Genomic DNA, 41048 nt, shown 5'->3' with positions numbered 1-41048 from the left:
GGGGGGGGCGGGGGTCACGCTGGCGGGGTAGGGGCTTAGCGGTTGCGCAGCCGCTCCAGCGCCGCGCGCATGTCCGAAGAGCCCTGGACCCGGCCTTCGACCTCGATCTGCGGACGCTGTCCGGTCGAAACGAATCCGCCGCCGTCGCCCGCATTGACGAAGCCGCCGCTGTCGCTGCCGGAGCCGACGAAGCCGCCATTGTCGCCCGCATTGACGAAGCCGCCATTGCTGTCGCCGCTGCCACGCACGACCGCGCCGCTTTGTGTGCGGGGCGCGGGGGCAGTCCCGGCCCGTTCTGCCGCAGAGCGCCGCATCACCTCCTGAAGCATGGCCCGCTTCTCTTCGGCCGTCAGATCGGTCCGCGCGGCGATGCTCTCGATCTCTTCGACCGGCACGCGGATGCCGTCCCGATCCGCCGGATTCGTCCCCGCAAGGTTCATCGGCTCCATCGACACCACCTTGGTCAGCATGGCCGGGCCACCCATGAAGATGGCGATACCCAAGGCGCCGCAGACGGCAACCATGCCGACACCCCATTTCAGGCGTTCGCCCTTGCCGGGCACCTTGCCTGCATTCACGTCCAGCTTGGTGATCTTCTCCGGGATGGACTGGCGGAACTGAGCCAAAAACTGCTCCAGCCGAAAGCCGTCCAGGCCGGGGGGCGGCAACTCGATCTTCTCCAGCGCGGCCTGCATGCCGGTCATCATGTCGAAATAGGCCTGCCGTTCGGCGGGCCACCAGCCTTCTGGCACCTTGCCGCCCGGTGGTGGTTTCACAAAGCCGGCCCCGGCCAGCAAGGCCCGCGCGCCGGGCGGCGCCTCCTTGGCGGCCTCCCATGTCGCTTGCGAGCGGAAGAAGGCGACCGGCGCGCCACCCTGAGCGGGACGCACGATGTGATATCTGTAATCGAGCAGTTCCATGCGCGCGGGATAGCGTGCGGATCTGGCGAAAATCGGGCGAGATCCGGCTTATCGTCGCGATCCGGGGCGGCGCCCGGGATCGGGGCTTGTGCGTACCGCGGACTGCCCCGTCCCAAGGCCGAACCGCGAGATAGGGGATCATCGGTCCGCTTTCCCTTGCCGGCCCCAAAGGCTACCGGTGGCCCATGGGAAAGACGACACGATCCGCCCGCAAGCCCGTTGCCGACCGCGCTGCCCTGCGTGCCGCGCTGGCCGCCGCGCGCCTGCCGGGCAGTCCGGCCGAGACGACGCAGCGGGCGCGGGCGGGCCTTCTGGCCTGGCTGGACGCGCAGCCCGACCGGCCCGTCGCCGATCTGACCCGCGATCTGTCGCGCGGCCTCGCGGCGCTGGCCATCGGGCGCACCATGCTCGCGCAGATCCCCATGCCGCCGGGCCTCGCCTGTGCTTCGGGCTGCGCGTTCTGCTGTATCCTGACGGGCGCAGACGGCGGCACGATCACCGCTCACGAGGCGCGCGCGCTGCACGAGGCGCTGGCCGACCGCTCCGGCCCGGACGGCGATGCGTGGCACCCGAAGGCCTGTCCGGCGCTCGACCCCGAAACCCGCACCTGTCGCGCCTACGAGGCGCGCCCGATGATCTGCCGCAGCTATGTGTCCCCCGACGCGTCCGCCTGCCAAGAGATCGCGCAAGGCCGCGCTGCGCCCGGCCCTTTGACCCACCCCGCGCAACTCGCCTATCTGACGGCCCACGCCCTCGTCCGGGCCGCGTTGGGGGGCGGGGCACCGACCTATTCGCTGCGTGCCACCGCCGCCGCCCGTGACGAGGACGCGCTCGCCGCCGCGCGGCACGTGCCCAAGGCGCTCGACGCCGAACGGCGCCGGCTTGCCCGCGCGGCCTCGAGATGACCGGCCCCGATCTCAAATGGGGCAGCCCCTATTGGGAGCACGGCCGCAGCGACCAGCCGATCCGCTGGCGGATGATCTATTTCGGCAGCGGCGAGGCCACCTTCGCCTGCGCCGTGGCCAGCCAGGACGATGTCCCGGACCTCGCCACTTTCCTGCACGACACGTCCTGCCTCTTCGAATACGACCCCGATGAGCGCCCCGCCGATCCCCCGTTCGGACCCTGGGGCGACACGACCCGCGCCTACATTCCCGAATTCACCCGCATCTTCGGCCTGACGCCGCCGCCGCCGCCCGAGGGGCATACCCTCGCCGAGGACTGGAACGACATCGACATCCACTACCTTCGGGACGGCCACCACTGGCGCCTGCACTGGAACACCGCCGCCTGAGCGTCTGGACAGGCCCGGCACCCCATGCGCATCCTCCCGCGACGGAGGACGCCCATGACCGACATCGCCACCCGCGTCTGGAACCACAAGTGGAAGATCGACCCGATCGTCCGCTCGCTGATCGACACCGATTTCTACAAGCTGCTGATGTGCCAGTCGGTCTTCCGCAACCGCCCCGACACCGACGTCACCTTCAGCCTGATCAACCGCACCACCCGCGTCCCCCTCGCCGACCTGATCGACGAGGGCGAACTGCGCGAGCAGCTCGACCATGTCCGCACCCTGTCGCTGACCCGGGGCGAATCCACCTGGATGCGCGGCAACACCTTCTACGGCAAGCGCCAGATGTTCACGCCCGCCTTCATGGACTGGTTCGAGCAGCTCCGCCTGCCGCCCTATCACCTGGAGCGGGTGGGCGACCAATACGAGCTCACCTTCGAGGGCCCCTGGCCCCAGGTCATGCTCTGGGAGATCCCGGCGCTCGCCATCATCATGGAACTCCGCTCCCGCGCCGTGCTCCACGATCTCGCGCGGTTCGAGCTTCAGGTCCTCTACGCCCGCGCCATGACCCGCGTCTGGGAGAAGATCCAGCGCCTGCGCGACCTCTCCGACCTGCGCATCGCGGATTTCGGCACCCGCCGGCGGCATTCCTTCCTGTGGCAGGACTGGTGCGTGCAGGCCATGCGCGAGGGGCTGGGCGACAGCTTCACGGGCACGTCCAACTGCCTGATCGCCAAGAACCGCGACCTGGAGGCCATCGGCACCAACGCCCACGAACTGCCCATGGTCTATTCCGCGCTCGCCCGCAGCGACGAGGCGCTGGCCGCCGCCCCCTACGACGTGCTCGCCGATTGGCACGAGGAGCATTCGGGCAACCTGCGCATCATCCTGCCCGACACGTACGGGACGAAGGGGTTCCTCGATCGCGCGCCCGACTGGCTGGCGGGGTGGACGGGGATCCGGGTGGATTCCGGCGACCCGGAGGAGGGGGCCGAGACCGCCATCCGCTGGTGGCGGGAGCGGGGGGAGGACCCGACCGGGAAGCTCGTCATCTTCTCCGACGGGCTCGACGTCGAGAAGATCGAGCACCTCCACGCCCGCTTCCAGGGCCGCGTACGCGTGTCCTTCGGCTGGGGGACGCTCCTGACGAACGACTTCCGGGGCCTCGTCCCCGAAGACCGCCTCGCCCCGTTCTCGCTGGTCTGCAAGGCAGTGGCGGCGGACGGGCGGCCGACCGTGAAGCTGAGCGATAACCCCCGCAAGGCGATGGGACCGGAGGCGGAAGTGGAGCGCTACAAGCGGGTCTTCGGGGTGGGGGAGCAGGTGGCGGAAGAGGTGGTGGTTTAAGAGTAGCTTACAATGAAGGAGGAGACTTTGGCTTCATTAGACTTTTCGCATGAACTGGAAGAGTTTAAAAAATTCTATGACGAAAATTATCAGTATCACTACGACGCACTGCGATCAATGCACTCACTTCTAGAATCTCTCGCCCTCTCTGATAGTCGACTGGGTATCGAGAAAATCGAATATAGGCTAAAGGTGCGAGACGAATGTGTTGGGAAGTTCATAAGAAACTATCGGGGTAAATTGGAAAAAGAGAAGAAGGGCTATTCAATAAAGAATCACGTAAGCGACATTCTCGGCCTAAGAATTACATGCCAATATGAAGAAGATATTGCGAAGGTCCAGAATTTAATAGATCAGAATTTCTTTGTCTTGGAAACAACTGATAAGACCGCTGAGCTTGTCGCAGACGAAGGCCGTTTTGGGTATAAAGGTCTACACATGGATCTATGTATTTCTGAGGAGCGGGCGAAGTTTCCAGAATATTATCGATATAAGGGATTGCGGTTCGAAGTTCAGATACGTACTCTTATTCAAGACGCGTGGAGTGTTCTTGACCATAAGCTAAAGTATAAGAAGTCTATTCCAAATGACTTGAAGAGAAGAGTTAATGCGTTAGCCGCCCTCTTTGAAATTGCAGATAGAGAGTTCTCTGCCATTCGAGACCTTACAGGCGAATATGAAGAACGCGCAGAGGACTACGAGGTTGACATCTCGGAAACAGAAGGGCTGAATGCGGAAACGAAGTTGGAAGAAGGATCAGGGGAGTCTGGAGAAAAGGGAAAGCCGGCTCCGATTTTGGATGCGTTTTCATTTCTTCGGATAGCGAATCATTTTTTTGAAGGATATGAGTTTCCGCCAGACGCCGCGGACGATTTCGTCGAGGAGATACTGCAGATGCGGCCCGAAACGACAAGAGGGAAATTCAACTACTATCTTCGAACGTCAATCTCTCTTGTTAAACGTTATGCTGAGGAACGTCTAACCAAGGCACATGTGAACATGAAGCCCTTTACGATTATGAGGCATTGCCTCTTTTACCATGATGATAAAAAATTTCGAACTATGCTTACGCCTCAGGCTAGACAGTATTTCAACGCTTATCTTCTGGAAGCGAAGAACTCCGCCCGGTAGGAAGTGAAGGGAAGTCCAGTAGGAGGTTAGATCTGCTTTCGCTATGCGAAGTGGGACTATAGGCTTCCGCCTGCTCCACAGACGGTTAGCTTAATGCCGCCCACCCGCCTCACAACACCTCGTCCGGGTCCTCCCCGTCCTCGTGGGCCAGGCTCGCGAGTTCCGCCATGCCATTGGGGCGACGTTTGCCCATCCATCTCTCGCTGCCTGTGCCCGGCATCCCTCACAACCCCTTGATCTCCTTGTCCGGGTCCTTGCCCATCAATTGCCAGGCCTGGGCCAGGTCGGAGCGGTAGGTGGGGCGGGGTTTGCCCATCCAGTCTTCCCGGTAGGTCTCGGGCAGGATCTCGTCCTGGATCATCCCCGACAGCTTGCTCAGCATGAAAGCCCGCAGCACGGCGTTCATGCGCGGCCCGTGGCCCGCTCCCATGACCTTGAAGAAGCGCAGCACGTCGTCATCCACACGCAGCGTCACCCGCGTGCGTTTGCAGGACCGCTCCTTCCAGATCGTCGTCCATTCCCCGGGGATGCGGCCGCGCGTCGTGACCTGATACATCATGTCCCATTCGAACTGACGCATCAGCGTCATCAGTTCGCTGAGCCATTCGCGCTTGCGTCCCTTCACATCCGTCGTCGCCATCGACCCCTCCATCGCGTGTCGGGGGGCGACCTTCCGTCCGAACGGTTACCGGAGGGTTAAGGAAATCGGTCTGCCATCTGTGCAGACGGGGGGTGCACGGGGGGTGCACAGGGGGTGCACAGCGGATTTCCGCCCAAACCGCACCGCACGCTCCGCCTTCGGTCCGGCCGAATCGGGATTCCTGTGGCACGGGTGCGACGGCAAGAAGAAGGCCGCTCCTCGGCGAGAAGCGGCCTTCCGAAAGTCCAGGAGGCGGGGTCGGTTAGAGTGACCTCACCTACGTCTGTGAGAGCGCAAGGGCTGCCCTACGCACGCACCTCCGCAGTTGTCCCGACGCCATTCTCCAATACCTTTCTAGACACTGGATCACCTCCTTTCTGTGGGTTGCCGATAGGGGGGAGGTTGGCACACATCCGGTATCCGTCAAGCCCAAATCACACCACAGCTTGTGCCCGTCGCGTGATGAGGCGGAACGGCACCAGCGCCGCCAGCGCCACCGACAGCTTCACCGCCCAGTCCGCCAGCGCCATCCCGACCCAGAGCGGGCCCACGGCCGTCGCCTCCTGCGCCCAGGAGACGTCGCCCCAAGCCGCTGGAATCGCGAGGAAACCCGCGAAGGCGATGGTGAAGAAGAGCGCCGTGTCGAGGGTGGAGCCCACCAGCGTCGAGGTGAGCGGCGCCTTCCACCAGGGCCGCTCTGAAAAGGCCCTGAAGACAGCGACATCCGTGAGCTGCGCGACCAGGAACGCCAGCCCCGAAGCGACCGCGATGCGCCACGTCACCAGCGGCCCGAACTCGCCCATGATCTGCGTGCCGACCAGAGAGCAGGCCAGCCCCGTCGCGAACCCGAAGAGCACCACCTTCCGCGCCTTCTCCGGCCCGTAGAGCCGGTTGGTCACGTCGGTGACCAGAAAGGCGAGCGGGTAGCAGAACGCCCCCCATGTCAAGTACCCGTCGGCGAGCAGGAACTGCACCCCCACGTTCGAAGCCACGACGATAGCGGCCATGCAGACCACCGGAAAGGCGAGAGATTTCATTGGTTTGCACCCGTTTTGGCATGGTGGTCGGAGACATGGCCCCGCCAAACGGGGCCGCGCCTCCTACCGCTCCGGGGCCGCCTCGTCCAGCCCCGCGCCACCGAACACCCCGTGCGCCGTCTTGTCCCAGTGAAACGGCTTCAGAACCAGTTCGGCCACGGCCTTCAGGACGGCCAGAGAGGCTAGTGCGAAATAGGGTTCAAGGAGCGGGATGGACCGTCTGAGATGGCGATGATGGGGCGCACGGCAGGCATAGGCCGCCATCCCCCAATTCGCGACCGTCAGCAGAGGAAGCCCCACGCCCAGGCCATAGGACACCCAGACCGGCATGCCGTCGACGGCCGGATGCGGCAGGCCGAAGGGGATGACGACCAAGGTCCAGGCCAACGGCATCAGAAGGGCGTTCAGCACGGCGGACAGGAAGTGGAGGTGGAAGAACCAGAAACGCCGTGGGCCGAGATCCCTCCAGAGATGGAGGGGGCGGGCGGAATGGACGGCCCAGGTCATGAGATACCCCTTCATCCAGCGGGAGCGCTGATTGATCCAGGGCAGGGGGGCGGCATTCGCCTCCTCCAGCGTTGTCACGTCGATCACCTCGGTCCGCCAGCCGCGCCGCGTCAGGCGCACGCCGAGATCTGCGTCTTCTGTGACGTTGTGGGCATCCCAGGCGCCGACTTCTTCGAGGGCGTTCCGGCGGAAGAAGACGGTGGTTCCGCCAAGGGGGACAACCAGGCCCATCCGGGCAATCCCCGGAAGGAGCAGTCGGAACCAGGCGGCATATTCGATGGTGAAACCGCGTGCCATCCAGTTGCGCGTCGCGTTGTAGTAGTCGAGGCGGCCCTGGAGGCAGGCCAGCCGCTCGCCGCCATGCACGAAGCGGGTCGCGACCTTTCTCAACTGGTCCGTGCTTGGCGCGTCCTCCGCATCGTAGACCCCGATCACGTCGCCGGTGGCAAAGTTCAGGGCATAGTTCATGGCACGCGGCTTGGTGTGCGGCTGACCCTCCGGGACCGGGATCACCCTCATCCATGCCGGAAGCGTGGCATCCGCGAGCGCCGTGCGGGTCGCCTCGTCGTTCTCTTCCACGACGAGGAGGATCTCAAGGCGGCTGCGGGGATAGTCGAGCCGCTCCATCCGCCGGATCAGGGCGGGGGCGATTTCTGGCTCGTCGTGCAGGGGGATCAGGATGGAAATCCTCGGCAGTCGCTCATCCGGCAAACGGTCCGACCGGACGGATCGAAAACCGGGATGCCGCCCGGAACGCAAAGCTCTGATCGCCGCGGCGCGAAGCCCAAGATTGCCGAGCATCGCCAGAAGGGCGACACCCATGAGCGCGGCCAGCGTTGCGCGCGGCCAAGTCAACGCACAGGACAGGAGGGCGATGAGAGCGGCGGAGATCCAGATACCGACGGATTGCCCGCGCCAGTCCCGGCAGCTTTCGCGCCTCGGCGCACGGCATTCGGCTTGCCGTGCCAGCGCGGCCCCGTGCGCTTCGCTGATCCGGGCATCGACCAGCTGTGCCGAAGCAGCGACGATCGGTGCATCGGACAGATCGCGCGGAAGCTCCGTGCGCAGGATCTGCGCGCGCTCTGGAAAGGGGGTCGCAATGACCGGGGTGCAGGCCGCCGATCGGATCGGCACCGCGCGATGTCGAAGGGCGATTTCGAGCGGCAGCTTTCTGGCGACGGCAAGCGAGGCGGCATCGGGCGGCGGGAGGCGGTCGATATGGCCGAGACCGGCCTGTCTGGCCAGCGCGCGATCCAGATCGCGTCCCTCGACCATCCCCTCCGAGCGAAGGATCTCGCCCAATCGCGCGCCCTGTTCCCGCGCAAGCATGAGAGCGCGCGTCAGTGCCGCCTGATCTATGTGACCGGCATCGAGCAGCAGGTCGCCAAGGCGAAGCCTGCGCCTGATGCGCTTGGCCCTTTGGAAGAGTGGCGCAGTGCTTGGGACACGAACCCGGTCCGGAAACCGGACGACCCGGCCGCGGCCCGACGGTTCCGGCGCCGCCGGCTGCGGGGGCGGGACGGCATAAGCGTCTAGCGGGACGGCTTGGCTGGTTTGCGGTGGCGGCACGGGAGACCTATCGGCAAAATCTTGCCGCTTTTTCGCTCCCGAGAGTTAACAGTTGGTTAAACGTTACGGAGCGTCGCGCTTCCGTTCGTCCATTGCGGCCGCAAAGTCATCGAAGAGGTAGGCGCTGTCGTGAGGCCCCGGGCTCGCCTCGGGGTGGTACTGGACGCTGAAGACCGGTTTGCCGGACAACCGTATTCCGCAATTCGAGCCATCGAACAGAGAGATATGGGTCTCCTCGACACCGTCCGGCAGCGTCTGGCTATCGACGGTGAAGCCATGGTTCATCGAGGTGATCTCGACCTTGCCGTCGCGGCTGCGCTTGACCGGGTGGTTCGCGCCGTGATGGCCGTGGTTCATCTTGATCGTCTGTGCGCCCAAGGCCATCGCCAGCATCTGATGCCCGAGGCAGATCCCGAAGACCGGAAGGCCGTCCTCGACCATTTCACGGATCACGGGCACGGCGTATTCGCCGGTCGCAGCGGGGTCGCCCGGACCGTTGGACAGGAAGACGCCATCCGGACCCAATGCGCGGATGTCATCGGCGGTCGCGGTGGCCGGCAGCACGGTGACGTCGCATCCCACATGGGCCAGGCTGCGCAGGATATTGCGCTTGGCCCCGTAATCGAGCGCGACGACCTTGTATTTGTGGGTATCCTGGCTGCCGTAGCCGTCCGGCCAGGCCCACTTCGTTTCGGACCAGCGGTAGGACTGCGCCGTCGTGACGTCGCGCGCGAGATCCATACCGACAAGACCTTCGAATGCGCGGGCCTTGGCTACGAGCGCCTCGATGTCGAAATCGCCGTGGGGATCATGAGCGAGCGCGACATGGGGCGCGCCCTGCTGGCGGATCGCGCGGGTCAGGCGCCGCGTATCGACACCGCCGATCCCGATCCGTCCGCGTGAGGCGAGCCAGCCGTCCAGATCCCGTGTCGCGCGCCAGTTCGAAGGCTCGGTCGGGTCCCATTTCACGACGATCCCGGCCGCGACCGGTTCGGCTGCCTCGTCGTCTTCGGGGGTCACGCCGACATTGCCGACATGGGGGAACGTGAAGGTCACGACCTGTCCGGCATAGGACGGATCGGTCATGATCTCCTGATAGCCCGTCATCGCGGTGTTGAAGCACAACTCGGCCACGGCCTCTCCGGTGGCGCCGAACCCGCGCCCGAGAAAGATCGTTCCGTCAGCGAGGGCGAGACAGGCAGTCGGGCGATCGGTCATGGCAGGGCTCCGGGGCGGGTCGCGGCAAACGGCCTGCGGGTAGCCCCCGGCGGATGCCGCGTCAAGCGTTGCCCCGGTAGCCTGGCCGGGCTATCTGCCCCGTTCGCAGCCAACGCGGGGGAAGACGCAATGCAGCTGAGAGACCGTCTGAACACCGGCCTGAAACAGGCCATGCGCGACAAGGACGCGACGCGTCTGGGCACGCTCCGGCTGATCAACGCGGCGCTCAAGGATCAGGACATCGCGCTCCGCGCCGAAGGCCGTGAGGTCGGCGATGCGGAGGCGACCGCGATCCTGGCCAAGATGGTCAAGCAGCGTCAGGAATCGGCGCGCGCCTACGAGGAAGGCGGCCGCCTGGAGCTCGCCGACAAGGAGCGCGAAGAGATCGCGGTCATCGAGGAATTCCTTCCTCGGCAACTGAGCGAAGAAGAGGCGAAAGCAGCCATCGATGCCGCAATCGCCGAGACGAACGCATCGAGCTTGCGGGACATGGGCGCCGTCATGGGGATCCTGAAGTCTCGCCACTCCGGTCAGATGGATTTCGGCGCGGCGGGCGCGGCCGTGAAGGCGCGCCTCGCCTGATCCGGTTTCGGTACGGTCAGAGCTGCTCGACCGTCACCTTGGATCCATAGAAGGCGAGATACCCGGCAATGGGTTTCGCCGCTTCCTTGTCGGGCGCCTCGTAGCTCCAGGCGACGTCGTCGATCCGCTCGGACTGGCCGATATAGTGGAAGTAGCCGGCGTCACCCTTGTGGGGGCATCGGGACGTCGTGTCCGACTTCTCAAGAAGCGCCATCGCGACGTCGGAGCGGGGAAAGTAGATGACGGGCGGCAAGCCGTCCTCGTGCAGTTCCAAAGCGGCGCGGCTCTCGACCAGCACACCGTCGGCAGTGCGAACCGTCCAGACGCCCTTGGCGGGCGTGATTTCAATATTCGGCATCTATGGGTCTCCCTCTCGTCGGGACGATAGGGCGGACGCAGCCACGGGGCAACGCGTGTCAGTCGCAAAAACGGCGCTGGTCTGCAGGTATGGCCGCGTCGAGATCGGGCGGAGACGCGGGCGGCGCGACACCCGTCGCGCGCTCCATCCGGTCGTAGAGCGCCAGGATCTGCCAGATGCGGCAGCCTGTCGTTTCACCGATCGGCTCGGCAAGCAGCTTGGCGAGATGATCGTCGAGCCTCGCATAGGCGTCGTGCACCCGTGCGGGTGGGGCGGGGCCGATCAATCCGTCATCCAGCAGATCGTGCAGAACGCGTCCGTCCCATCCGGTGCCGACGGACACATAGGTCCGCGGCTTGTCTCCAGCGCCGCTTCGGACCGCCCATGGGTCCGCGCCGGCCTCCAGCAACAGACGTGCGGCGTTCGCGTTCTCGGGCCGGAGATAGAGCATCAGCGGCCTGAGATCGCTCGTGGGGCCGGCATCGCTTCGAAGCAAGTCGCGGCCACCCGCCTCCAGCCACCGCAGAAGCAGATCGTTGACCAGCCGGAAGCAGGGTTCCGCGGCGCAGTCCCCATGAGACTGAACGGCGAGCAGGCGGGCCATTTCGACGCCGTCATTGAACAATGGGTCCGCACCCGCATCGAGCAGGGCCGTCGACATATCGAAACGGAACCGTTCGATGGCAAGTCGCAAGAGCGTGTGGCACCCCTGATCGGGGGCGGTGAGATCGGCGCCGCAGGCGTTGATCTCGGCCTTCTCAAGCCGACCCAACGCCTTTTGCGGAATGTCGAGGCCGGGGAAATAAATGGCGCGCAGAACCTCCATCTTGTCCGGCGACGCGCCCGGCATCACCCGATTCTGCCATTCCATGAACTGACCGTCCCAGTAGCTGTCGAGGATATTCGCGGCGTCGATCCCGTTTTCCTTGTCGACGGGGACATACCTCAGACCATCAAGCTCGCTTCGGAGCCAGAGGAACGACGCTGTGACCGCAAGGACGGCACAAAGCGCGGCAAGGGCGACTCCGCGCTTCAAAGCGGGGCGCAGGCGGCCTTCAGCCAGCGCAGATCCTCACCGTCGAGGCGCGGGCCGACACGCTCTAGAACGGTGGCGTGGTAGTCGTCGAGCCATGTCCGCTCGGCCGGCGACAGGATCGAGGTGTCGATGAGGCGCCGGTCAATGGGGACCCAGGTGAGGGTCGAGAAGGCGAACATCTCCCGCGCATCGCCGCCTGGAAGAGGCTCCGCCTGCTCCACCACGATGAGGTTCTCGATCCGGATGCCGTATGCGCCGGTCCGGTAATAGCCCGGCTCGTTCGACAGGATCATGCCGGGCTCCAGCGGTATGTTCGACAGCCGGCTGATGCGCGCCGGTCCCTCATGGACGCCCAGATAGACGCCGACCCCGTGGCCGGTGCCATGGTCGTAGTCCTTGTGCTCGGCCCAGAGCGGCGCCCTCGCGAGAGCATCGAGATGCGCGCCAGCGACCCCCTTGGGGAAGCGGGTGTGGGAAATGGCGATCATGCCCTGAAGCACGCGCGTGAAATCCGCGACCGCACCTTCAGGCGGTGCCCCGATCGGGATGGTGCGCGTGATGTCGGTGGTGCCGTCCTCGTACTGGCCGCCCGAGTCGATGAGCAACAGGGTGTCCTGACCGAGCGGCCGGTTCGTCTCTGTGGTGACGCGGTAATGCACGATCGCGCCATTCGGACCGGCGCCCGCGATGGTCTCGAACGAGATATCCCGGAGCATGTTCGTCGCCCGCCTAAAGCCCTCTAGCGCCGTGACGACATCGATCTCGGTTGCGTCATGCGGCCGTTCCTCGTCGATCCATCGCAGAAAGCGGACCATGGCCGTTGCGTCGCGTAGATGGGCTTCGCGCGTGGCCGCGATCTCGGCGGGCGATTTCCGCGCCTTCGGTAATGCGATCGGGTCGTCCATCCTGACGGGATCCTGCAGAAGGGTGTGGATCGCTTGCGGACATGTTGCCGGGTCGATCCCGGTCGGGCCGAGGTCCGAGAGAAGGTCCGCCAACCTGTCGGGTGCGACGACCCTCACGTCCGGACCGAGGTGGTCTGCGACCGTCTCGGCCTGACCCGGATGGCAGATCAGATCGACTGTCGCATCGGAATGGAGAAGTGCCATCGCATGGGCGACCGGCGTCCGGGGAATGTCCGCGCCCCGGATATTCAGAAGCCAGCATACGGCATCCGGCTGCGTCGTCAGAAAGGCATCCGCACCGTCCAGTTTCTCGGCGATCTCCGCCCGCTTCTCGGAATGGGCCCGGCCGGCAAGCTCTCGCGGGTAGACAACCATCGGCTCTGCCGGGGCGGGGGGGCGATCGGTCCAGATCGCATCCACGCCGTTGTCGCATTCTACGGCTTCGAGGCCATCCGTCTTGGAGAGGCCCTCGATCTCCGTGACCGTGTGCAACCACGGATCGAACCCCACGCGGCCACCATTCGGCATCGCTTCGGTCAGCCAGTCCGCCAATTTGGTGGCGGGCCAGGAGACGGTCTCGAAGGTTGCCGGATCTGTCTGCGCGGCGACCTGCAGGGTGTAGCGGCCGTCGGTGAAGATGGCCGCGCGTTCGCGAAGGATCGCAGCGAAGCCAGCCGATCCGGTAAAACCGCTGATCCAGGCCAGACGTTCATCGGAGGGCGCGACGTATTCACCCTGAAAGCGATCCGCACGGGGCACGAGAAAGGCGTCGAGTCCCTCGCGCTCCATCCACTCTCGCAATCGTGCCACGCGGGGCGCTGCCGCGTCGGGGCGGGTGGTCACGTCGAAGCGCTGGAACATCCGGGATCTCCTTCGAGTCAGGGTTAGTCCGGCGTGGACGCAGGGGAAAGCCCCCGGCGTATCACCCGATCCGCCCCTCCATGCAGAGACGCCCATCGGGTCCCCGGATCCAGAAGTCCGCCTCGTATCTCATCACTTCGCCCGTCTCCGCCGCGAAGAGTGGAGAGGTCGCCCGATAGCTGAAACGGTGCGGCGCTCCGGCGGCATGGATCAAGGCCTCGGCCAGCAAGGGGCCGTGGACCACGATCCCGCGATGCCCTTCGACATCGCGCGCATAGGCGGCGTCGTAGTGGATCCGATGGCTGTTGAGGGTAAGGGCCGAGAAGCGAAACAGCGTGACGGGATCGGTGGGAACGGTGCCGACGACGTCTCCTTCCGGAGCGGGAGGCGCGGGTTTTCCGCTATCCTCGGGCTTGTCGCCGACATTGGGCCGGTAGACGAGATCCTGGCGCTCCACCACGCAGAGGTCGCCGCGCTGATGCACCTCGTGCTCCAGCCGGACGAGGTCGAACGGGCCCGTGCGGCCATGCTTGCGATCGTGGGCGACCAGTCGGCTTCGGCGCTCGGCCGGTTCTCCGAAGACCAGATCACGGTGCCATTCCAACGCGCCGCCCGCCCACATCCTGCGCGGGAACTCCGTTTGCGGGATCACACCCAATCCCTGCCGGGGATGCCCATCCCGGCCAAGCTCGGAGCTCGGTCTCGCTTCCCAGAAGTGAAGATGGTGCCAGAAGCGAGGCAGGACGGACGGTGTAGGCCTGCCCAAAGTGGCTGCGAGCGCCATGGCTCGCGCCGGATCCATACTGTCCTTGACGACGATGGTCGGCGTAGGCTCCATGACACTGTTCTGCTGCCGGAAGTCGGAGAAGTCGAGGCATGAGACGATTGCCCGATGGGCCTAGCGGCGGGGACGCCGTGACTCGATCGGCGGCGGCGGGATGCGACACTGACTGTGCCGGACGGGCGCGCAAGGCGGGCCGGTGACCCTGTTGCCGGAATTGGCGGCTTGGCTGATCTGCGCTTTGGCAGTGGTCACGGGGGCCGCGGTCCAGCGCCTGACGGGCGCGGGGTTCGGGATGGTTGCGGCGCCCATCCTGGCCCTCGTGGCGCCGGACTGGCTTCCGGCCACGGTCTTGCTGGTCGGGGTGGTCGTCGGTGTCGGGGCGGCGGCAGCCGATTGGCGGGCGGTCGATGCGCGGGACCTGCCTCCGGGTATGGCGGGGCGCGTTATCGGCGCGGTGCTTGCAGCATGGATCGCGACGAACGTCGTCGGCACACCCGCCCTTCCGATGGTCGTCGGGCTGCTGGTTCTGCTTGCTGTCGCTTTATCTCTTGCAGGGTTCAGCGTGCCGATCCGAAGGCGGACGCTCTTCGCCGCCGGAAGCGTGGCCGGAATCATGGGAACGCTGACGGGGATCGGCGCGCCACCCATGGCGATCCTCTATTCCAACGTCGAGGCTCGGCGGTCCGCGGCGACCCAGAACGTGTTCTTCGGCTTTGGAATGGTCGTCTCGATAGGTGCCCTGGCCTTCGCCGGGTTGGTCGGGCTGAGGCATCTGGCCTTTGCGGCAACCTTGATCCCGCTCGTGCCGCTGACGTTCCACCTCGTGAGACCCTTTGCGGCCCGGCTGCATGCGGGGTCGATCCGGCCCTGGGCTCTGGGTCTTGCGACGGTGGCGTCGCTGGTCCTGATCGGTCGCAGCCTAGCCGGCTGATCACTGCGTCTTGAGATCGGTCATCAATTCGTCAAGTGCATCGATACTGCGCTGGTTCGTCAGACGGCCGTTCGCATCGAACTGGGACGCGGCCTGTCCGACAAGGACCTCCGGACCCGGCAGGACACGGGGCCGGAACGGAAGGAGGAAGAGGCGGAGCGCGTATTGCGCCCTCTCTCCGCCGGCGCGCCCGGCAGTTGCCGACATCACGGCCACCGGCTTGTCCCGCCATGGATTGCCATCGACCCGGCTGACCCAGTCGAGCGCGTTCTTCAGGACGCCGGATGGTCCCTTGTTGTATTCGGGCGTCGCGATCACGACCGCCTCGACCGCGGAGATCTGGTCCGCCAAGGTCTGAACCTCATTGGGGATGCCATGGGCTTCCTCGAGGTCGCCGTCGTAGAGCGGCAGACGCAGATCCCCCTCGGTGAACGAACCACCATGAAGCCGGAACGCCTCGAGCATCAGTTTGCGGTTGAGAGAGGCGCGACGAAGCGAGCCGCAGAGGCCGAGAAGCATCGTGATCTCCGATCTGGTCGGGGCGCAGCATCCACGAATGGGCCCGGGCCGCAAGGCTCCGTGGTGGACAGTCCCGCGGCTTTCCGGTTGGGTCCGCGAGAGCGGGGGAGGTGCGATGCGGCACGGCGGACAGATACTGGCGGACGAGTTGGCGACGCACGGCGTCCGGCGGGTCTTCTCGGTTCCCGGAGAGAGCTTTCTGGCGGCTTTGGACGGCCTCTTCGACAGCGGTATCCAGAATGTCGTCTGCCGCCATGAAGGCGGGGCGGCCATGATGGCGGAGGCGACCGCCAAGCTGACTGGCCGGCCGGGCGTCGCCTTTGTCACGAGGGGGCCCGGAGCGACCAACGCGTCGAGTGGGCTGCACGTCGCGATGCAGGATTCGACGCCTCTAATCCTGTTCGTCGGCCAGATCGCGCGCGGCCATCGCGACAGGGAAGCGTTCCAGGAAGTGGACTACCGCGCGCTGTTCGGGTCGCTGGTGAAATGGGTGGCCGAGGTCGATCAGACCGAACGCCTGCCGGAATATGTCGCGCGGGCTTTCTCGGTCGCGCAGTCGGGGCGCCCTGGCCCCGTCGTCCTCGCCCTGCCGGAGGACATGCTTTCGGCGCATGCCGACACCGTGGGCCGGCCGCCCGTCGAAAGCCCGCAGCCCGCGGTTCCCGATCTGGACCCGGTCGTCGAGAGGCTGAGAGGGGCAGAGCGGCCCCTTGTCGTCGTCGGTGGATCCGGCTGGTCTGCCGATGCTGCCGCCGATCTGACGCGTTGGGCGGAGCGCCACGGGCTGCCGGTCGCCGTCTCTTTCCGGCGTCAGGATTACATCGACAACCGCTCCGCCGCCTATGCCGGAGATCTGAATGTCGGCCCGAATCCCAAACTAATGGCGCGGTTGCAGGGTGCAGACCTGATCGTCGCCCTCGGCACGCGGCTGGGCGATATCGCGACGGGTGGCTACGAAACCCTCGACCCTGCGACCGAAACCCCCGCACTGGTCCATGTCCATCCGTCCGCTTCGGAGCTCAACCGGGTCTGGTCGGCAGAGATCGCGGTTCAGGCCAGGGCGGCCGATGTCGTTGCAGCCCTTGCGGCCCGCGACGACGACCTGCCCGGCTGGCATTCCCATCAGGCCGCTGCCCGAGCCAACTATGAAGCCTGGATCCGCCCGCGTTCCACGCCGGGGGAGGTAAAGTTGGAAGAGGTCATCGCCCACCTCGACGACGTTCTGCCGGACGACGCGATCCTGACCAACGGAGCGGGCAACTATGCCGCGTTCCTTCATCGCTACTACCGCTGGCGTCAGTATGGAACGCAGCTCGCGCCGACCAGCGGGTCCATGGGATACGGCTTTCCGGCCGCAATTGCCGCTTCGATCGAGCATCCGGACCGCGACGTCGTCTGCCTTGCCGGAGACGGGTGTTTCCAGATGACGCTGAACGAATGCTCGACCGCGATTCAGTGTGGGGCTCGACCCGTGGTCATTGTCTGCGACAATGGCAGATACGGGACGATCCGCATGCACCAGGAACGCCATTATCCCGGCCGGGTGTCCGGAACCGAGTTGGTCAACCCTGACTTCGCGGTCTTGGCGCGCAGCTATGGCGGGAAGGGCTGGACGGTGACCGAGCAGGCTTCCTTCGCCCCCGCGTTGGCCGAGGCACGTGCGTGTGGCACGCTTGCGATCATTCATCTGAAGCTCGACCCGCGCATGCTCTCGACGGGTACCGATTTGGAGACGGCATGATGGAAGGTCACCGGCTCGATCCTGCGGATTGGGATGCGTTCTCCGAGGCTCTGGAGGACGCCGCTCGCGCCTGCGCGGATCGTCTGCGGCACGCCCGCGACCTTCCATGGCAGCCCCCACCGCCGGATATGGCGGATCGCGTCGCGCTCGATGAGGTCGCCGCCGGAGATCCCGGCGTAATCGACGCCATCCTTCGCGACATTGTCCCCTATTCCACAGGCAACACGCACCCGCGCTTTTTCGGCTGGGTGCACGGAACCGGCACGCCGCTCGGCGTGGCAGCCGAGATGATCGCGGCGGCGATGAACGCCAATATGGGCGGTCGGGATCAGGGAGGCGCGCATGTCGAGCGAGCGGTCTTGTCCTGGCTTCACCGCGTGGCCGGATGGCCGCCGGATGCCTCTGGACTGCTGACCACGGGGACGTCGCAGGCCACGATCCTCGCGCTGTCCTGCGCGCGGATGCGGGCGTTTCCGAAGGTGCGGGAACAGGGGATCGGGGCCTTGCCCCCACTGCGCGTCTATGCCGCCGAGGGTGCCCATAGCTGCGTCAAGAAAGCGCTGGAGGTGATGGGCCATGGCTCCGTTGCCCTGCGCGGCATCTCTGCACCGGGCGGACGCATGGATGTCGATGCGCTGAGCCAAGCCATCGCGGAGGATCGGGCGGAAGGATGGAGTCCTCTCGCGGTGGTCGGGACGGTTGGCTCGGTCAACCTCGGAACGTTCGATGACCTGTCCGCGCTCGCCGATCTTTGTGCCGCGGAAGATCTGTGGCTCCACGCGGATGCCGCCTTCGGGTTCTGGACGCGCCTCGCCGATCTGCCATGGCGCGATCTCTCTGTGGGGATCGAGAGGGCGGACAGCCTGGCGACCGACTTCCACAAGTGGATGTCGGTTCCCTACGATTGCGGTGCGGTCCTCATTCGCGATCACGACTTGCACCTTTCGACGTTCCGCGAGCGGCCGGCCTACTTGTCCGAGGGGCAGGCGCTGGCGGGCGGCGAATGGTGGGCCACGGATTACGGGTTCGATCTCAGTCGCGGCTTTCGCGCGTTGAAGGTCTGGGCGACGATCCGGGGGCTGGGGACCGATGCGCTGGGCGCACAGATCACCGACAATTGCCGCCAGGCCGCCTACATGGGCGAGCTGGCGGAGGCATCGGACGTGCTGGACCTCGCGGCCCCCGTCGTATCGAACCTCTGCGTCATCAGACCCCGCCGGGGAGAGGCGGCAGCGATCGCGGCAGAGCTTCAGCTTTCCGGAGACGCCGTCTTCTCCACGACCCTCGTCGACGGCGTCTCCTGCCTGCGCGCGGCCATCGTGAACCACCGGACCACACGTGCCGATGTCGAACGTGCTGTTCGTGCCGTCGAGCAGGTGATCAGATCAGCCTAGGGGGACGCGCGGAAAACCGTTTCCCGTCCGGCCTCGTCGGTGAGGATCAGGATCTCGTCTGACGCTTCCACCAGAGTTGCCGATTGCAGGGCCGCGAAGAACGCCGTCTCCAGCGGCAGATCGGGACAGGCGCGCCGGGTCGACACAAGCTGCACGATCTCGATCCAGGGATAGGGCGCGGTCTGCGTCGCGGTGAAGGCGTTGCACGGCCCTTCGCCGATCACCCGTCCCTTTTCTGGAAAGCGGAGCGTCGCGGTCACGTCGATCCGCTCTCTGTTCAGTTCCGCCAGCTGCCAGACGAGTGTGGGATCGGAATGTCCCGAGATCGTCTCGTCCGGCTGGCAGAATGCGAGGGCGAGGGGCAGAAGACTCACGGCCCTCATCGGAGCGCCAGCGGGTAGGCTGCAAGGGTCTCGTAGCGGGCACCCGTTGGCCGGAGGTCGGACCGTACCAGTCGGATCTCTGTCGGGGTCCATCGGGGCCACGGACCGATGAGCCCCCGCATCCAGGCACGCAAGCCCGGGCCTGAGGTGAGCCCCCGTGCGAGAGTCACGTGGGGGCGAAATCGGCGGCGCGGCAGATCAGCGCCTGCGCGCCTCGCGGCGCGTTCCACATCGGCCTGAAGGGTCAGGAGCCCGATATCCCTGGCGACATCGGCGACGAGCAGGACGCCGTGCCCGGCATCCATCGGCGCGATCCCCGTCACGCTGATCGGCGGCGGGGGCGGAACACGCGACGACAGGGCTTCGTGGATCTCCTCCAACGTCCCTTCGGTTGCGTCTCCAAGGAATGCGAGGGTTAGGTGCAGATCGTCGACAGGAACGGCGCGACCGCCCCCAGGTGCTTCGGCGGACAATGCGGCGAGGTCGTCGGCAGCCTCTTCGGGCACGGGCAAGGCGAGAAAGGAGCGCATCAGAACCCGAGTGGCGCCGCCATTGGCGCCACGTCAAGTCATAACCGCGATACAGGATCTCATTGAATGACGATGGTGAGCTCCTCGCCCACCCTCTTCATCTGCGTCAGGCGAGCAGCCTGCGGGCGATCACCTGAGCCTGGATCTCGGCGGCGCCCTCGAAGATGTTCAGGATGCGGGCGTCGCACAGAATGCGGCTGATCTTGTATTCCAGCGCGAACCCGTTGCCGCCATGGATCTGCAGGGCATTGTCGGCGCACGCCCAAGCGACACGCGCGCCCAGCAGCTTCGCCATTCCGGCCTCTAGGTCGCAGCGGCGATCCTCGTCCTTCCGATGGGCGGAGTAATAGGTGAGCTGCCGCGTCACCATGATCTCGGTCGCCATCATCGCGAGCTTGTCCGCGACGCGGGGGAACGCAATCAGCGGCTTGCCGAATTGCTTGCGGTCTTCCGCATAGGCCATGCCTTCGTCCAGCGCGGCCTGCGCTACGCCAATCGCCCGCGCTGCCGTCTGAATCCGGGCGCTTTCGAAGGTCTGCATCAACTGCTTGAAGCCCTGGCCTTCCTCCATGCCCAGAAGGTTCTCGCCGTCCACATGGAAGCCGTCGAAATTGACGGTGTATTCCTTCATGCCGCGATAGCCGAGCACCTCGATCTCGCCGCCGGAGATGCCGTCATCCTGCCAGGGCTGGTCGTCGGTGCCCGGGGTCTTCTCGGCGAGGAACATGCTCAGGCCGCGGTAATCGTCCGTGCCGGGAACCGTGCGGGCCAGGACGGTCATGACATGGGTGCGGGCGGCGTGAGTGATCCAGGTTTTGTTGCCCGTGATCGACCAGCCGTCTTCCGTCTTCGTTGCCTTCGTCCTGAGCGACCCGAGATCGGACCCCGTATTCGGTTCGGTGAAGACAGCAGTGGGCAGGACTTCGCCGGATGCGAGGCCGGGCAGCCACTTGGCCTTCTGGTCATCGGTGCCGCCGGCCAGAACCAGTTCCGCCGCGATTTCCGAGCGGGTCCCCAAGGAGCCGACGCCGATATATCCGCGCGACAGCTCTTCCGAGACGACGCACATTGCCGCCTTGGGCATTCCGAGCCCGCCGAATTCCTCTGGAATAGTCAGGCCGAAGACGCCCAACTCGGCCATCTCTTCGATGATCTCCATCGGGATCAGTTCGTCTTTCAGATGCCACTCATGGGCATGGGGGGCGATGCGATCGTTGGACCAGCGGCGGAACTGGTCCCGGATCATCTCCATCTCTTCGTCGAGACCCGTGGTCCCGAATGTCGCGTCCGCTTTGGCGTCGCGCATCAGGTCCACGAGGCGGGTGCGGGCAGCCGGAGTGTTGCCCTCGGTCGTCAGGCGCATGACGGCATCGGTCGCCAGTGCGCGGGCATCGTCCTGGCTCAGGAACAGGTCCTGCGGGCGGACCATCTCCCCCTGACTCATCGGAAGGCCGCCGTAGAGCTGCCAGAGATACTCGCCGAAGGAAATCTGAAGGATCAGGCTCTCCATTTCGCCGAGCCTGCCCTCGGATTGAAGCCGTTCCGCCCAGTCCTGCATCTGGCGTAGAGCCTCGACATAGGTCGCCGTCCAGGCAAGGGCATGAGCGGCGGTCTGATTCTCTTCCAGGAGAGCGCCGCTGACGCGACCATCCGAAACGATCCGGGCCGCAACGGCTGCTTTCGCCCGCTCAAGATAGGCCTCCGCTGCGGGGACTGCATCTGCGGTCAGGGACAGCAGATCCGGCAGGAGCGGGGATGCGATCGATCGGGCGACGTTCATGTCCTGGCCATCATGGGGCATTTTGGCGCTCCTGTATCCGGTTGCCTCTTTGCAGTTGCAGCGCAACATAATTGCGCAGGAAATCCATGCAAGCGGAATATCATGTCCGCATGGATATGCTGGTGCGGCATCGCGAAGCGGCGTAGCAGCGTTCGGATGGAATTGCTCTCGACCGGTGCCTGGCTGCTCGCCTTCGCCATTGCCGCCTTTGCCGGACTGGTCAAGGGCATGGTCGGGTTCGCCCTTCCTCTCGTCATGATCTCCGGCTTGTCCAGTTTCCTGGATCCGCGACTTGCCCTGGCCGGGATCCTCGTGCCCGTCGTCGCGACGAATGGGATCCAGACGTTCCGGGCGGGCATCGGGCCGGCCTTCGATGCGGCTCGCTTGCACTGGCGCTACCTGCTCATGGTTGTGGTCGCGATCTTCGTGACTGCTCAGTTCGTCAGCTCAATCCCGCGAGAGACCTTTTACTTCGTGCTGGGGGTTCCGGTCGTCGCCTTGGCGACGGTCCAGCTTGTGGGCTTCCGGCTGTCGATTCCGAAGGGGCGGGAGACAGCGGCCGAGTGGATCGTCGGCCTGGTATCAGGCGTGCTGGGCGGGCTCGCGGGAACCTGGGGGCCGACTACCGTGCTCTACCTGCTCGCCATCGGCACGCCCAAGGACCGGCAGATGGTCGTTCAGGGCGTCATCTACGGTGTCGGGTCCGTCGTCCTGTTCGTCGCGCATCTGCGGTCGGGCATCCTGAATGCGGGGACCGCGCCGTTCTCCGCCGCTCTCCTCATTCCCGCTCTGGCGGGGCTCTGGCTCGGGATGCGGCTGCAGGACAGGATGGATCAGGCGCTCTTCAGAAAGGTGACGCTGATCCTGCTGGTCGTTGCCGGGTTGAACCTGCTGCGGAAGGGGGTCGTCGGATAACCGGAGGCCGACCGCTCCTCAGGACGAAAGATTGCCCAGGCAGGTCTGATCCACATTGGCGTTGGCGAAGCGATCGCCTACCACGAATGGCACTTCGACCTGACGCTGCCCCGCGATCTCGATGGAGAACGTCCAGCGGCCCGGTACCATTTCGTAGGGGTAGTCGAAGGTGAAGAGGTTCAAAGAGCTCTCTCCGCCGACAAGAGTCTGGGTCCACTGCTCCAGCGCGACCTGTCTTTCCCCGAACGGTGGGTGTTCCACCACGATCGTGACTTCGGTCTCGGGCTGATCGGCCTTCAGCTGAACGCGAAAGCCGAACGAAAGATGCTCCATGGCCGGAACGGTCCGGTCGTAGAGATCGAACTCGATCTGCTCTGCTATCAGGTCGATGCGGCCCGCCTCGGTATCCGGCGCGTCGCGATAGCCGGCGGATTCGCGATCATTGGGGCAGACAATGCCCGCCTCGACAAGGCGCACTTTCGCCTGCGCCGGAAGGGATGCGGCGCAGGCGAGCAAAGTTGCGAGGATCAGCCGATGGCGCATGCTTTCACGTCGTCGTCGATATGTTCGACGTATTGTTCGAAGTTTTTGGAGAACATGTCCACCAGCTTCGCGGCCTGCGCATCGTAAGCTTCCTTGTCGGCCCAAGTCCGCCTCGGATCCAGCAGGACATCGGCCACTCCTTCGCAAGAGACGGGAACTTCGAAGCCGAAATTCGGATCGGTCCGGAACGCGCCCTTGGCCAGGGTTCCGCTCAGCGCAGCGGTGAGTAACGCGCGCGTCGCCTTGATCGGCATCCGAGACCCTGTCCCGTAGGCGCCTCCGGTCCAGCCCGTGTTCACGAGCCAGCAATCGGACCCGTATTGTGCGATCTTCTTCTGCAACAACTTGCCGTAGACTTCAGGCCGACGCGGCATGAACGGCGCTCCGAAACAGGTGGAGAAGGTCGGCTCCGGTTCGGTGACGCCCCGCTCGGTGCCTGCGACCTTGGAGGTGAAGCCGGACAGGAAGTGATACATGGCCTGCGCCGATGTCAGGCGCGCGATCGGGGGCAGGACGCCGAATGCATCGCAGGTCAGCATGATGACGTTCTTCGGATGGCCGCCAAGTGCCGTCGCGCTGGCATTCGAGATGTATTCCAGCGGGTAGGCGCATCGCATATTGGCGGTGATGCTGTCGTCTTCGAAGTCGAGTTCCAGCGAGTCGGGATCGAACACCATGTTTTCGATGACGGTGCCGAACTTCGTGGTCGTGTCGTAGATCTCAGGCTCGGCGTCCCGGCTCAGGTTGATCGTCTTCGCATAGCATCCACCCTCGAAGTTGAAGATGCCGGTGTCGGACCAGCCATGCTCGTCATCGCCGATCAGGACACGGTCGGGAGCGGCGGACAGCGTCGTCTTTCCCGTCCCCGAGAGCCCGAAGAACACCGCGGAGTCGGTCGGCTTTCCGATCGCGTGATTGGCCGAGCAATGCATCGGCATGACGCCCTTCTCGGGGAGCAGGTAGTTGAGAAGCGTGAAGACCGATTTCTTGTTCTCACCGGCATATTCCGTTCCGGCGATCAGGATTTCCTTGGCTTCCAGGTTGAGCGCGATGACCACGTCGCTCCGGCAGCCGTGCCGTTCGGGGTCCGCACTGAAGGACGGGCAGTTGAGGATGGTGAATTCCGGCTCGAAGGTTTCGAGCTCGCTCGCGTCCGGGCGGCGCAGCATGTGCCGGATGAAAAGGCTGTGCCAGGCAAGCTCCGTGATGACCCGCACGTCGAGGCGATGCGCCGGGTCGGCTCCTCCATAGAGATCCTGCACGAAGTAGTCGCGCCCGGCCATGTGGGCGCGCATGTCCGAACGCAGGCGGTCAAAGGCGTCCGGTGCCATCGGCGCGTTGCATTCCCACCAGATGTCATTTTCGACCCCGGGGGTGCGGACGACGTGCTTGTCCTTCGGCGAACGACCCGTGAACTTGCCGGTCGAGACGTAGAACGAACCGCCCAGTCCCAGCGTCCCTTCGTCACGGGCGAGCGCTTCCTGGATGATCGCCGGTTCGGGGAGGTTGTAATAGACCCGGCCCAGTCCCTCGTATCCCAGTTCCTGCAAGGTTTGCTTGGGGTTGACGCGCGGCTGGCTCATCGGATCCTCCGGTCTCCAAACGGGAGCGGGAGTGGACGCGACATCGTTGTCGCGTCCTCGACTCCCCCCGTGTGCCGGAGCCTTAACACTTGAAAGCTCATGCCCGGCAAGGCAGTTAGCGCCACCAGCCGGGGTGATAGCGCAACCACCCCGGCTGATATTGCGGCCAGCGGGGTCTGCTTATTTACTGTGCGTTAAGTGCACGGCGGCCACAGTCAGCGACACACGCGAGGTGATTCGCGTTTTCAGTTGATTCCGCCGAGGCCTCTCCGCCACATTGGGGAAAAAACAAGGCAGTAACAGGCAACCTAAGGAAACCACACAATGTCGAGGATCGCGCTCGTCGACGACGACAGGAATATCCTGACGTCCGTCGCGATGACTCTCGAGGCGGAAGGCTTCGAAGTCGAAACTTACAATGACGGACAATCCGCGCTGGACGCGTTCAATCGGCAGCTTCCGGATCTGGGCGTGTTCGACATCAAGATGCCGCGGATGGATGGGATGGATCTGCTTCAGCGGCTGCGTCAGAAATCCAGCCTTCCGGTCATCTTCCTGACCTCCAAGGATGACGAGATCGACGAGGTGCTCGGTCTTCGGATGGGCGCCGACGACTACGTGCGCAAGCCGTTCTCCCAGCGTCTCCTGGTCGAGCGTATCCGCGCCATTCTCCGTCGTCAGGAAGCCATCGCCGCCGATGAAGTCGAGGCTCCGGAAGAAAACCAGATCATGCAGCGTGGCGAGCTCACGATGGACCCGCTGCGCCATGCCGTGAAGTGGAAGGGCAAGGACGTCACCCTGACGGTGACGGAATTCCTGCTGCTTCAGGCGCTCGCGCAGCGTCCGGGCTTCGTGAAGTCGCGCGATCAGCTGATGGACGTCGCCTACGACGATCAGGTCTACGTCGACGACCGGACGATCGACAGTCACATCAAGCGCTTGCGCAAGAAGATGCGGTCGGTCGATCCGGAATTCTCGGCGATCGAAACCCTGTACGGCATCGGGTATCGTTACAACGAAGAGTGACGGGAGGGCCGGGGGATGGCTTCCGCCAGCGAGATCGATGCGCCTCGCGGCGCGAATGACCAAAAGGGCTGGCGGAAACGTGCGGCGGATGTCGTCCTTGGCGAGGACTGGGAAACGCCCGGGGGCGTCGATGAAGAATTGGCCTCCGCGCGCAAGCGCCGCGGCCTGATCTCACTCGACCGATCCCCGCTTGCCCGGAAGATCATTCTCTTCAACCTGCTCGCCATCCTGATCCTCGTGACCGGGGCGCTCTTCCTGAACCCGTCCAGGGACAGCCTGTCGAACCAGCGCGAGAAGGGTCTGGTGACCGAAGCGAGGTTGATCGCAGCAGTGTTCGAAGGGGCGCTGCCGGTCGGTGTGCCGGTCAGTCTCGGGGCGGGCGACGGGCTGGATGCCGGCGCGGTCCTGTCGCGCATCGATCTGCCCGAGGGTGTGGAGGTCCGGCTGTTCGATGCGGGCGGAACCCTTGTCGCCCAGGCGCAAGGTGCGCCGGAACTCGATCCGGTTCGGGGCCTGGAGGACGAAGGCAACCAGACTCCGGTCATCACATCCCTGTTGAATGGCGTATGGGACGGCATCGCAGGCCTCTTCTCCGGCACTCCTTCGGAAATCATTGGGCCTGAAACGGTCGCTCGCTCGCTTGTCGCGGGCGCAGGTCCCCGCGAGACGGTCATTCAGGGCCACGCGGGAACCGACGGCCCCGTCTTCACCGTCGTCACACCGGTCGAGGCGCAGGGTACACGCCTCGGAACATTGGCCGTCACTACGGGGGCCGGCGAGATCGACCGCCTTGTCAGAGCCGAGCGCGAGCAGTTGCTCCAGATGTTCGTCGTGGCACTTCTGGTGTCCATCGGCCTCAGCCTGGTCCTGGCATCGACGATCGCCAACCCGCTCTCGGACCTCGCGGCGGCCGCCGAACTCGGTCGTGATCGCAACGCTCGCAAGATGTCTCCGCAGCGGGTCCGGATCCCGGACCTGACGGCCCGACCCGATGAGATCGGGCGCCTGTCCGGCGCGCTGCGCGGTATGGTGGCGGCGCTCTACGATCGGATCGACCTCAACGAACAATTCGCCGCCGACGTGGCACATGAGATCAAGAACCCGCTCGCCTCGCTCCGCTCGGCGGTCGGCACGATGCGGCTTGCGAAAACGGATGAGCAGCGGTCCCGCCTCCTGGAAGTGATCGAACATGACGTCCGCCGTCTGGACCGGCTGGTCAGCGACATCTCCAACGCTTCCCGTCTCGACAGCGAACTCGTGAAGGAAGAGGAAGAGCCGTTCGATCTCGTTCGGATGGTGCGCAACCTAGCCGTCTATCACAAGGAGGAGGCGGCGGCAGACGGCATCGACTTCATCACCGATCTTCCCCGCGAGCCGATTACTATCCTTGGCCTTGAGGGACGCCTCGCGCAGGTCTTCGTCAACCTGATCACGAATGCCCTTTCGTTCTGCGAAGAGGGCGACGCCGTTCGCATCTGGATGCGGCGACGCGACAACCGGGTGCTGGTCGTGGTGGAGGATACGGGCCCGGGCATCCCCGAGGCGGCGCTGCACAAGGTGTTCAACCGTTTCTATTCGGAACGTCCGGAGCAGCAGTTCGGAAATCACTCCGGCCTCGGCCTCGCGATCTCAAAGCAGATCATCGAAGCCCATGGCGGGGTGATCTGGGCCGAGAATATCCGCCCGACAGAGGCTGACATCACATCCGATCCGCTCGGCGCCCGCTTCGTCGTCGGTCTTCCCGTCTGAACGGGCGGCGCGGCGATGGGTCTCACGCCGCAAGAGAATGAGCCACGGCCGCGGCGGATCGACGACGTTTCAGCCTCGCTCCACGCGACGACCGTTGTGATCGGAGACAAGGCCCTGGCGATCTGCGGGCCGTCCGGCTCTGGCAAGAGTGGCGTTGCGGCCCAGATCATCGCGATGGATGCGGGTTTGGTTTGCGACGACCTGACGATCATCCGGCGCGATGGCGATCGACTGATCGCCGCGGCTCCGCCTGAGGCAATCCAGGGGATCGAGTTGCGTGGGTTTGGGATTGTTGCGGTGCCTCTTTCAGGGCCGATGTCGCTGGCGGGTCTGCTGTGGCTCGGACCGTCGAGCGCGCGCTATCCGGTCCCCGAGACGATCGATATTCTGGGATGCCCGGTCCCGATCCTGCGCCATCCGTCGACCTTCGATGTGGCTGCGAAAGCGTTTCTCTGGATGCGGGGCGGGGCGGGATGAAGGGCGAACATCACGAAATCCGGCGCGGTCTTACAAATGCCGCGGCGCAGCACTAACTCCGTCGGAACGGAGGTTCCCATGGCGGTCGAAGCCGCGACACCCGATCTTGTTCTTGTCACCGGCCCATCCGGCGCCGGTCGGACGACGGCGATCCGTGCGCTGGAAGACGTCGGCTTCGAGGTGATCGACAACTTGCCGATGTCGCTTGTGGGACCGCTCTTGGCGGGTGAGACGGGTCGCCCCCTCGCGCTGGGGATCGACGTGAGGAACCGGGACTTCTCGACCGATGCGGTCCTCTCCCTCGCCGACAGGTTGCGCGCCGATCCGCGCCGGACGCCGCGCCTGCTCTTTCTCGACTGCGGCGCCCAGACGCTGGTCGCCCGCTATTCCGAGACGCGGAGACGCCATCCGCTCTCGAACGTTGGGGACGTCGAGACGGGCATCGCCAGGGAGATCGATCTCTTGTCGCCATTGCGGGACGCCGCGGACGACGTGATCGACACGACGGGGCTGACGGTGCATGACCTCAAGGCTCAGGTTCAGCGGCAGATGACTGGCGGGCGGGGGATGCTGTCGCTCTCCGTCCAGTCGTTCAGCTACAAGCGCGGGCTTCCGCGAGGCCTCGATCTGGTCTTCGACGTCAGATTTCTGAACAACCCGCACTGGGTTTCCGATCTGCGAGACCTCACAGGACGGGAGGAGGCTGTCGCCAACCATGTCACCTCCGATCCGCGCTTCGACGAGTTCTACGGCAGGCTCAGGGATATGATCACCTTCCTTTTGCCGGCCTACAAGGATGAGGGGCGGGCGCATCTTACCATCGGCGTGGGCTGTACTGGCGGGCGCCACCGATCCGTTGTCGTGGCGGAAAGAATGTCGGCGGATCTTGCGGAGGCCGGATGGCGGGTGTCTACTCGCCACCGGGAGCTGGACCGCGTCACGCAGACGGGCGCACCGGCAAGGGGACAAGTATGATCGGTATCGTTATCGTGGCCCATGGGGGATTGGCCGAAGAATACCGCCGCGCCGTGGAGCACGTGATCGGGCCGCAGGACGGCCTCCGCGCCATATCGGTCGGGGCGAGGTGTGACCGTGACGAGAAGAAGTCCGAGATCCGCCGGGCGACCGACGAAGTTGACACAGGCGACGGGGTCGTCGTCGTGACGGACATCTACGGTGGATCACCCTCGAACCTGTCTCTTCCGGCCTGCGCGGCCAGGGATCGCGTCATCTTCTACGGTGCCAACCTGCCCAGTCTGATCCAGCTTGCGCGATCTCGGCACCTTCCGGTCGCCGAGGCGGTGGCCTTGGCGAAGTCCGCCGGTACGCGGTACATGGATGTCGCCCAGGGTCCGGCCGCCTGAGGCCTGGACCGAGACGGGGGGAGCATGGCGCGCGACAGCCTGGAAATCGTCAACGAAAAGGGGCTTCACGCCCGTGCCTCGGCCCGCTTTGTCGAGACGGTCGAGAGATTCGATGCGGAGGCCACCGTCAGCCGGGATGGGATCGCGGCGGCGGGAGACTCGATCATGGGCCTTTTGATGCTCGGCGCGGCAAAGGGGACGTCCATCGACGTAGAGACCGCGGGACGGCAGGCCGACGATCTGCTCGACGCCTTGCGTACCCTCGTGGCGGGGCGGTTCGGCGAAGAGATGTAGGCGCCGCCCGTAGGGGGATCGATATCGCGAAAGCCGATTAGCGGACCGACGGAGAATCGCTAACCCGGTGAATGAAACCCGGTCCGGGTGCTGCATTGATGCATTGCGAACCTGTCATTCCGTTCCGACGTCCGATTTCCAATCCGATCCCGGTCGGAACCGACCCCCTGATCGACTTAGCGAGTGGGAACAGGGTCGCCCTCACCTCGGTAGTCGTAGAAACCGCGCTTCGTCTTGCGACCCAACCATCCGGCTTCGACATATTTCGTCAGCAGCGGACAGGGGCGATACTTCGTGTCCGCCAACCCATCATGAAGGACGTTCATGATGGCGAGGCAGGTGTCGAGCCCGATGAAGTCCGCCAGGGCGAGCGGTCCCATCGGATGGTTCGCCCCCAGTTTCATCGACATGTCGATCGACCGGACGGTGCCGACGCCTTCATAGAGCGTGTAGACGGCCTCGTTGATCATCGGCATGAGGATCCGGTTGACGATGAAGGCGGGGAAGTCCTCTGCCGTGGCCGCCTGCTTGCCGAGCCGATCGACCACGCTCTTGCAGGCGTCGAATGTCTCGTCATCGGTGGCTATTCCGCGGATCAGTTCCACGAGCTGCATCACCGGGACGGGGTTCATGAAGTGAAAACCCATGAACTTCTCAGGACGGTCGGTTCGGCTCGCCAGTCGCGTAATCGAGATCGACGAGGTGTTCGAGGTCAGGATCGTCTCGCGCTTGAGGTGCGGCACCAGGTCCTCGAAGATCGCCTGCTTCACGCTCTCCCGCTCGGTCGCGGCTTCGATAATCAGGTCCGACTGCCCGAGGTCGGTCAGCGTGAGTGTGGATCCGACCCGTGACATCGCCGCGTCACGATCCGCCGGCTCGACCTTCCCACGCTCGACCTGTCTGTCGATGTTCCGAGAAATCGTGGCCCGTGCCCGATCCAGCGCGTCCTGGCTGACATCGGTCAATGTCACCTCGTAGCCTGCCAGGGCGCAGACATGCGCGATCCCGTTGCCCATCTGGCCCGCGCCGACGATTCCGATGGTCTGGATGGCCATGTTCGCTCCTTCGATGACGCGCGGACCATAGCGAGCGGGCGGTCCGGCGCAAGCGGCCGCGATTTGGCTCGAATGCGCCGATTGAGGGATTGGTAACGCGCGAAGCCGCACGGTCGACAGGACCCGCGAATCGTTCGAGACCCATGACCTTTCACCTCATCCGCCACGACCTGGATTACATGCCGTGGGAGTATCATGGCTCCCAACAGGTTTTCCGCGGGCCTTCGGTAGATCATCGCCGCCCCTTCGTTGCTGTTCTCGGTGGCTCCGAAATGGTGGGCAGGCATGTCCGTCAGCCGGTCCCGGATCTCCTGGCTGGGGCCCTTGGCGTTCAGGTTGCGAATGTCGCGCTCCACAATGCAGGACCGGACGCGTATCTCCGCGATCCTGCGCTCATGGATCTTGTTGCCAGGGCTGATCTGGTCGTCCTGCAGGTGATGGGGGCGGCCAACCTCTCCAACCGGTATTATGTCGTCCATCCGCGCCGCAACGACCGCTTTGTGCGTCCGACCCATGATCTGCGCCGGCTTTACCCGCAGGTCGATTTTACCGATTTCGCGTTCACGCGGCACCTTCTCCAAGTCTTGCGCACCCGGTCCCCCAAGGGATTTCAGTATGTCGCCCGGGAACTCCGAAGAAACTGGATCGCAAGAATGACCGAACTAGTCGAGGCAATCGGCCGGCCCGTCTTTCTGGTGACCGTCGCCAACAGGCGCGGCTTGAGCGGAGAGGCCGAGCCGCTGCTGATAGATGAGGAGATGGTCGATAACCTCTCCCCACTCGTGGAGGGGCACGAGCAGTGTGAGGTCACGTCGTTTCTCGACGAAAACCGGCTCGAAGAGATGATCTTCTCAGACGAGGAAATCGCTGCAGCCCAGAACCTTCTCCCCCCACTGGCGCATGAAGAGGTCGCCAAGAGGCTGGTCGTGCGTCTGCGGCCCCTGGTCGCCCGCTACGTTCGTCAGGATGTCGGGGGCGATCTCCCGATCGCGCGCAACGGATAGGCCCGCAAGCTGCGGGCCTGTCCGCAAGGGTCAGAGCTTTTCGGTCAGTTCCGGAACGGCGGTGAAAAGGTCGGCCACCAAACCGTAATCGGCGACCTGGAAGATCGGCGCTTCCTCGTCCTTGTTGATCGCGACGATGACCTTCGAGTCCTTCATGCCCGCGAGGTGTTGAATCGCACCCGATATGCCGACGGCGATGTAGAGTTCGGGCGCGACGACCTTGCCAGTCTGGCCAACCTGCCAGTCGTTCGGCGCGTAGCCCGAGTCGACCGCCGCTCGCGATGCGCCGACGGCCGCACCCAGTTTGTCCGCCAGCTTCTCGATCAGCGCGAAGTCCTCTTCCGAGCCGAGGCCGCGACCGCCCGAGACGACGATCCCGGCGGAAGTAAGTTCGGGCCTGTCGCTCTCGGCGACCTTGTCCTCGACCCATTCGCTCAGCCCCGGATTGTCGGCGGCCGAAACCGTCTCCACGGGCGCGGACCCGCCTTCGCCGGCGGCGTCGAAAGTCGACGTCCGGATGGTCATCACCTTCGTCGCATCCGACGATTTCACCGTCTGGATCGCGTTGCCCGCATAGATCGGCCGCTCGAAGGTGTCCGCATCGACGATCCCGGTGACGTCCGACAGAACCATCACGTCCAGAAGTGCGGCGACCCGCGGCATGACGTTCTTGGCGTCCGTCGTCGCGGGGGCAACGATGTGGCTATAGTCGCTTGCCATACCTGCGATGAGCGCAGCCGTCGGCTCTGCCAGACGATGACCAAGCGAGGCATCTTCGGCGACCAGCACTTTCGAGACACCAGTCAGCTTCGACGCCGCCTCTGCGGCGGACGATGCGGACGCACCGGCGCACAGGACGGTGACGTCGCCCAATTGCGCGGCGGCCGTGAGGGCCTTGGCCGTGGCATCGACCTGCAATTCCCCATTCGTGACTTCGGCAATCAGCAGAACGGCCATCACACAGCTCCCGCTTCCTTGAGTTTCGACACAAGCTCATCGACCGAGCCCACCATCTCGCCGGCCTTGCGTGCTTCGGGTTCGGAGGTCTTCACGATCTCGAGCCTCGGCGCGACATCGACGCCCAGATCGGCCGCCGTCTTGGTATCGAGCGGCTTCTTCTTCGCCTTCATGATGTTCGGCAGCGACGCATAGCGCGGCTCGTTCAGACGCAGATCGACGGTCACGATGGCGGGCAATTGGACCTTGATCGTCTGGAGCCCGCCATCGACTTCCCGGGTAACCACCGCCGCGTCGCCGTCGATATTCACCTCGGAGGCGAAGGTGGCCTGGCTCCAACCCAAAAGCGCGGCCAGCATCTGCCCGGTCGCATTCATGTCGTTGTCGATGGCCTGCTTTCCGGCCAGCACCATCTGCGGCTTTTCCTCGTCGACGACGGCTTTCAGCAGCTTGGCGACGGCCAGGGGCTCGATGTCGGTATGCACGTCATCGGCGGCTTCGATCAGGATAGCGCGGTCCGCGCCCATGGCCAGGGCGGTGCGGAGCGTCTCCTGATTCTTGGACGTCCCGATCGAGACGGCGACGACCTCTTCGGCGGCTCCCTTCTCTTTCAGGCGGATCGCCTCTTCAACGGCGATCTCGTCGAACGGGTTCATGGACATCTTCACGTTGGCCAGATCCACGCCGGATCCATCGGCCTTCACGCGCACTTTGACGTTGTAGTCGATCACCCGCTTGACGGGTACGAGGACTTTCATCGTCGCTCCTCCTCTATCGGTCTGGGCCGGGATAGCGGAGGGGCGCGCCGCGTTACAGGCGAAAAACGACGCAGTCCGGCGATCCGACGCAACGTGACGTGCACGTCAACTGCCTGGCGGGCCGATCAGGATGCTACCGGTTCGCGCCCGGCACCCACAGGACGTCGCCCCGGCCATCGTCATTGGCGATCCGCGACGCGACGAAGAACCAGTCCGACAGACGGTTGAGATAGCGGACCGCCGGTTCGGTGACGTCGGTCTCGACCGCGAGTGCGACGGTCAACCGCTCCGCCCGGCGGGTGACAGTGCGGCATTGGTGGAGATGGGCAGACAAGGGCGATCCGCCTGGCAGCACGAAGCTTCGGAGCGGCTCCAGCGCATCGTTCATCGCGTCGATCTCGGCTTCGAGACGCTCCACCTGGGCTTCGGCCATCCGAAGCGGAGGATACTCCGCCTCCGAATCCTTGGCGGGATCGGGGCGGCAGAGATCGGCGCCCAGGTCGAACATGTCATTCTGGATCCTCGACAAGGCGGCATCCATATCACCGTCGGCATGCAGGCGCGCCAAGCCGATGACGGAGTTAGCCTCGTCCACCGTCCCGTAGGCCTCGACCCGAAGATCTGTCTTCTTGACGCGGCTGCCGTCCCCGAGGGCGGTCGTGCCCTTGTCGCCGGTGCGGGTGTAGATCTTTGACAGGACGACCATCAGTTGCCACTCTCGCGCCGGATCCAGACGTAGCCGACCAGCAGCAGCACAGCCAAAAGCTGGGCACCGACCCGCAAACGCATGATCTTGTTCGCGTACTTCTTGTTGAATTCGCCGCCCTTGGCGAAACCGCCGATGCCGAACATCAGGATGACGAGGACGCCGAGACAGGCGGCGGCCACGACGAGGAAAAGAGGATCGTCGATCATGGGAGGCCTTTCAGTTGCGTGCCGCGATTGCGTCGAAGGCACGAGTAGAGAGGATACGTTTCATCGCGCCGGCCAGATGCGTGGGGGTCGTCACGTAGTACCGTGCCCGCGGGCGCGGGCTCTCGACGGCATGGATCAGCTTGTCCGTAACCGCTGCGGGGCCCAGCTCGAATTTTCCTTTGTCCTCGGACGCGAGGCGGTGAAGCTGTGACTGGTAATCGTCGGCACGGGGACTGGCCTTCCAGTCGATCCAGCGTTCGAACTGGGCGCGGGCATTGGCGCGGAACCGGGACGTGATCGGGCCGGGTTCGATCAGCGAGACGTGGATATCCGTCCCCGCCATCTCCAGTCGGAGTGTGTCGGTCAGGCCCTCCACGGCGAACTTGGTCGCGTTGTAGGCGCCGCGCCACGGCATCGCGGCGAAGCCGAGCACAGAGGAATTCTGTACGATCCGTCCAGAGCCCTGTCGGCGAAACTCGCGGATCGTCCGAACCGTGAGGTCGTGCCAGCCGAAGAAATTCGCCTCGAAGATCGTCCGCAACGCATTTGTCGGCAGGTCCTCGACCAGGCCGGGTATGGCATAGGCCCCATTGTTGAAAAGCGCGTCGATCCGTCCGTCGGTGGCGGCCAGCAACTCGGCCAGACCGGCCTCGATCGTATCGGCATCCTCATAGTCGATGAGAACCGAGTCGAGGCCTTCGCCACGGAGCCGGACGCAATCCTCTTTCCTCCGGCATGAGGCGAAGATGCGCCAGCCCCGGTCGCGAAGCGCGTGGGCGGCGTGGTAGCCGATGCCGCTGGAGCATCCGGTGATCAGGATCGTTCGCATGGGGTGGGGGTGCCGCACTGGGGCCCGAGACGCAAGCGGGCGCCCGAAGGCGCCCGAATGACGGCCAGATCGGCGAAGTGTTCCCGTCAGGCCGGCTCCAGGAAGCGGGCGGCCATGAAGCCCGTCACGCCGGTCGAGACGTCGCGCAACTCTTGCCAGCCGTTAACGGGCTCGCCGACCGGCTCCACCACCGTTCCGCGAACCAGGCTGTCGACCACGCCATTTGCCGTCGAGGGCCCGGACCGCAGGTTCACGCGACTGCCGGTCACGCGAAAGAGCTGGATAGCCGGGTCGGCCGCCGCGGCCCCTTCTTCAGCGGCCTCGGCAGCACCCTCGTCGGTTGGTTCGATCAACGAGATGCGGATCGGCTCTCCGACCAGGGCCGGTTGGTCGAAGCTGTTCGCAGGGGCAGGGGTAGCGGCGACGATCAGAGACGGATCAACCGTCGCGGTGCGGGTCACCTCGGCCCGGCTGGATGCGTTGGTCTGCAGGACCATCGGCCTTTCGGCCCCGATGCGCGCGACCTGCTGCGTCCCGGCCTCGGTGGCGCTGGCCTCGCTTTCGACGGGGGTCCCCCAAATCACGAAGCCGGCGTACAATGCGGCTGCGAGCGTAAAAGTCAGTCTGAACATGGTCGTTCCCCAAGGCGGCAGTCTTAGTGATCTGGAAAAGATCACTGCCTTTTCAATGCCTGGACCGTGGCAGCGGTTCCCAGACACCACACGATAACACACTTTCGCCCTATCGCTTAGCCCATAGTTCTTGAGGGCCAGAGTCGCCGCCGATACAGGGTGAGGCATGAGTGACGAAAATGACACGCAACCGGAAGGCGAAGGCGATCCCCTGATCGTCGTGGAGCCATTGAGCCGGGCAATCGGCGACCGGTATCTGACCTACGCGCTGTCCACGATCATGCACCGCGCGCTGCCGGATGCGCGGGACGGCCTAAAGCCCGTCCATCGACGGATCCTCTACGCGATGAGGGAGCTTCGGCTGTCGTCCGATGGCGGCTTTCGCAAGTCCGCCAAGATCTCGGGCGACGTGATGGGGAACTACCATCCCCATGGTGACGCCGCGATCTACGACGCCATGGCGCGGCTCGCACAGGATTTCAGCGTCCGCTATCCGCTGGTCGACGGTCAGGGGAACTTCGGCAACATCGACGGGGACAATCCTGCTGCCAGCCGGTACACCGAGGCACGCATGACCGAAGCGGCCGAAGCCCTGCTGGAAGGGCTGGATGCCGACGCGGTCGACTTCCGTGACAATTACGACGGCACACTGCGCGAACCCGTCGTGCTGCCGGCCGCCTTCCCGAACCTGCTGGCCAACGGCTCGGCCGGGATCGCCGTGGGGATGGCGACAAATATTCCGCCCCACAATCTCGACGAGCTGATCGCGGGGTGCTTGCATCTGATCAAGTCGCCGAACGCGCGCGACGAGACGCTGGTCGACCTGATCCCGGGACCCGATTTCCCGACGGGCGGCGTCATCGTGGAGCCTCCGGCAAATATCCTTGAGGCCTACCGCACCGGGCGCGGCGCCTTCCGCCTCCGTGCTCGTTGGGAGATCGAGGAGTTGGGCAAGGGGCAGTGGCAAATCATCGTCACGGAGATCCCCTATCAGGTCCAGAAGTCCAAGCTCATCGAGAAGCTGGCCGAGCTGATCCAGACCAAGAAGGTCCCGATCCTGGCCGATGTTCGCGACGAAAGTGCCGACGACATCCGCATTGTGCTGGAGCCCAAATCGCGCAACGTCGATGCGGACGTGCTGATGGGCACGCTGTTCCGTCAGTCGGATCTGGAGACACGGTTCAGCTTGAACATGAACGTGTTGATCGACGGCGTGACGCCGAAGGTCTGTTCCCTCAAGGAGGTGCTGCGCGCCTTCCTCGATCACCGGCGCGACGTACTGGTCCGTCGGTCGAGGCACCGGATGGAGAAGATCGACCACCGGCTCGAGGTGCTCGAAGGCTTCATCGTCGCCTATCTGAACCTCGACCGCGTGATCGACATCATCCGCTATGACGACGCGCCCAAGGCGGCGCTGATGCATGAGGAATGGGGCAGGGACTTCGTCCGTGCCACGTCGGAGGCCGACTACGTATCGCCGCTGCCGACCGAACGCGCACCCGACCTGACCGACGTGCAGGCCGAGGCGATCCTGAACATGCGCCTGCGGGCATTGCGGCGCCTCGAAGAGCTTGCGCTTCTGAAGGAGCGCGACGCCCTGATGGAGGAGCGGGCCGGCCTTGAAGACCTGCTCGACCGAGAGGAGGTTCAGTGGTCCGCCATCGCCGACGAGTTGCGCGAGGTCCGCAAGGCTTTCGGCAAGGGCACTGCGCTGGGTGCGCGTCGCACCAGCTTCTCCGAAGCGGTCGAGGTGGCGGACGTGCCCATCGAGGCGATGATCGAGCGGGAGCCGATCACCGTGGTCTGCTCGGCCATGGGGTGGATCCGGGCCTTGTCGGGACATCAACCGCTGGACAAGGATCTCAAGTACAAGGACGGCGACGGACCGGGCTTCGTGCTGCATGCCGAAACGACGGACAAGCTGATCGTCTGGGGCTCGAACGGACGGGCCTATACCCTGCAGGCCAGTGCTCTGCCGGGCGGGCGCGGCATGGGAGAGCCGGTGCGCCTGATGGTGGACCTGCCGCAGGAGGCGGCCATCGTGGACCTCTTCGTCCACGTCCCCGAGCGGCGGCTGGTGGTGGCCTCCAGCGCGGGAGACGGCTTCGTTCTGCCGTCCGACGAGTTGCTGAGCGGGCGGCGCGCGGGCAAGCAGGTGCTGAACGTTCGTGACGGCGTGACCGCGCTGGCGCCGGTCCCGGCCCATGGCGACCACCTGGCTTGCGTGGGCGAGAACCGGAAGATGCTGGTCTTCCCGCTGTCCGAGCTGCCGGAGATGCCCAAGGGCAAGGGCGTGCGCCTGCAACGCTTCAAGGATGGCGGGTTGTCGGATCTGACCGTGATCACGCTGTCCGAGGGGCTGAAATGGTCCGACCCGGCGGGCCGGATCCGGCACGAGGCCGACCTGACGGAATGGCTCGGCACCCGCGCGCAGGCGGGTCGCATGGCGCCGCGTGGCTTCCCGCGGGACAACCGGTTCGGCTGATCGGTGCAGACGAGCCACGGATACCTGACGGCCGAAGTCGATGCCCCGCAAAGTGCGCTCTTCTCGCTGGTGATGCGGACGGGATTGCTGACGGTGGGGACGTTGGGCCTCTATTCCTTCTGGATGCGCACGCGGACCCGGCGGTGGCTCTGGTCGTCGCTCAAGATGGGCGGGTCGCCTTTCGAGTATGACGGCCGCCCGGTCGAGAAGCTGATCGGCTTCGTGATGGCGGCGGTGATCGTGTCGGTCTGGCTGGGTCTCGTAATGATGGGGCTGGTCTGGCTGTCGCTGGTCGTTTTTCTGCAGCCCGCGCCCGGGTTCTTCGCCGCGCTGGCGCTGGTCCTGCCGATCTACTGGTTCGCCCAGTATCGCGGGATGCGCTATCTCATGGGGCACACGACGTGGCGGGGTATCCGGTTCTGGATGGTGCCCGGCGCCCTCGGCTATATCGGCCTGTCGCTCGTCTGGTCGCTGGCAATCGTGCTGAGCGCCGGTCTCGCCATTCCGGCCGCCGCGCGCGCCCGCTGGGCCTATCGGATCCGGAGGATGCGCTGGGGCGATGCCACGTTCACCTTCGAGGCGGGGCTGGGTGGCCTCTACCGCGCCTTTCTGCCCGTGATCGGGTTGGTCCTGTCGAGCGTCGCCATCATCGCCTATGTGTCGATCGTCGGCGAAAGGGCAATGGGGCATCTCCTGTGGCTTCTGCTGACCTTGCCGGGGTTGGCCTTCGCCTGGATCTGGTGGCGCGTCCGCAGCTTCGGGATCTTCGTCTCGGGGGTGCGTCTCGGCGAGGTCCGTATCGAGGCGTCGCCGAATGTCGGCACGGTCTTAGGCATCTACCTGCTGGGTCTTCTGTTCATCGGCTTCATCCTTGGGGCGATCATCGTCGCCTTCGCCATGGCCTCGGTCGGTGCGGTGATTGCCGATCTTGAGGACCTGTTCGAGGGGTGGGACGACGTGTCCCCCTGGGTCTACGGTGTCGGAGTGATCCTGTTCTACCTTCTCGTCTTCATCCTGCGCGGGGCCCTGCGGCTGGTCTTCGTGACCTATCCGCTCCTGCGCCATGTCGCCGAAACCGCCACGATCCGGCGCGGCCACGACCTGTACGGCGTCGGCGCGGGGCAGGGCGCGCGCATGGCGGATGCGGACGGCTTCTCGAACCTCTTCGACATGGGGGCGGGGATATGACCGGCCGAGTCGACGGTATGCAGCGAACGGTCTTCGCCGACTTCTTCGACGGCGACACCGCCCGTCCGCGGCGCGTGGCCATGACCGGTGACGGCGCCGACCTGATCCTGCGCTTGCCCGACGAGACGGTGCTGCGCTGGCGGCGGGACGGGCTGCGGCGGCTGCCCGACCAAGCCAGCCCCGGACCCGTCACCTTTGCGCCTTCCGATGGCGGGCCAGAGCGCCTGGTCGTCAGCGATCCTGACGCCCTGGACGTCATCTGGGCTGGGCCGCCGATTCCCGTGGCGCCGACGCCGACGCCATTGGGCCGGGCGGCGATCGCACTGGCATTTGGCGGGGCGCTGCTGGCCGTCCTCCTTCTGGTAGTGATCCCAGGCGGCGCATCGGTTCTGGCGCGACTTCTCCCCGTCGAAGCCGAGATCGCGCTGGGAGAGATCCATTCCGAACAGGCCCGGTCCGCGTTTGGAGGGGATAAGCCCTTGCGGGTCTGCAAGCGCCCGGCGGGTCTCGCGGCCATGGACAAGATCGTGGACCGCGTCCTCGGCGATCTGGAACTGCTCTATCCGTTGGAGGTCGCGGTGCTGGACGACGGCGACAGCGACATCCTGAACGCATACGCGGTCGCGGGCGGGCGCATCGCGTTCTTCGACACGATGATCCAGGCGGCCGAGACCCCAGAGGAGATCGCCGCGGTCCTTGCGCACGAGCTTGGGCATGTGGTCAATCGCGACCCGGTCCGCGGCATGCTCGAGGGCGCGGGCGCGACGGCGATCATGGCCCTTCTGGCCGGAGACATGACCGGCGGCGGCGTTCTGGGCTGGGTGGGCGCCGGTGCAGTGACATCCGGCTATTCGCGCGGCGCCGAGGAAGAGGCCGACCGCTTCGCCCACGCCCTGCTCGAAGAGGCGGGCCTGCCGCCGAGCGCGCTGGCCGTGATGTTCCAGCGTCTACGCGACCGCTATGGCGATGTAGGCGGCGTGATGGCGCATTTCTCGACCCATCCGGACCTCGCCTCCCGGATCCTTGCCGCGGATAGGGGGGCCGAAGCGGCGGCCCTCGTCCCCGTGCTCTCGCCGGGAGAGTGGGCCGATCTGCGCGCGATATGTGATCAAGGACCTGTGTGATGATGAGACTGAATCGGCGCGGCTTCTGTGCGCTCGGACTGACGGGGCTCGCGGCTTGCGGAACGACCGCCGATCCGCTGACCGAGGACCTTGTCGACCTGGGAGATTTCCGGCTGGTCGCGCCGATCGTCGTCAGCGACAACCTCCAGAAGATCCCGCCGTCGCGCGATGCCACCGCCGCCTCTTGGGAGGCGGCGATGAAGACGGAGCTGTCGCGCCGTTTCGATCGGTATCAGGGGGATCGGGGTTACTACATCGCGATCTCGCTCGATGGCTATGCGCTGGCGCCTCCCGGGGTGCCTGTCGTATTGACACCGAAGTCTATCCTCGTGGTGACCGCGAACCTCTGGACGGCCGATCCGCAGGAGAAGGTGGCCGGGCCCACCCAACTCACGACGTTCGAGGGGGCCGAGGGTCTGATTGTCGGCTCGGGCCTCATCAAGAGCGCCGAAGAACAGCAGGCAACTCTTGTCCGCAACATGGCCGGCCGGATCCAGGCTTGGATGATCCGCGACTATTTCCAGACCCGCGGCTGAGCCTTCCACTTGCGCTTCCTCCGCGCCCTCGATAGACGGCGCGCGATATGGAATCCGGGGCCCCAGGCGGGCCCCTTTAGCGATGGGACCCTGACATGGCGAAGGCGAAATTCGAGCGGACGAAGCCGCATGTGAACATTGGCACGA

General features: G+C 65.0%; 42 protein-coding genes. 20 read left to right on the top strand and 22 right to left on the bottom strand.

Features of this window, described 5'->3' with window-relative positions:
* Positions 1-35: 35 nt before the first annotated feature.
* Complete coding sequence (locus jaqu_RS01235; RefSeq protein WP_043917107.1) at positions 36-920, bottom strand: hypothetical protein; 885 nt, start codon at positions 918-920, stop codon at positions 36-38.
* Between the two features lie 185 nt (positions 921-1105).
* Between jaqu_RS01235 and jaqu_RS20360 the strand changes: the two genes are divergently transcribed.
* The 4 genes from jaqu_RS20360 to jaqu_RS01215 are packed head-to-tail and all read left to right on the top strand — an operon-like array spanning position 1106 to position 4692.
* On the top strand, positions 1106-1825 hold the full coding sequence (locus jaqu_RS20360) for a YkgJ family cysteine cluster protein (protein ID WP_052500700.1): 720 nt from the start codon (positions 1106-1108) through the stop codon (positions 1823-1825).
* Complete coding sequence (locus tag jaqu_RS01225; RefSeq protein ID WP_043917106.1) at positions 1822-2214, top strand: hypothetical protein; 393 nt, start codon at positions 1822-1824, stop codon at positions 2212-2214. The genes jaqu_RS20360 and jaqu_RS01225 overlap by 4 nt, the downstream gene beginning before the upstream one ends.
* 54 nt (positions 2215-2268) lie before the next feature.
* A complete protein-coding gene (pncB, locus tag jaqu_RS01220) occupies positions 2269-3561 on the top strand; it encodes a nicotinate phosphoribosyltransferase (RefSeq protein ID WP_043917105.1) in 1293 nt (430 codons plus the stop codon).
* A 12-nt stretch (positions 3562-3573) separates the two neighbouring features.
* Complete coding sequence (locus tag jaqu_RS01215) at positions 3574-4692, top strand: GTP pyrophosphokinase (protein ID WP_052500699.1); 1119 nt, start codon at positions 3574-3576, stop codon at positions 4690-4692.
* Between the two features lie 223 nt (positions 4693-4915).
* Here the strand turns inward: jaqu_RS01215 and jaqu_RS01210 are convergent, their stop codons facing one another.
* From jaqu_RS01210 to carA, 4 genes are all read right to left on the bottom strand, one after another.
* Positions 4916-5332 carry a BrnA antitoxin family protein gene (locus jaqu_RS01210; protein ID WP_161793812.1) on the bottom strand — a complete coding sequence of 139 codons (417 nt, stop codon included), beginning with the start codon at positions 5330-5332 and terminating at the stop codon, positions 4916-4918.
* Between the two features lie 434 nt (positions 5333-5766).
* A complete protein-coding gene (locus tag jaqu_RS01205; RefSeq protein WP_043917103.1) occupies positions 5767-6369 on the bottom strand; it encodes a queuosine precursor transporter in 603 nt (200 codons plus the stop codon).
* A gap of 63 nt (positions 6370-6432) precedes the next feature.
* Positions 6433-8205, bottom strand: a complete 1773-nt coding sequence (locus jaqu_RS01200; RefSeq protein WP_084629258.1) for a glycosyltransferase — start codon at positions 8203-8205, stop codon at positions 6433-6435.
* A gap of 303 nt (positions 8206-8508) precedes the next feature.
* Complete coding sequence (carA, locus tag jaqu_RS01195) at positions 8509-9663, bottom strand: glutamine-hydrolyzing carbamoyl-phosphate synthase small subunit (RefSeq protein WP_043917102.1); 1155 nt, start codon at positions 9661-9663, stop codon at positions 8509-8511.
* Positions 9664-9792: 129 nt separating this feature from the next.
* Here carA and jaqu_RS01190 point away from each other — a divergent pair, with 129 nt between their 5' ends.
* Complete coding sequence (locus jaqu_RS01190) at positions 9793-10245, top strand: GatB/YqeY domain-containing protein (RefSeq protein ID WP_043917101.1); 453 nt, start codon at positions 9793-9795, stop codon at positions 10243-10245.
* A 16-nt stretch (positions 10246-10261) separates the two neighbouring features.
* On the opposite strand, the gene jaqu_RS01185 is transcribed toward jaqu_RS01190, so the two are convergent.
* The 4 genes from jaqu_RS01185 to jaqu_RS01170 all read right to left on the bottom strand — a co-directional run bounded on the left by jaqu_RS01185 (position 10262) and on the right by jaqu_RS01170 (position 14243).
* Positions 10262-10603 (bottom strand): DUF427 domain-containing protein, encoded by a 342-nt coding sequence (locus tag jaqu_RS01185; RefSeq protein ID WP_043917100.1) that lies wholly within the window; start codon positions 10601-10603, stop codon positions 10262-10264.
* 58 nt (positions 10604-10661) lie between these two features.
* Entirely contained in the window at positions 10662-11639 is a 978-nt protein-coding gene (locus jaqu_RS01180) for a hypothetical protein (RefSeq protein ID WP_043917099.1), read from the bottom strand.
* A complete protein-coding gene (locus tag jaqu_RS01175) occupies positions 11636-13405 on the bottom strand; it encodes an aminopeptidase P family protein (RefSeq protein ID WP_043917098.1) in 1770 nt (589 codons plus the stop codon). Before jaqu_RS01175 ends, jaqu_RS01180 begins: the two co-directional genes overlap by 4 nt.
* Before the next feature lie 61 nt (positions 13406-13466).
* Complete coding sequence (locus jaqu_RS01170; protein WP_043917097.1) at positions 13467-14243, bottom strand: FAS1-like dehydratase domain-containing protein; 777 nt, start codon at positions 14241-14243, stop codon at positions 13467-13469.
* A gap of 142 nt (positions 14244-14385) precedes the next feature.
* On the opposite strand from jaqu_RS01170, the gene jaqu_RS01165 reads away from it, so the two are divergent.
* Positions 14386-15120: a TSUP family transporter gene (locus jaqu_RS01165; protein WP_043917096.1), complete on the top strand. Its 735-nt coding sequence runs from the start codon at positions 14386-14388 to the stop codon at positions 15118-15120.
* Here the strand turns inward: jaqu_RS01165 and jaqu_RS01160 are convergent, their stop codons facing one another.
* A complete protein-coding gene (locus tag jaqu_RS01160; protein ID WP_170938639.1) occupies positions 15121-15639 on the bottom strand; it encodes an NADPH-dependent FMN reductase in 519 nt (172 codons plus the stop codon).
* Between the two features lie 115 nt (positions 15640-15754).
* On the opposite strand from jaqu_RS01160, the gene jaqu_RS01155 reads away from it, so the two are divergent.
* A complete protein-coding gene (locus jaqu_RS01155) occupies positions 15755-17380 on the top strand; it encodes a thiamine pyrophosphate-binding protein (RefSeq protein ID WP_043917095.1) in 1626 nt (541 codons plus the stop codon).
* Positions 17377-18774 carry a pyridoxal phosphate-dependent decarboxylase family protein gene (locus jaqu_RS01150; RefSeq protein ID WP_089268354.1) on the top strand — a complete coding sequence of 466 codons (1398 nt, stop codon included), beginning with the start codon at positions 17377-17379 and terminating at the stop codon, positions 18772-18774. The genes jaqu_RS01155 and jaqu_RS01150 overlap by 4 nt, the downstream gene beginning before the upstream one ends.
* Here jaqu_RS01150 and jaqu_RS01145 read toward each other — a convergent pair.
* The 3 genes from jaqu_RS01145 to jaqu_RS01135 form a co-directional block, all read right to left on the bottom strand.
* Positions 18771-19157 carry an META domain-containing protein gene (locus jaqu_RS01145; protein WP_043917094.1) on the bottom strand — a complete coding sequence of 129 codons (387 nt, stop codon included), beginning with the start codon at positions 19155-19157 and terminating at the stop codon, positions 18771-18773. The two genes, jaqu_RS01150 and jaqu_RS01145, sit on opposite strands and share 4 nt — an antisense overlap.
* Complete coding sequence (gene thpR / locus jaqu_RS01140) at positions 19154-19687, bottom strand: RNA 2',3'-cyclic phosphodiesterase (RefSeq protein ID WP_052500695.1); 534 nt, start codon at positions 19685-19687, stop codon at positions 19154-19156. The genes jaqu_RS01145 and thpR overlap by 4 nt, the downstream gene beginning before the upstream one ends.
* Positions 19688-19793: 106 nt before the next feature.
* Positions 19794-21488 (bottom strand): acyl-CoA dehydrogenase family protein, encoded by a 1695-nt coding sequence (locus jaqu_RS01135; RefSeq protein WP_043917093.1) that lies wholly within the window; start codon positions 21486-21488, stop codon positions 19794-19796.
* Between the two features lie 81 nt (positions 21489-21569).
* Between jaqu_RS01135 and jaqu_RS01130 the strand changes: the two genes are divergently transcribed.
* Positions 21570-22382 (top strand): sulfite exporter TauE/SafE family protein, encoded by an 813-nt coding sequence (locus jaqu_RS01130; protein ID WP_236687705.1) that lies wholly within the window; start codon positions 21570-21572, stop codon positions 22380-22382.
* An 18-nt stretch (positions 22383-22400) separates the two neighbouring features.
* Here the strand turns inward: jaqu_RS01130 and jaqu_RS01125 are convergent, their stop codons facing one another.
* On the bottom strand, positions 22401-22925 hold the full coding sequence (locus tag jaqu_RS01125) for a DUF3859 domain-containing protein (RefSeq protein WP_052500694.1): 525 nt from the start codon (positions 22923-22925) through the stop codon (positions 22401-22403).
* A complete protein-coding gene (locus jaqu_RS01120) occupies positions 22910-24508 on the bottom strand; it encodes a phosphoenolpyruvate carboxykinase (RefSeq protein WP_043917092.1) in 1599 nt (532 codons plus the stop codon). The genes jaqu_RS01125 and jaqu_RS01120 overlap by 16 nt, the downstream gene beginning before the upstream one ends.
* 324 nt (positions 24509-24832) lie before the next feature.
* On the opposite strand from jaqu_RS01120, the gene jaqu_RS01115 reads away from it, so the two are divergent.
* The 6 genes from jaqu_RS01115 (at position 24833) to jaqu_RS01090 (ending at position 29418) form a co-directional block, all read left to right on the top strand.
* A complete protein-coding gene (locus jaqu_RS01115) occupies positions 24833-25534 on the top strand; it encodes a response regulator transcription factor (RefSeq protein WP_043917091.1) in 702 nt (233 codons plus the stop codon).
* Between the two features lie 15 nt (positions 25535-25549).
* Positions 25550-27283 carry a sensor histidine kinase gene (locus jaqu_RS01110; protein WP_084629256.1) on the top strand — a complete coding sequence of 578 codons (1734 nt, stop codon included), beginning with the start codon at positions 25550-25552 and terminating at the stop codon, positions 27281-27283.
* A 15-nt stretch (positions 27284-27298) separates the two neighbouring features.
* Positions 27299-27760 (top strand): HPr kinase/phosphorylase, encoded by a 462-nt coding sequence (locus jaqu_RS01105; protein WP_043917090.1) that lies wholly within the window; start codon positions 27299-27301, stop codon positions 27758-27760.
* A 78-nt stretch (positions 27761-27838) separates the two neighbouring features.
* Complete coding sequence (gene rapZ, locus jaqu_RS01100; protein WP_043917089.1) at positions 27839-28735, top strand: RNase adapter RapZ; 897 nt, start codon at positions 27839-27841, stop codon at positions 28733-28735.
* Positions 28732-29124, top strand: coding sequence for a PTS sugar transporter subunit IIA (locus jaqu_RS01095; RefSeq protein ID WP_043917088.1), 393 nt, complete (start codon positions 28732-28734; stop codon positions 29122-29124). The genes rapZ and jaqu_RS01095 overlap by 4 nt, the downstream gene beginning before the upstream one ends.
* A 24-nt stretch (positions 29125-29148) precedes the next feature.
* The gene (locus tag jaqu_RS01090; protein ID WP_043917087.1) at positions 29149-29418 is read left to right on the top strand and encodes an HPr family phosphocarrier protein; all 270 of its coding nucleotides are present in this window, start codon (positions 29149-29151) and stop codon (positions 29416-29418) included.
* Positions 29419-29594: 176 nt separating this feature from the next.
* Here jaqu_RS01090 and jaqu_RS01085 read toward each other — a convergent pair whose 3' ends face one another.
* Positions 29595-30473, bottom strand: a complete 879-nt coding sequence (locus jaqu_RS01085) for a 3-hydroxybutyryl-CoA dehydrogenase (RefSeq protein WP_043917086.1) — start codon at positions 30471-30473, stop codon at positions 29595-29597.
* A gap of 143 nt (positions 30474-30616) precedes the next feature.
* On the opposite strand from jaqu_RS01085, the gene jaqu_RS01080 reads away from it, so the two are divergent.
* Positions 30617-31477, top strand: a complete 861-nt coding sequence (locus tag jaqu_RS01080) for a DUF6473 family protein (RefSeq protein WP_043917085.1) — start codon at positions 30617-30619, stop codon at positions 31475-31477.
* Between the two features lie 30 nt (positions 31478-31507).
* Here the strand turns inward: jaqu_RS01080 and jaqu_RS01075 are convergent, their stop codons facing one another.
* From jaqu_RS01075 to jaqu_RS20350, 6 genes are all read right to left on the bottom strand, one after another.
* Positions 31508-32434, bottom strand: a complete 927-nt coding sequence (locus tag jaqu_RS01075; protein ID WP_043917084.1) for an electron transfer flavoprotein subunit alpha/FixB family protein — start codon at positions 32432-32434, stop codon at positions 31508-31510.
* The gene (locus jaqu_RS01070) at positions 32434-33192 is read right to left on the bottom strand and encodes an electron transfer flavoprotein subunit beta/FixA family protein (protein ID WP_043917083.1); all 759 of its coding nucleotides are present in this window, start codon (positions 33190-33192) and stop codon (positions 32434-32436) included. Before jaqu_RS01070 ends, jaqu_RS01075 begins: the two co-directional genes overlap by 1 nt.
* 133 nt (positions 33193-33325) lie before the next feature.
* Entirely contained in the window at positions 33326-33898 is a 573-nt protein-coding gene (locus jaqu_RS01065; protein ID WP_043917082.1) for a cob(I)yrinic acid a,c-diamide adenosyltransferase, read from the bottom strand.
* Positions 33898-34107, bottom strand: coding sequence for a twin transmembrane helix small protein (locus jaqu_RS01060; protein ID WP_043917081.1), 210 nt, complete (start codon positions 34105-34107; stop codon positions 33898-33900). Before jaqu_RS01060 ends, jaqu_RS01065 begins: the two co-directional genes overlap by 1 nt.
* Before the next feature lie 10 nt (positions 34108-34117).
* Positions 34118-34936 (bottom strand): SDR family NAD(P)-dependent oxidoreductase, encoded by an 819-nt coding sequence (locus jaqu_RS01055; RefSeq protein ID WP_043917080.1) that lies wholly within the window; start codon positions 34934-34936, stop codon positions 34118-34120.
* Positions 34937-35022: 86 nt separating this feature from the next.
* Positions 35023-35568: an SH3 domain-containing protein gene (locus jaqu_RS20350; RefSeq protein ID WP_052500693.1), complete on the bottom strand. Its 546-nt coding sequence runs from the start codon at positions 35566-35568 to the stop codon at positions 35023-35025.
* A gap of 166 nt (positions 35569-35734) precedes the next feature.
* On the opposite strand from jaqu_RS20350, the gene jaqu_RS01045 reads away from it, so the two are divergent.
* Genes jaqu_RS01045 through jaqu_RS01030 form a run of 4 tightly spaced genes read left to right on the top strand, consistent with a single transcriptional unit; the run spans position 35735 to position 40901 of the window.
* Positions 35735-38053 (top strand): DNA topoisomerase IV subunit A, encoded by a 2319-nt coding sequence (locus jaqu_RS01045; RefSeq protein ID WP_043917079.1) that lies wholly within the window; start codon positions 35735-35737, stop codon positions 38051-38053.
* A 3-nt stretch (positions 38054-38056) separates the two neighbouring features.
* Positions 38057-39241, top strand: a complete 1185-nt coding sequence (locus jaqu_RS01040) for a DUF898 family protein (RefSeq protein ID WP_043917078.1) — start codon at positions 38057-38059, stop codon at positions 39239-39241.
* Positions 39238-40365 carry a M48 family metallopeptidase gene (locus tag jaqu_RS01035; RefSeq protein ID WP_084629252.1) on the top strand — a complete coding sequence of 376 codons (1128 nt, stop codon included), beginning with the start codon at positions 39238-39240 and terminating at the stop codon, positions 40363-40365. The genes jaqu_RS01040 and jaqu_RS01035 overlap by 4 nt, the downstream gene beginning before the upstream one ends.
* Positions 40365-40901, top strand: coding sequence for a hypothetical protein (locus tag jaqu_RS01030; RefSeq protein ID WP_052500691.1), 537 nt, complete (start codon positions 40365-40367; stop codon positions 40899-40901). Before jaqu_RS01035 ends, jaqu_RS01030 begins: the two co-directional genes overlap by 1 nt.
* Positions 40902-41048: the final 147 nt, after the last annotated feature.

The sequence above is a fragment of the Jannaschia aquimarina genome (genome assembly GCF_000877395.1).
Lineage (GTDB): Bacteria > Pseudomonadota > Alphaproteobacteria > Rhodobacterales > Rhodobacteraceae > Jannaschia > Jannaschia aquimarina.
This window is presented reverse-complemented; position numbering and strand designations above follow the sequence as displayed.

What these genes read in the sequence shown, in the direction of transcription:
- jaqu_RS01085 (WP_043917086.1), bottom strand. Translation starts at nt 30,473, where the DNA reads ATGGCCATCCAGACCATCGGAATCGTCGGCGCGGGCCAGATGGGCAAC.
- thpR (WP_052500695.1), bottom strand. Translation starts at nt 19,687, where the DNA reads ATGCGCTCCTTTCTCGCCTTGCCCGTGCCCGAAGAGGCTGCCGACGAC.
- jaqu_RS01110 (WP_084629256.1), top strand. Translation starts at nt 25,550, where the DNA reads ATGGCTTCCGCCAGCGAGATCGATGCGCCTCGCGGCGCGAATGACCAA.
- jaqu_RS01045 (WP_043917079.1), top strand. Translation starts at nt 35,735, where the DNA reads ATGAGTGACGAAAATGACACGCAACCGGAAGGCGAAGGCGATCCCCTG.
- jaqu_RS01075 (WP_043917084.1), bottom strand. Translation starts at nt 32,434, where the DNA reads ATGGCCGTTCTGCTGATTGCCGAAGTCACGAATGGGGAATTGCAGGTC.
- jaqu_RS20360 (WP_052500700.1), top strand. Translation starts at nt 1,106, where the DNA reads ATGGGAAAGACGACACGATCCGCCCGCAAGCCCGTTGCCGACCGCGCT.
- jaqu_RS01115 (WP_043917091.1), top strand. Translation starts at nt 24,833, where the DNA reads ATGTCGAGGATCGCGCTCGTCGACGACGACAGGAATATCCTGACGTCC.
- jaqu_RS01210 (WP_161793812.1), bottom strand. Translation starts at nt 5,332, where the DNA reads ATGGCGACGACGGATGTGAAGGGACGCAAGCGCGAATGGCTCAGCGAA.
- jaqu_RS01060 (WP_043917081.1), bottom strand. Translation starts at nt 34,107, where the DNA reads ATGATCGACGATCCTCTTTTCCTCGTCGTGGCCGCCGCCTGTCTCGGC.
- jaqu_RS01200 (WP_084629258.1), bottom strand. Translation starts at nt 8,205, where the DNA reads ATGCTTGCGCGGGAACAGGGCGCGCGATTGGGCGAGATCCTTCGCTCG.
- jaqu_RS01035 (WP_084629252.1), top strand. Translation starts at nt 39,238, where the DNA reads ATGACCGGCCGAGTCGACGGTATGCAGCGAACGGTCTTCGCCGACTTC.
- jaqu_RS01080 (WP_043917085.1), top strand. Translation starts at nt 30,617, where the DNA reads ATGACCTTTCACCTCATCCGCCACGACCTGGATTACATGCCGTGGGAG.
- jaqu_RS01105 (WP_043917090.1), top strand. Translation starts at nt 27,299, where the DNA reads ATGGGTCTCACGCCGCAAGAGAATGAGCCACGGCCGCGGCGGATCGAC.
- jaqu_RS01135 (WP_043917093.1), bottom strand. Translation starts at nt 21,488, where the DNA reads ATGCCCCATGATGGCCAGGACATGAACGTCGCCCGATCGATCGCATCC.
- jaqu_RS01215 (WP_052500699.1), top strand. Translation starts at nt 3,574, where the DNA reads ATGAAGGAGGAGACTTTGGCTTCATTAGACTTTTCGCATGAACTGGAA.
- jaqu_RS01170 (WP_043917097.1), bottom strand. Translation starts at nt 14,243, where the DNA reads ATGGAGCCTACGCCGACCATCGTCGTCAAGGACAGTATGGATCCGGCG.
- carA (WP_043917102.1), bottom strand. Translation starts at nt 9,663, where the DNA reads ATGACCGATCGCCCGACTGCCTGTCTCGCCCTCGCTGACGGAACGATC.
- jaqu_RS01130 (WP_236687705.1), top strand. Translation starts at nt 21,570, where the DNA reads ATGTCCGCATGGATATGCTGGTGCGGCATCGCGAAGCGGCGTAGCAGC.
- jaqu_RS20350 (WP_052500693.1), bottom strand. Translation starts at nt 35,568, where the DNA reads ATGTTCAGACTGACTTTTACGCTCGCAGCCGCATTGTACGCCGGCTTC.
- jaqu_RS01095 (WP_043917088.1), top strand. Translation starts at nt 28,732, where the DNA reads ATGATCGGTATCGTTATCGTGGCCCATGGGGGATTGGCCGAAGAATAC.
- jaqu_RS01065 (WP_043917082.1), bottom strand. Translation starts at nt 33,898, where the DNA reads ATGGTCGTCCTGTCAAAGATCTACACCCGCACCGGCGACAAGGGCACG.
- jaqu_RS01150 (WP_089268354.1), top strand. Translation starts at nt 17,377, where the DNA reads ATGATGGAAGGTCACCGGCTCGATCCTGCGGATTGGGATGCGTTCTCC.
- jaqu_RS01160 (WP_170938639.1), bottom strand. Translation starts at nt 15,639, where the DNA reads ATGCTTCTCGGCCTCTGCGGCTCGCTTCGTCGCGCCTCTCTCAACCGC.
- jaqu_RS01120 (WP_043917092.1), bottom strand. Translation starts at nt 24,508, where the DNA reads ATGAGCCAGCCGCGCGTCAACCCCAAGCAAACCTTGCAGGAACTGGGA.
- jaqu_RS01145 (WP_043917094.1), bottom strand. Translation starts at nt 19,157, where the DNA reads ATGAGGGCCGTGAGTCTTCTGCCCCTCGCCCTCGCATTCTGCCAGCCG.
- jaqu_RS01175 (WP_043917098.1), bottom strand. Translation starts at nt 13,405, where the DNA reads ATGTTCCAGCGCTTCGACGTGACCACCCGCCCCGACGCGGCAGCGCCC.
- pncB (WP_043917105.1), top strand. Translation starts at nt 2,269, where the DNA reads ATGACCGACATCGCCACCCGCGTCTGGAACCACAAGTGGAAGATCGAC.
- jaqu_RS01030 (WP_052500691.1), top strand. Translation starts at nt 40,365, where the DNA reads ATGATGAGACTGAATCGGCGCGGCTTCTGTGCGCTCGGACTGACGGGG.
- jaqu_RS01185 (WP_043917100.1), bottom strand. Translation starts at nt 10,603, where the DNA reads ATGCCGAATATTGAAATCACGCCCGCCAAGGGCGTCTGGACGGTTCGC.
- jaqu_RS01225 (WP_043917106.1), top strand. Translation starts at nt 1,822, where the DNA reads ATGACCGGCCCCGATCTCAAATGGGGCAGCCCCTATTGGGAGCACGGC.
- jaqu_RS01190 (WP_043917101.1), top strand. Translation starts at nt 9,793, where the DNA reads ATGCAGCTGAGAGACCGTCTGAACACCGGCCTGAAACAGGCCATGCGC.
- jaqu_RS01125 (WP_052500694.1), bottom strand. Translation starts at nt 22,925, where the DNA reads ATGCGCCATCGGCTGATCCTCGCAACTTTGCTCGCCTGCGCCGCATCC.
- jaqu_RS01235 (WP_043917107.1), bottom strand. Translation starts at nt 920, where the DNA reads ATGGAACTGCTCGATTACAGATATCACATCGTGCGTCCCGCTCAGGGT.
- jaqu_RS01155 (WP_043917095.1), top strand. Translation starts at nt 15,755, where the DNA reads ATGCGGCACGGCGGACAGATACTGGCGGACGAGTTGGCGACGCACGGC.
- jaqu_RS01205 (WP_043917103.1), bottom strand. Translation starts at nt 6,369, where the DNA reads ATGAAATCTCTCGCCTTTCCGGTGGTCTGCATGGCCGCTATCGTCGTG.
- jaqu_RS01090 (WP_043917087.1), top strand. Translation starts at nt 29,149, where the DNA reads ATGGCGCGCGACAGCCTGGAAATCGTCAACGAAAAGGGGCTTCACGCC.
- rapZ (WP_043917089.1), top strand. Translation starts at nt 27,839, where the DNA reads ATGGCGGTCGAAGCCGCGACACCCGATCTTGTTCTTGTCACCGGCCCA.
- jaqu_RS01070 (WP_043917083.1), bottom strand. Translation starts at nt 33,192, where the DNA reads ATGAAAGTCCTCGTACCCGTCAAGCGGGTGATCGACTACAACGTCAAA.
- jaqu_RS01055 (WP_043917080.1), bottom strand. Translation starts at nt 34,936, where the DNA reads ATGCGAACGATCCTGATCACCGGATGCTCCAGCGGCATCGGCTACCAC.